This is a genomic window from Serratia entomophila, assembly GCF_021462285.1.
In the GTDB taxonomy this organism is placed as follows: Bacteria; Pseudomonadota; Gammaproteobacteria; order Enterobacterales; family Enterobacteriaceae; genus Serratia; species Serratia entomophila.
Map to the genome: position 1 here is coordinate 1,135,292 of NZ_CP082787.1, position 54,841 is coordinate 1,190,132.

Annotated in this window: 53 protein-coding genes, 1 tRNA gene, 1 pseudogene and 1 other annotated feature (1 of these 56 only partly in view); of the genes and pseudogenes, 25 read left to right on the forward strand and 30 right to left on the reverse strand. The window is 60.3% G+C overall.

Features of this window, described 5'->3' with window-relative positions; genetic code table 11:
- The 4 genes from ykgO to sdeX form a co-directional block, all read right to left on the reverse strand.
- Positions 1-66, reverse strand: the beginning of a protein-coding gene (gene ykgO / locus KHA73_RS05470; RefSeq protein WP_012005563.1) for a type B 50S ribosomal protein L36. Its footprint begins 75 nt before the window's first position; only the first 66 of its 141 coding nucleotides appear in the window; it begins with the start codon at positions 64-66; the stop codon falls past the left edge of the window.
- A gap of 12 nt (positions 67-78) precedes the next feature.
- The gene (locus tag KHA73_RS05475) at positions 79-333 is read right to left on the reverse strand and encodes a type B 50S ribosomal protein L31 (RefSeq protein WP_234589610.1); all 255 of its coding nucleotides are present in this window, start codon (positions 331-333) and stop codon (positions 79-81) included.
- Between the two features lie 144 nt (positions 334-477).
- Positions 478-3,624 carry a multidrug efflux RND transporter permease subunit SdeY gene (gene sdeY, locus KHA73_RS05480; RefSeq protein ID WP_234589612.1) on the reverse strand — a complete coding sequence of 1,049 codons (3,147 nt, stop codon included), beginning with the start codon at positions 3,622-3,624 and terminating at the stop codon, positions 478-480.
- A gap of 17 nt (positions 3,625-3,641) precedes the next feature.
- Entirely contained in the window at positions 3,642-4,829 is a 1,188-nt protein-coding gene (gene sdeX / locus KHA73_RS05485; RefSeq protein ID WP_234589613.1) for a multidrug efflux RND transporter periplasmic adaptor subunit SdeX, read from the reverse strand.
- A 142-nt stretch (positions 4,830-4,971) separates the two neighbouring features.
- Here sdeX and acrR point away from each other — a divergent pair, with 142 nt between their 5' ends.
- The 3 genes from acrR to mscK all read left to right on the forward strand — a co-directional run bounded on the left by acrR (position 4,972) and on the right by mscK (position 9,510).
- Positions 4,972-5,655 carry a multidrug efflux transporter transcriptional repressor AcrR gene (gene acrR, locus KHA73_RS05490; RefSeq protein ID WP_234589615.1) on the forward strand — a complete coding sequence of 228 codons (684 nt, stop codon included), beginning with the start codon at positions 4,972-4,974 and terminating at the stop codon, positions 5,653-5,655.
- Between the two features lie 11 nt (positions 5,656-5,666).
- Positions 5,667-6,020, forward strand: a complete 354-nt coding sequence (locus KHA73_RS05495; RefSeq protein WP_234589617.1) for a DsrE/DsrF/TusD sulfur relay family protein — start codon at positions 5,667-5,669, stop codon at positions 6,018-6,020.
- Between the two features lie 100 nt (positions 6,021-6,120).
- Positions 6,121-9,510: a mechanosensitive channel MscK gene (mscK, locus tag KHA73_RS05500; protein ID WP_234589619.1), complete on the forward strand. Its 3,390-nt coding sequence runs from the start codon at positions 6,121-6,123 to the stop codon at positions 9,508-9,510.
- 37 nt (positions 9,511-9,547) lie between these two features.
- Here the strand turns inward: mscK and rsmS are convergent, their stop codons facing one another.
- The gene (gene rsmS / locus KHA73_RS05505) at positions 9,548-9,727 is read right to left on the reverse strand and encodes a pleiotropic regulatory protein RsmS (protein ID WP_234589621.1); all 180 of its coding nucleotides are present in this window, start codon (positions 9,725-9,727) and stop codon (positions 9,548-9,550) included.
- A gap of 106 nt (positions 9,728-9,833) precedes the next feature.
- Positions 9,834-10,370, reverse strand: coding sequence for a primosomal replication protein PriC (gene priC / locus KHA73_RS05510; RefSeq protein WP_234589623.1), 537 nt, complete (start codon positions 10,368-10,370; stop codon positions 9,834-9,836).
- Positions 10,371-10,521: 151 nt separating this feature from the next.
- Between priC and KHA73_RS05515 the strand changes: the two genes are divergently transcribed.
- From KHA73_RS05515 to KHA73_RS05570, 12 genes are all read left to right on the forward strand, one after another.
- Positions 10,522-10,902: a DUF454 family protein gene (locus KHA73_RS05515; RefSeq protein WP_234589624.1), complete on the forward strand. Its 381-nt coding sequence runs from the start codon at positions 10,522-10,524 to the stop codon at positions 10,900-10,902.
- A gap of 258 nt (positions 10,903-11,160) precedes the next feature.
- Entirely contained in the window at positions 11,161-11,712 is a 552-nt protein-coding gene (gene apt, locus KHA73_RS05520) for an adenine phosphoribosyltransferase (protein WP_234589625.1), read from the forward strand.
- Positions 11,713-11,804: 92 nt separating this feature from the next.
- The gene (dnaX, locus tag KHA73_RS05525) at positions 11,805-13,745 is read left to right on the forward strand and encodes a DNA polymerase III subunit gamma/tau (RefSeq protein ID WP_234589626.1); all 1,941 of its coding nucleotides are present in this window, start codon (positions 11,805-11,807) and stop codon (positions 13,743-13,745) included.
- Positions 13,078-13,142: a sequence feature (DnaX frameshifting element), on the forward strand. Its footprint overlaps the gene before it by 65 nt.
- Positions 13,746-13,786: 41 nt before the next feature.
- Positions 13,787-14,116: a YbaB/EbfC family nucleoid-associated protein gene (locus tag KHA73_RS05530; protein ID WP_234589627.1), complete on the forward strand. Its 330-nt coding sequence runs from the start codon at positions 13,787-13,789 to the stop codon at positions 14,114-14,116.
- Positions 14,116-14,721: a recombination mediator RecR gene (gene recR / locus KHA73_RS05535; RefSeq protein WP_234589628.1), complete on the forward strand. Its 606-nt coding sequence runs from the start codon at positions 14,116-14,118 to the stop codon at positions 14,719-14,721. The genes KHA73_RS05530 and recR overlap by 1 nt, the downstream gene beginning before the upstream one ends.
- Before the next feature lie 145 nt (positions 14,722-14,866).
- The gene (gene htpG / locus KHA73_RS05540; RefSeq protein ID WP_234589629.1) at positions 14,867-16,732 is read left to right on the forward strand and encodes a molecular chaperone HtpG; all 1,866 of its coding nucleotides are present in this window, start codon (positions 14,867-14,869) and stop codon (positions 16,730-16,732) included.
- Between the two features lie 202 nt (positions 16,733-16,934).
- Positions 16,935-17,579: an adenylate kinase gene (gene adk, locus KHA73_RS05545; protein WP_234589630.1), complete on the forward strand. Its 645-nt coding sequence runs from the start codon at positions 16,935-16,937 to the stop codon at positions 17,577-17,579.
- Between the two features lie 167 nt (positions 17,580-17,746).
- On the forward strand, positions 17,747-18,880 hold the full coding sequence (locus KHA73_RS05550; protein ID WP_234589631.1) for a sugar diacid recognition domain-containing protein: 1,134 nt from the start codon (positions 17,747-17,749) through the stop codon (positions 18,878-18,880).
- Positions 18,881-18,998: 118 nt separating this feature from the next.
- Entirely contained in the window at positions 18,999-20,264 is a 1,266-nt protein-coding gene (locus tag KHA73_RS05555; RefSeq protein ID WP_234589632.1) for a GntP family permease, read from the forward strand.
- A 9-nt stretch (positions 20,265-20,273) separates the two neighbouring features.
- Positions 20,274-21,422 (forward strand): glycerate kinase, encoded by a 1,149-nt coding sequence (locus KHA73_RS05560; RefSeq protein WP_234589633.1) that lies wholly within the window; start codon positions 20,274-20,276, stop codon positions 21,420-21,422.
- A gap of 146 nt (positions 21,423-21,568) precedes the next feature.
- The gene (gene hemH, locus KHA73_RS05565; protein WP_234589634.1) at positions 21,569-22,531 is read left to right on the forward strand and encodes a ferrochelatase; all 963 of its coding nucleotides are present in this window, start codon (positions 21,569-21,571) and stop codon (positions 22,529-22,531) included.
- A 90-nt stretch (positions 22,532-22,621) separates the two neighbouring features.
- Positions 22,622-23,926, forward strand: coding sequence for an inosine/guanosine kinase (locus KHA73_RS05570; protein ID WP_234589636.1), 1,305 nt, complete (start codon positions 22,622-22,624; stop codon positions 23,924-23,926).
- A 48-nt stretch (positions 23,927-23,974) separates the two neighbouring features.
- Here the strand turns inward: KHA73_RS05570 and ybaL are convergent, their stop codons facing one another.
- Positions 23,975-25,666, reverse strand: a complete 1,692-nt coding sequence (gene ybaL / locus KHA73_RS05575) for a YbaL family putative K(+) efflux transporter (protein ID WP_234589637.1) — start codon at positions 25,664-25,666, stop codon at positions 23,975-23,977.
- Between the two features lie 245 nt (positions 25,667-25,911).
- Positions 25,912-27,132, reverse strand: a complete 1,221-nt coding sequence (locus KHA73_RS05580) for an MFS transporter (protein ID WP_234589638.1) — start codon at positions 27,130-27,132, stop codon at positions 25,912-25,914.
- 179 nt (positions 27,133-27,311) lie between these two features.
- Between KHA73_RS05580 and ushA the strand changes: the two genes are divergently transcribed.
- A complete protein-coding gene (gene ushA / locus KHA73_RS05585; protein WP_234589639.1) occupies positions 27,312-28,964 on the forward strand; it encodes a bifunctional UDP-sugar hydrolase/5'-nucleotidase UshA in 1,653 nt (550 codons plus the stop codon).
- A 159-nt stretch (positions 28,965-29,123) separates the two neighbouring features.
- On the forward strand, positions 29,124-30,596 hold the full coding sequence (gene dacB / locus KHA73_RS05590) for a D-alanyl-D-alanine carboxypeptidase/D-alanyl-D-alanine endopeptidase (RefSeq protein WP_234589640.1): 1,473 nt from the start codon (positions 29,124-29,126) through the stop codon (positions 30,594-30,596).
- 19 nt (positions 30,597-30,615) lie between these two features.
- Here dacB and ybaK read toward each other — a convergent pair whose 3' ends face one another.
- The 3 genes from ybaK to copA form a co-directional block, all read right to left on the reverse strand.
- On the reverse strand, positions 30,616-31,095 hold the full coding sequence (gene ybaK, locus KHA73_RS05595; RefSeq protein WP_234589641.1) for a Cys-tRNA(Pro)/Cys-tRNA(Cys) deacylase YbaK: 480 nt from the start codon (positions 31,093-31,095) through the stop codon (positions 30,616-30,618).
- A gap of 229 nt (positions 31,096-31,324) precedes the next feature.
- Positions 31,325-32,131, reverse strand: coding sequence for a TraB/GumN family protein (locus KHA73_RS05600; protein ID WP_234589642.1), 807 nt, complete (start codon positions 32,129-32,131; stop codon positions 31,325-31,327).
- Between the two features lie 158 nt (positions 32,132-32,289).
- Complete coding sequence (copA, locus tag KHA73_RS05605) at positions 32,290-35,001, reverse strand: copper-exporting P-type ATPase CopA (protein WP_234589643.1); 2,712 nt, start codon at positions 34,999-35,001, stop codon at positions 32,290-32,292.
- A gap of 107 nt (positions 35,002-35,108) precedes the next feature.
- Here copA and cueR point away from each other — a divergent pair, with 107 nt between their 5' ends.
- Complete coding sequence (gene cueR, locus KHA73_RS05610; RefSeq protein WP_234589644.1) at positions 35,109-35,510, forward strand: Cu(I)-responsive transcriptional regulator; 402 nt, start codon at positions 35,109-35,111, stop codon at positions 35,508-35,510.
- On the opposite strand, the gene KHA73_RS05615 is transcribed toward cueR, so the two are convergent.
- Both KHA73_RS05615 and KHA73_RS05620 read right to left on the reverse strand, forming a co-directional pair.
- A complete protein-coding gene (locus KHA73_RS05615; protein WP_234589645.1) occupies positions 35,507-35,968 on the reverse strand; it encodes an NfeD family protein in 462 nt (153 codons plus the stop codon). The genes cueR and KHA73_RS05615 overlap by 4 nt on opposite strands.
- A 2-nt stretch (positions 35,969-35,970) precedes the next feature.
- A complete protein-coding gene (locus KHA73_RS05620; protein ID WP_234589646.1) occupies positions 35,971-36,876 on the reverse strand; it encodes an SPFH domain-containing protein in 906 nt (301 codons plus the stop codon).
- Positions 36,877-37,116: 240 nt separating this feature from the next.
- On the opposite strand from KHA73_RS05620, the gene cfa reads away from it, so the two are divergent.
- Positions 37,117-38,268: a cyclopropane fatty acyl phospholipid synthase gene (gene cfa / locus KHA73_RS05625; RefSeq protein ID WP_234589648.1), complete on the forward strand. Its 1,152-nt coding sequence runs from the start codon at positions 37,117-37,119 to the stop codon at positions 38,266-38,268.
- 131 nt (positions 38,269-38,399) lie between these two features.
- Here cfa and KHA73_RS05630 read toward each other — a convergent pair whose 3' ends face one another.
- From KHA73_RS05630 to tesA, 3 genes are all read right to left on the reverse strand, one after another.
- Positions 38,400-39,254, reverse strand: coding sequence for a co-chaperone YbbN (locus KHA73_RS05630; RefSeq protein ID WP_234589650.1), 855 nt, complete (start codon positions 39,252-39,254; stop codon positions 38,400-38,402).
- Between the two features lie 78 nt (positions 39,255-39,332).
- Positions 39,333-40,109 carry an SDR family oxidoreductase gene (locus KHA73_RS05635; RefSeq protein WP_234589651.1) on the reverse strand — a complete coding sequence of 259 codons (777 nt, stop codon included), beginning with the start codon at positions 40,107-40,109 and terminating at the stop codon, positions 39,333-39,335.
- 25 nt (positions 40,110-40,134) lie between these two features.
- Positions 40,135-40,773, reverse strand: coding sequence for a multifunctional acyl-CoA thioesterase I/protease I/lysophospholipase L1 (gene tesA / locus KHA73_RS05640; RefSeq protein ID WP_234591192.1), 639 nt, complete (start codon positions 40,771-40,773; stop codon positions 40,135-40,137).
- Here tesA and ybbA point away from each other — a divergent pair.
- From ybbA to KHA73_RS05655, 3 genes are all read left to right on the forward strand, one after another.
- Positions 40,744-41,430: a putative ABC transporter ATP-binding protein YbbA gene (gene ybbA, locus KHA73_RS05645; protein ID WP_234589653.1), complete on the forward strand. Its 687-nt coding sequence runs from the start codon at positions 40,744-40,746 to the stop codon at positions 41,428-41,430. The two genes, tesA and ybbA, sit on opposite strands and share 30 nt — an antisense overlap.
- Positions 41,427-43,859: a putative ABC transporter permease subunit YbbP gene (gene ybbP / locus KHA73_RS05650; protein ID WP_234589655.1), complete on the forward strand. Its 2,433-nt coding sequence runs from the start codon at positions 41,427-41,429 to the stop codon at positions 43,857-43,859. The genes ybbA and ybbP overlap by 4 nt, the downstream gene beginning before the upstream one ends.
- 394 nt (positions 43,860-44,253) lie before the next feature.
- Positions 44,254-45,660, forward strand: coding sequence for a sugar porter family MFS transporter (locus KHA73_RS05655; RefSeq protein ID WP_261082639.1), 1,407 nt, complete (start codon positions 44,254-44,256; stop codon positions 45,658-45,660).
- Positions 45,661-45,730: 70 nt separating this feature from the next.
- On the opposite strand, the gene purK is transcribed toward KHA73_RS05655, so the two are convergent.
- The 4 genes from purK to ppiB all read right to left on the reverse strand — a co-directional run bounded on the left by purK (position 45,731) and on the right by ppiB (position 48,688).
- On the reverse strand, positions 45,731-46,798 hold the full coding sequence (purK, locus tag KHA73_RS05660; protein ID WP_234589657.1) for a 5-(carboxyamino)imidazole ribonucleotide synthase: 1,068 nt from the start codon (positions 46,796-46,798) through the stop codon (positions 45,731-45,733).
- Positions 46,795-47,319: a 5-(carboxyamino)imidazole ribonucleotide mutase gene (gene purE, locus KHA73_RS05665; RefSeq protein ID WP_234589659.1), complete on the reverse strand. Its 525-nt coding sequence runs from the start codon at positions 47,317-47,319 to the stop codon at positions 46,795-46,797. The genes purK and purE overlap by 4 nt, the downstream gene beginning before the upstream one ends.
- A gap of 141 nt (positions 47,320-47,460) precedes the next feature.
- A complete protein-coding gene (gene lpxH / locus KHA73_RS05670; RefSeq protein WP_234589660.1) occupies positions 47,461-48,183 on the reverse strand; it encodes a UDP-2,3-diacylglucosamine diphosphatase in 723 nt (240 codons plus the stop codon).
- 10 nt (positions 48,184-48,193) lie between these two features.
- Positions 48,194-48,688, reverse strand: a complete 495-nt coding sequence (ppiB, locus tag KHA73_RS05675; RefSeq protein WP_025301816.1) for a peptidylprolyl isomerase B — start codon at positions 48,686-48,688, stop codon at positions 48,194-48,196.
- A 299-nt stretch (positions 48,689-48,987) separates the two neighbouring features.
- On the opposite strand from ppiB, the gene cysS reads away from it, so the two are divergent.
- Positions 48,988-50,373 carry a cysteine--tRNA ligase gene (cysS, locus tag KHA73_RS05680; RefSeq protein WP_234589662.1) on the forward strand — a complete coding sequence of 462 codons (1,386 nt, stop codon included), beginning with the start codon at positions 48,988-48,990 and terminating at the stop codon, positions 50,371-50,373.
- Positions 50,374-50,432: 59 nt separating this feature from the next.
- Here the strand turns inward: cysS and ybcJ are convergent, their stop codons facing one another.
- Both ybcJ and folD read right to left on the reverse strand, forming a co-directional pair.
- The gene (gene ybcJ / locus KHA73_RS05685; RefSeq protein ID WP_234589664.1) at positions 50,433-50,645 is read right to left on the reverse strand and encodes a ribosome-associated protein YbcJ; all 213 of its coding nucleotides are present in this window, start codon (positions 50,643-50,645) and stop codon (positions 50,433-50,435) included.
- Between the two features lie 10 nt (positions 50,646-50,655).
- Positions 50,656-51,522 carry a bifunctional methylenetetrahydrofolate dehydrogenase/methenyltetrahydrofolate cyclohydrolase FolD gene (folD, locus tag KHA73_RS05690; RefSeq protein WP_234589665.1) on the reverse strand — a complete coding sequence of 289 codons (867 nt, stop codon included), beginning with the start codon at positions 51,520-51,522 and terminating at the stop codon, positions 50,656-50,658.
- Between the two features lie 210 nt (positions 51,523-51,732).
- On the opposite strand from folD, the gene KHA73_RS05695 reads away from it, so the two are divergent.
- A complete protein-coding gene (locus KHA73_RS05695; RefSeq protein WP_234589667.1) occupies positions 51,733-51,960 on the forward strand; it encodes a hypothetical protein in 228 nt (75 codons plus the stop codon).
- A 96-nt stretch (positions 51,961-52,056) separates the two neighbouring features.
- A tRNA-Arg gene (locus KHA73_RS05700) sits at positions 52,057-52,133 on the forward strand.
- 15 nt (positions 52,134-52,148) lie between these two features.
- Here the strand turns inward: KHA73_RS05700 and KHA73_RS05705 are convergent.
- From KHA73_RS05705 to KHA73_RS05740, 8 genes and pseudogenes are all read right to left on the reverse strand, one after another.
- Positions 52,149-53,279 carry an integrase gene (locus KHA73_RS05705; RefSeq protein ID WP_234589668.1) on the reverse strand — a complete coding sequence of 377 codons (1,131 nt, stop codon included), beginning with the start codon at positions 53,277-53,279 and terminating at the stop codon, positions 52,149-52,151.
- Between the two features lie 92 nt (positions 53,280-53,371).
- Positions 53,372-53,506 (reverse strand): annotated as a pseudogene (locus KHA73_RS05710) (helix-turn-helix domain-containing protein); the annotation flags it as partial.
- 6 nt (positions 53,507-53,512) lie between these two features.
- Complete coding sequence (locus tag KHA73_RS05715) at positions 53,513-53,704, reverse strand: hypothetical protein (protein ID WP_234589669.1); 192 nt, start codon at positions 53,702-53,704, stop codon at positions 53,513-53,515.
- The gene (locus KHA73_RS05720; protein ID WP_234589670.1) at positions 53,701-53,910 is read right to left on the reverse strand and encodes a TraR/DksA C4-type zinc finger protein; all 210 of its coding nucleotides are present in this window, start codon (positions 53,908-53,910) and stop codon (positions 53,701-53,703) included. The genes KHA73_RS05715 and KHA73_RS05720 overlap by 4 nt, the downstream gene beginning before the upstream one ends.
- Positions 53,903-54,079: a hypothetical protein gene (locus tag KHA73_RS05725; protein WP_234589671.1), complete on the reverse strand. Its 177-nt coding sequence runs from the start codon at positions 54,077-54,079 to the stop codon at positions 53,903-53,905. Before KHA73_RS05725 ends, KHA73_RS05720 begins: the two co-directional genes overlap by 8 nt.
- Before the next feature lie 62 nt (positions 54,080-54,141).
- A complete protein-coding gene (locus tag KHA73_RS05730; RefSeq protein WP_234589672.1) occupies positions 54,142-54,396 on the reverse strand; it encodes a DNA polymerase III subunit theta in 255 nt (84 codons plus the stop codon).
- 80 nt (positions 54,397-54,476) lie between these two features.
- Complete coding sequence (locus KHA73_RS05735) at positions 54,477-54,650, reverse strand: hypothetical protein (RefSeq protein ID WP_234589456.1); 174 nt, start codon at positions 54,648-54,650, stop codon at positions 54,477-54,479.
- Positions 54,647-54,838: a hypothetical protein gene (locus KHA73_RS05740; protein ID WP_234589457.1), complete on the reverse strand. Its 192-nt coding sequence runs from the start codon at positions 54,836-54,838 to the stop codon at positions 54,647-54,649. The genes KHA73_RS05735 and KHA73_RS05740 overlap by 4 nt, the downstream gene beginning before the upstream one ends.
- Positions 54,839-54,841 lie beyond the last annotated feature (3 nt).

Here is a 54,841-nt window from a genome sequence, read left to right on the forward strand (position 1 = left end):
ACGGCGCACGACTTTGCAATCCGGATGGCGATTTTTCGCCGAACGCAATGAACTCAAAACCTGCATGCTGATCCCTCGTTACTTCTTGCCGATAAAGCGGCCAAAACGCTGCTGGAAGCGCGCAGTGCTGCCTTCTTTAGAAAACTCTTTCTGCTTGCCGGTGTAATACGGATGCGAAGCGGAAGAGACGTCGATGGTGACATACGGCCAGCTTGCGCCATCCAGTTCAATGGTGCGATCGGTCTTGATGGTTGATCCCACTTTGAAATAGGCGTCGGCGCTCAGGTCGTGGAACACCACGGTACGGTAGTCAGGATGGATGCCTGCTTTCATGATGCACTCCAATGTAATGTTATACTATAACAAATATTATGCGCCGCCTGAGCCAGAGGATCAAGAATAAAATGCATGGGCGAGGGAAAAAGAAAAAGGCCGCATAAGCGGCCTTTTTGTTAGCGGGTGAGATCCATCGAACTATCAGTGATGGTCAACCGGATGGCTGTGTTCCAGATCTTCAGACTTCTTGCTGAAGCGGCGACGAACCACCACAAAGAACACCGGCACGAAGAAGATAGCCAGCACGGTGGCGGTAATCATCCCGCCCATAACGCCGGTACCTACCGCGTTCTGCGCACCGGAGCCGGCGCCGCTGCTGATAACCAGCGGCAGTACCCCGAGGATGAACGCCAGAGAGGTCATCAGGATCGGACGCAGACGCATACGCACCGCTTCCAGCGTCGCCTCGATGAGCCCTTTGCCCTCTTTCTCCATCAGATCCTTGGCGAATTCCACGATCAGGATGGCGTTCTTCGCCGACAGGCCGATGGTGGTCAACAGGCCCACCTGGAAGTAAACGTCGTTGTTCATGCCGCGCATGGTGGCCGCCAGCAACGCGCCGATAACCCCCAGAGGCAGCACCAGCATGACCGAGAACGGAATCGACCAGCTTTCATACAGCGCCGCCAGACACAAGAACACCACCAGAATCGAGATGGCATACAGGGCAGGGGCCTGGTTGCCGGACAGACGTTCCTGGTAAGACATGCCGGTCCAGTCGTAGCCGATGCCGCTTGGCAGTTTGGACGACAGCTCTTCCATCAGGCTCATCGCTTCACCGGTACTCTTGCCCGGTGCCGCCTGGCCCAGGATTTCCATCGAAGGCAGACCGTTGTAACGTTCCAGACGCGGCGAGCCGTATTCCCACTTCGCCGACGAGAAGGCGGAGAATGGAACCATCTGGCCGCTGGTGCCGCGGACAAACCACTTGTTGATGTCTTCCGGCAACATGCGGAACGGTGCTTCAGCCTGTACGTATACCTTCTTCACGCGGCCGCGGTCGATGAAGTCGTTGACGTACGAGCCCCCGAGCGCGGTGGTCAGCGTGCTGTTGATGGTGGTGATGCTCACGCCCAACGCCTTGGCTTTTTCCTGATCGATGATCAGTTTGAACTGCGGCGTATCTTCCAGGCCGTTAGGACGCATGCCCACCAGCACGTCCGGATGTTGAGCCGCCATGCCCAACAGCTGGTTACGCGCCTCGGTCAGTTTCTCGTGCCCCAGGCCGCCCTGGTCGATCAGCTGGAAGTCGAAACCGGTCGCGGTGCCGAGCTCGATAATCGCCGGCAGGTTGAACGGGAACACCAGGCCGTCTTTGATCTGCGAGAAGGCGCCCATCGCACGTCCGGCAATCGCCGGCACTTTATTTTGTTCACCGCTGCGTTCAGACCAGTCTTTCAGGCTGACAAACGACAGGCCGTTGTTCTGGCCGTTACCGTTGAAGCCGAAGCCCGCGACGGTGAACACCGACACCACGTTGTCCTTTTCCTTGGTCAGGAAGTAGTCGGTGACTTCTTCCAGCACCTTGGAGGTGCGCGCCTCGGTGGCGCCGGCAGGCAGCTGCACCATGGTCAGCAGGATGCCCTGGTCTTCGTCCGGCAGGAACGAGGAAGGCAGGCGCAGGAACAGCAGGCCCATGCCAACCACGATCAGCAGGTAGATCACCAGATAACGGCCGGTGCTGCGCAGAATGCTGCCTACGCTGTCGGTGTAGTGATGGGTACTCTTTTCGAACATGCGGTTGAACCAGCCGAAGAAGCCGGTTTTAACCCCGTGGTCGCCTTTCGGGATAGGTTTCAGCATGGTGGCGCACAGCGCCGGCGTCAGGATCATCGCCACCAGCACCGACAGCGCCATCGCGGAAACGATGGTGATCGAGAACTGGCGGTAGATGGCGCCGGTGGAGCCGCCGAAGAACGCCATAGGCACGAACACCGCCGACAGCACCATGGCGATACCCACCAGAGCGCCCTGGATCTGGCCCATCGATTTGCGGGTGGCTTCTTTCGGCGGCAGTCCCTCTTCGGACATCACGCGCTCGACGTTTTCCACCACCACGATGGCGTCATCCACCAGCAGGCCTATCGCCAGCACCATGCCGAACATCGTCAGGGTGTTTATCGAGAAGCCGAACGCCGCCAGGATCGCAAAGGTCCCCAGCAGCACCACCGGCACCGCGATAGTCGGGATCAGCGTGGCGCGGAAGTTTTGCAGGAACAAATACATCACCAGGAAGACCAGGATGATGGCTTCGATCAGCGTTTTCACCACTTCGTTGATGGAGATTTTAACGAACGGCGTAGTGTCGTACGGATAAACCACTTTCATCCCCTGCGGGAAGAAAGGTTGCATCTTGGTCAGCGCGTCCTTTACGCCTTTGGCGGTGTTCAGGGCGTTGGCGCCGGTGGCCAGTTTGATACCCAGGCCGGCCGCCGGTTTACCGTTGTAGCGTGCGGTCACGGCGTAGCTTTCGCCGCCGCGCTCGATGCGCGCCACGTCACGCAGGCGAACCTGCGAACCGTCGGCGTTAACCTTCAGCAGGATCTTGCCGAACTCTTCCGGCGAGGTCAGACGGGTCTGCGCGATGATCGAGGCGTTAAGCTGTTGCCCCGGCACCGGCGGCATGCCGCCCAGCTGCCCTGCGGCGATCTGGTTGTTCTGCTCGGTGATGGCCGAAGTCACGTCAGTGGTGGTCAGCTGGAAGTTATTCAGTTTGTTCGGATCGAGCCAGATACGCATCGCGTACTGCGCGCCGAACAGCTGCACTTCGCCCACACCGGATGAACGGCTGATAGGATCCTTGATATTGGAAGCTACGTAGTCCGCAATGTCATCCTGCGTCATCTTCGGATCGTCAGAAACGAAGCCGGCGACCATCAGGAAGCTGCTGCTGGATTTTTCTACTTTCAAACCCTGTTGCTGCACTTCCTGCGGCAACAGCGGGGTGGCCAACGACAGTTTGTTCTGGACCTGAACCTGCGCGATGTCAGGATCGGTGCCGGAATCAAACGTCAGGGTAATGGTGACGCTACCAGAGGAATCACTGGTGGAGGACATGTACATCAGATTATCGATACCGTTCATGTTCTGTTCGATAATCTGCGTCACGGTGTCCTGCACCGTCGTGGCATCTGCGCCCGGGTAGTTGGCGGAAATACTCACCGCCGGTGGTGCAATAGTGGGATACTGCGCTATTGGCAGTTTCATTATTGCAAGCACCCCCGCCAACATGACGATGATGGCGATTACCCAGGCGAAAATCGGGCGATCTATAAAGAACTTAGCCATGTCTTACCGGCTCCTTTTTATGACTTCTGCGCTTCAGACTGCGGCTGTTTTTGCGCCTGAGTGTCAACTTCCTGCACTTTTACCTGCGCGCCCGGGCGGACTTTCATCAGGCCGGTCACAATCACGCGATCGCCGGCTTTCAGGCCGTCGGTAACCAGCCATTTATCGCCAATCGCCTGATCCGCTTTCAGCGTGCGCAGCTCAACTTTGTCGTCTGTACCGACAACCATCGCCGTCGCTTCGCCACGCGGATTGCGCGTTACGCCCTGCTGCGGCACCAGCAGCGCCTCGCTGCGCACGCCTTCGTCCAGACGAGCGCGCACGAACATGCCCGGCAGCAGCGTATCGTTCGGGTTAGGGAACAAGGCGCGGATAGTGATGGAGCCGGTGGTTTCATCAACGGTCACGTCGGAGAATTCCAGCGTGCCTTCCTGAGCGTACTCAGCGCCGTTTTCCAGCAGCAGCTTGACCTTGGCCTTGCCGTTTTCCTGCTTCAGCGCACCGCTGGCCAGCTCCTGTTTCAGACGCAGGAAGTCGTTGCTCGATTGAGTCACGTCAACATACATCGGATCCAGCTGCTGTACGGTGGACAGCGCGGTGGCCTGGCCGTTGCTGACCAGTGCCCCTTCGGTCACGGCGGATTTGCCGATGCGGCCGGAGATTGGCGAAGTCACCTTGGTGTAGGCCAGGTTGATGCGTGCGGTTTCCACAGTGGCTTTGGCGGCGACAACGGCGGCATCGGCCTGCTGCAGGTTGGAAACGGCGGTGTCGTAATCTTGTTTGCTGATGTAGCTGGTACCCAGCAATGGCTTGTAGCGGTTCACCGTCGTGCGCGCGATGGAAGCGCTGGCCTGCGCCTTGGCCAGATCGCCCTTGGCGCTGTCGTAGGTAGCCTGATAGGTGGCGGGATCGATTTGATACAGGGAAGTCCCGGCTTTGATATCGCTGCCTTCAACGAAGTTGCGCTTCAGGATGATGCCGCTAACCTGAGGGCGAACTTCGGCGATACGATACGCAGCGGTGCGGCCAGGAAGATCGGTAGTGATATTGAGAGGTTCGGCCTTCAATGTCACCACGCCCACTTCAGGAGCCGGCTGTTGGGCGCCTTGCTGTTGGGTTTCTTTATCGTTACATCCTGTTAGCACTAAGCTGCCTGAAAGCATCAGAACGGCCGCCAGAGGCGTTAACCCTCTGTTTTTGTTCATAGAAAAACCTCAAGTGTCCGATTTCAAAATGATCAATGGATCACAAGCTTTAAAACCCATTGCTGCGTTAATTATATGTGCGTGCTATGGTACATACATTCGCGAATGTATGTAAATCACACTCCCCCTAAATAACAACGTCATGGCACGAAAAACCAAACAGCAGGCGCAAGAAACCCGACAGCATATTCTTGACGCTGCGGTGAGAGAATTCTCTGAACGTGGCGTTTCTGCAACGTCACTAACAGATATTGCCACCGCTGCCGGGGTTACGCGTGGAGCAATTTACTGGCACTTCAAGAATAAGGTAGACCTGTTTAATGAAGTTTGGGAATCTACAGAGCCTAAAATAGACGATCTCGAGACCGAGTATCAGGCAAAGTATCCGGATAATCCACTGCGGGTTATCAGAGAAATTTTGATTTACGTTTTGACGTCTACGGTAGAAGACTGCCGCCGCAGAGCATTGATGGAGATTATATTCCACAAATGTGAATTTGTCGGTGAAATGATTCCACTGCTGGATTCACGCAAGGTGCTCTACCTTGCCGGCTATGAACGCATCGAAGCGGTGCTGTATAACTGCATGCATCATGGCCAACTGCCTCCCGATCTGCACACGCGCCGCGCGGCGATCATTCTGCGGGCCTACATCAGCGGCCTGATGGAAAACTGGCTGTTTATGCCGGAAAGCTTCGATCTGCGGGCAGAAGCCAGCGCGCTGGTGGACGCCTTCCTCGAGATGCTCCAGTTTTGTCCCACCCTGCGGCTCACGCCGGAACAGCTGGCGGCCCAGTCTTCCAGCAGCCAGCGCCGGCCTTTATAAGGAGAACCCTCATGTCATCAGTGGTCATGATCGCCAACGGCGCTGCCTACGGCCAGGAATCGTTATTCAATGCCCTGCGCCTGGCTATTGCGCTGAAAGAGCAGCAGGCCGGCCTCGATCTGCGGCTGTTTTTGATGTCCGACGCGGTGGTCGCCGGCATCGCCGGGCAGCAGCCGCACGAAGGCTATCATCTGCAGCAGATGCTGGAGATCCTCACGGCACAGCAGGTGCCGGTCAAACTGTGTAAAACCTGTGCCGACGCGCGCGGCGTCAGCCGGCTGCCGCTGGCGGACGGGGTGGCTATCGGTACGCTGGTGGAGTTGGCGCAGTGGACGCTGGCGGCGGAAAAAGTGCTGACGTTCTGATTTCGCTACAACTGTACATTATCGGCAACGCTTTTGTTGTTCGTTGCCCGCCGGCGCTCGTGATAATCTGCAGGCTTCTTAATCAAACCGAAGTTAAATCATGCAGCGCTGGTTAATCACCGCTCCTTCTCTGGCTTTATCCCTGTTTTCCGGTGCGCGCATCCGGCGCGCCTGCGCTCAGCTGTTGCTGACGCTGGCCTGCGTTTTATGTCTGCCTGCCGCCCACGCGGCATTGAACGGCGATCTGCCCGCGCGCAGCGACATACAGAACCAACTTGAAGCCTTGAATAAGCAAAAGGCGCTGACGCCGGTCGATAAACTTTCCCAGCAGGATTTAACCCGCACGCTCGAGCTGCTCGACGCCATCGAGCGTAACAAACAGGACGCCGCGCAGCTCAAGCAGCAGCTGCAGCAGGCGCCGGCCAAATTAAATCAGGTCACCGCCGAACTGGATGCGCTGAAACAGCCGCCGAACAGCGCGGCGGCGCGCGCTGAACTGATGCCGCTCTCGTTACGCCAGCTGGAATCCCGGCTGTACCAAACGCTCGACGAGCTGCAAAACGCGCAGGAAAGCCTGTCGACCTACAACAGCCAGCTGGTGTCGCTGCAGACGCAGCCGGAGCGGGTACAAAGCACCATGTACACCGCCTCGCAGCGCCTGCAGGAGATCCGTAACCAAATCAACGGCCAGACGCCGGGGCAGGATTCGCTGCGCAATACGCAGCAGGTGATGCTGGCCACCGAACAGGCGCTGCTCAATGCGCAGATCGATCTGCAGCGCAGAAGCCTGGAAGCCAACACCACCCTGCAGGATCTGCTGCAGAAGCAGCGCGATTACACCACCGCGCACATTGATGCGCTGGACCATTCGGTGCAGTTGCTGCAGGAGGTGGTCAACAGCAAACGCCTGACGCTGTCGGAGAAAACCGCCAAAGAGGCGCAGAACCCGGAAGACGCCACGGACATTCAGCACGATCGCTTGGTCAGCAAAGAGCTGGACGTTAACCGCCAGCTCAGCCAGCGGCTGATCGCCGCTACGGAAGAGAGCAACATCCTGTTCCAGCAGAATATTCGGGTAAAAAACTGGCTCGACCGCGGCCTGCAGTCCGAGCGCAATCTGAAAGAACAGATCCAGGTGCTGAAGGGCAGCCTGGTGCTGTCGCGCATCCTGTATCAGCAGCAGCAAACGCTGCCGCAGGGCACGCTGTTGGCCGACATGAGCACCCGCATCGCCGATCTGCGGCTGGAACAGTTTGAGATCAACCAGCAGCGCGATGACTTGTTCAAGGGCGAGGAATACATCGACAAGCTGGTGGCCGACAGCAAAGAGAAGGCCAGCCCGGACGTGCTCGACGCGCTGAGCGAGATAGTCGACATGCGGCGCGAGCTGCTGGATCAGCTCAACAAGCAGCTCAGCAACCAATTGGCGCAGTCGATCAGCCTGCAGATCAACCAGCAGCAGCTGACCGGCGTTTACGGCTCGCTGCAGGATACCCTGACCCAGCAGATTTTCTGGGTCAACAGCAACAAACCTATCGATCTGGCGTGGCTGAAGGCCCTGCCGGAAGCGGTGCGCGATCAGCTGGCCGGGATGGATTTCAAATTCGACGCCGGCAAAATGCTGCAGGGCGGGCTGAACGCGCTGGTGTTTCTGATCCCGCTGCTTATCCTGGTCGGGCTGCTGCGTTGGCGTTACCGGCTGATCGACAGCCGCCTGCAGAAGCTGGCGAATGACGTCGGCCAGCTAAAACGCGACAGCCAGATGCACACCCCGCAGGCCATTATGCTGACCCTGCTGAAGGTGCTGCCCGGTTCGTTGCTGCTGCTCGGCGCCGGTTTTTGGTGTTATCGCGCGGATGTCGGCATCAGTGATTTCCTTTGGGCGCTGTCGCAGCAGCTGTCGCTTTCGTGGCTGGTGTTTGGCTTCACCTACCGCATGCTGGCGCCGGGCGGCATCGCCGAACGGCACTTCAATTTTGCCACCAATTTGTGCGCACACTACCGCCGCCAGACGGTGCGGCTGGGGCTGGCGCTGCAGCCGCTGATCTTCTGGTCGGTGCTGGGCGAGAAAGCGCCGCTGCGGCTGGTGGAGGATGTGATAGGCCAGGTGGTGGTCATATTGACGCTGGCGCTGTTGGCGGTGCTGGTGTTCCCGATATGCCGCGACAGCTGGCGCGAGAAAGGATCGCACGCGGTGCGGCTGGTGATCGTCACCGCCATCGCCGCCACGCCGCTGATACTGCTGGGGCTGATGTTCGCCGGTTACTTTTACACCACGCTGCGGCTGGCCAGCCGTTGGATCGACAGCCTGTACCTGTTCTTCCTGTGGAATATCGTCTATCTGGCCGCCATTCGCGGCCTGAGCGTCGCGGCGCGGCGTCTGGCCTACCGGCGGGCGCTGGCGCGCCGCCAAAGCCTGGCGAAGGAAGGGGCCGAGGGCGGTGAGCCGGTGGTGGAAGAGCCGCCGCTGGCGCTCGATCAGATCAACGAGCAGTCGCTGCGTTTGACCACCATGGTGCTGTTCGCGATCTTCGCCAGCGCCTTCTACGCCATTTGGTCGGATCTGGTGACGGTCATCTCCTATCTGGACAGCGTCACGCTGTGGCATTACACCTCCACTGTCGCCGGCAGCAGCGTGCCGCAGGCGGTCACGCTGGGCAATATGATGGTGGCGTTCGTCGCGGTGATCGTCGCCTATGTGCTGACCCGCAACCTGCCGGGCCTGCTGGAGGTGGTGGTGCTGTCGCGGCTGCAGCTGCGGCAGGGGGCGTCTTACGCCATCACCACCATTCTGACCTATCTGATCACCGCGGTGGGCGCGGTGACCGCGCTCGGATCGCTCGGCGTCTCCTGGGACAAGCTGCAGTGGCTGGCGGCCGGCCTGACCGTCGGGCTGGGCTTTGGCCTGCAGGAAATCTTCGCCAACTTCGTCTCCGGCCTGATCATCCTGTTCGAACGGCCGATCCGCATCGGCGACACCATCACCATCGGCACGTTCTCAGGTTCGGTCAGTAAAATCCGCATCCGCGCCACCACCATTACCGATTTCGATCGCAAGGAAGTGATTATTCCGAACAAGGCGTTTGTCACCGAGCGGCTGATTAACTGGTCGCTGTCCGACACCATTACCCGGGTGCTGATCAAGGTGGGGGTGGCCTACGGTTCCGATCTCGACAAGGTGAAGGCGGTGCTGCTGCAGGCGGCGCGCGACAACCCGCGGGTGATGACCGATCCGGAACCGCAGGTGTTTTTCCTCAACTTTGGCGCCAGCACCCTGGACCATGAATTGCGGCTCTACGTGCGTGAACTGCGCGATCGCAGCTATACCGTAGACGAGCTGAACCGCGCGATCGATCGCCTGTGCCGGGAAAATGACATCGACATCGCCTTTAACCAACTGGAAGTGTACTTGCATAACCAGCAGGGCAACGAGGTGCAGGAAGTGAAGAGAACGCTGTCGCCGGACGAAGGCGGCCAGCCGGCAGGGTAGAAGGCGGGATTAAGGGTTCAGCGGCGCTGAACCCGGTTTACTGGCCGGTCGGCAGGTAAGGGGAGGTGACGCCGTTGCGCTGCAGCTTTTCCTGGTAATCCCGTTTGACAATATCCAGCGCCGCCAGCGCGGTGGCCGGATCGATCTCGTTGCATTCCAGCAGATAAATCAAATCTACCGCCAGCTGTAATTCCGGTGAGGCGTTTTCCAGAGACATAAAACCTGCGATTAGTGATTAGGTGAATGAATAAAACGTTGCACCGCTGAGTATAGTGAACAAGGGGTTGGCCGGGGGATATTCATTAAAATAATGTGATAAATCTTCAAAAACCGTTTTCTTTACGCTCTATGCTGCGTTCGATGCGCGCCAGCGCCTGGCGGCAACGCATCAGCCGCCCTTCCAACGCCGCCAGCTCATGCTGCAGCTTCTGCTGTGCCGCGAGCGTGGTTTGGCGCCCCAGCAGGCTTTCCCGGTCCTGAATCATGGAGATTAGCCGGCGTTCATAATCTTGATGCTCGGCCAGTTTATGGTAGAGATCGACCGCCGCCACCTCTTTCGGCTGATTCTTGCGGCGCAGCGCCTGAGTTGCCAGCTCGCGCTGCAGCGCGGCGATCTGGGCCACCAGCTTCTCCGCCAGAAAGGCCACCTGGCTGGTGCGGCTGCCGTTGGCGGCGGTTTGCAGCTGGGCGAAGTTTTTCTGCACTTCCGCCAGATAATCGCGCAGCCGGGTGCCGCGGTTGGCGAACAGCGCGGCGTCGAAACGCGCCTGGGGGATCGGGGCGTCGCCGCGCGGCGTCACCTCGTCGGCCAGGGCGGCGATCTGTTGTGCCAACGCTTGTAATAGACGCTGAGTGCTCACATAGGCTCCATCATGGTTTTCGCTGGCCTAAGCTTGCCCGCGATCCCGCTGCGAAACAAGCGCCGCGCGCATATTCCGCCGCCGCGGCTGGCGAGGTGCCGGATGCCGGTGGTAAAGTGGGCGGCAACGGGGTGAGGGATGAAGGTTTGGCATGGCGCGTTGGTTATTGATTATCCTGGGATGGTTGGCGGTGGTGCTGGCAACGCTGGGCGTGGTGCTGCCGCTGTTGCCGACTACGCCGTTTTTGCTGCTGGCCGCCTGGTGTTTCGCCCGTTCTTCGCCGCGTTTTCACCACTGGCTGCTGTACCGCTCCTGGTTCGGCGCTTACCTGCGCCACTGGCAACGGCATCGCGCGCTGCCGCCGGGGGCGAAGTGGAAGGCGGTGCTGGTGATTGTCCTGACCTTCGCGGTCTCGCTGTGGCTGGTGAAAATTTGGTGGGTGCGCGGCGCGCTGTTGCTGATGTTGGCCATTTTGCTGACTTTCATGCTGCGTTTGCCGGTTATTGACCTGCCGCAACAAAAACGGCGCTGATCGTACCTTAAACTCCCCGATGGCTTTCAAGCCGCAGCCAGGCGACAAACGCGGGCATCCCCGGGAGCTTGCTTAGGTCAGTGACCGGGGTGAAAGATGCAGGGGAGAGTTGCATTCTTGAGCCAGTTTGCATAGATTTGGGCGTTTTCGTGCGCGGGTTGCCTCCCTTTTCCCCGGTGATCGACTTCACCTGCGGGTGATGCGGGATTTCGGGCGGCCTGTGCGCCAGTTTTCAGGCAGTTTTATCAGGCAACAATTATGACCGCTACTGCGCAGCAGCTTCAGTTTATTAAAGACAGTATCAAAACCATCCCGGATTACCCAAAGCCGGGCATCCTGTTCCGTGACGTCACCAGCCTGTTGGAAAATCCGCTGGCTTACGCCGCCAGCATCGAGCTGCTGGTCGAGCGCTATCGCGAAGCGGGCGTGACCAAAGTGGTGGGTACCGAAGCGCGTGGTTTCCTGTTTGGTGCCCCCGTGGCGCTGGCGCTGGGCGTCGGTTTTGTACCGGTGCGCAAACCGGGCAAGCTGCCGCGCGCCACCCTCAGCGAAAGCTATGAGCTGGAATACGGCACCGACCGGCTGGAAATCCACACCGACGCCATCTCCGCCGGCGATAAAGTGCTGGTGGTGGACGATCTGCTGGCGACCGGCGGCACCATCGAAGCCACCACCAAGCTGATCCGCCGCCTGGGTGGGGAAGTACAAGACGCCGCGTTCATCATCAACCTGCCGGATCTGGGCGGGGAAGCGCGTCTGAACAAGCTGGGCATTGAATGCTATTGCCTGGTGGACTTCGCCGGCCATTGATGCGGCATTGCCCCTTGGGCACAACGGCCTCGCGGATCGCCGCGGGGCTGTGTTAGCATGACCCTCCAGATTCCTCGACTTCTCCGGTATTAATGAGCTATCAGGTTCTTGCCCGTAAGTGGCGCCCTCAAACGTTTGCAGATGTTGTCGGACAAGAACATGTCCTGACCGCACTGGCTAACGGCCTCTCGCTGGGGCGGATTCATCACGCCTATCTGTTCTCGGGCACGCGCGGCGTGGGTAAAACCACCATTGCGCGCCTGTTGGCCAAAGGCCTGAACTGTGAAACCGGCATCACCGCCACGCCGTGCGGCCAATGCGACAACTGCCGCGAGATTGAGCAGGGGCGCTTTGTCGATCTGATCGAGATCGACGCCGCGTCCAGAACCAAGGTGGAAGACACCCGCGATCTGCTGGACAACGTCCAGTACGCGCCGGCCCGCGGCCGCTTCAAGGTTTACCTGATTGACGAAGTGCACATGCTTTCGCGCCACAGCTTCAACGCGCTGTTGAAAACGCTGGAAGAGCCGCCTGCACACGTCAAGTTCCTGCTGGCCACCACCGATCCGCAGAAATTACCGGTCACCATTTTGTCCCGCTGCCTGCAGTTCCATCTCAAGGCGCTGGATGTCGATCAGATCCGCAACCAGCTGGAAACGGTGTTGCAGGCGGAGCAGATAACCAGCGACGCCCGCGCGCTGCAGCTGCTGGCGCGCGCCGCCGACGGCAGCATGCGCGACGCGCTGAGCCTGACCGACCAGGCGATCGCCATGGGGCAGGGGCAGGTTACCACCGCCACCGTCAGCCAGATGCTCGGCACGCTCGACGACGAGCAGCCGCTGGCGATCCTCGAAGCGCTGGTCAGCGCCGACGGCGAGAAGCTGATGGCGCAGGTGGCGCAGGCCGCTTCGCGCGGGGTGGACTGGGAAAACCTGCTGGTGGAGACGCTGGCGCTGCTGCACCGCATTGCGATGGTGCAACTGCTGCCTTCGATGCTCGATAATCACTACGCCGCCGTCGAACAGCGGCTGCGTGAGCTGGCGCGCACCCTGCCGCCGGCGGACGTACAGCTTTACTATCAGACGCTGCTGGTCGGGCGCAAAGAGCTGGCCTATGCGCCGGATCGCCGCATGGGGGTTGAAATGACCCTGCTGCGGGCGCTGGCGTTTCACCCGAAGGCGGTGATCCCGGAGCCGGTGGCGCTGGTGCAGACCGCGCCGGCGCAGATGGCGCAGCCGGCGCAACAGCCGCAGTTTCAGGATGCGCCGCCGCCGTTAGGCCAGGCCGCCGCGCCGCAGCATAATCAACAGACCCACTTGCCGGATGCCACCGCGCAGCTGTTAAAAGCACGAACCCAGCTGCTGCGGCAGGGAGCATCCACACCAAAAAAGAGTGAGCCGGCGGCGCCAGGAAGAGCGCGGCCGGCAAACTCAGCGCTGGAGCGATTAGCTTCCGTGACTGAGCGCAGCCAGCGGCGCCAGGCGGAAAAAGTCGTGCCGGAAAAACCGGTCAAGCCGGAGGCCTACCGCTGGCGCGCCCTGAGCGAGCCGGAGGCGGCGCCGGAGCCGTTGGCGACGCCGAAGGCGCTGCGCACCGCGCTGGAGCACGAGAAAACCCCGGAACTGTCGGCCAAGCTGGTGGTAGAGTCGCTGGAGCGCGACGCCTGGGCGGCGGAAATCGATAAGCTGAAGATCCCCAAACTGGTGCAGCAGCTGGCGTTGAACGCCTTCAGGCAGCAGCCGGAGCCGGGCAAGATTTGTCTCCACCTGCGGCCTTCGCAGCGTCACCTGAATTCGCCTTCGGCGCAGAAGACGTTGGCCGATGCGCTCAGCGAGCTGCACGGCGGCCCGGTCGAACTGACCGTGGTGGAAGACGATAATCCGGCGGAGCGCACCCCGCTGGAGTGGCGGCAAGCCATTTATGAAGAAAAGCTGGCGCAGGCGCGCCAGTCCATCGTTGCGGATACCAACATCCAGACGCTGCGCCGTTTCTTTGACGCGGATCTGGATGAAGAGAGTATTCGCCCCCTTTAAACGCTGCGCAAAGTGCGCGGCCCTAGCGACGAGAGACGACTATGTTTGGTAAAGGCGGTCTGGGTAACCTGATGAAGCAAGCCCAGCAAATGCAGGAAAAAATGCAGCAGATGCAGGAAGAAGTCGCCAAATTGGAAGTGACTGGCGAATCTGGCGCGGGCCTGGTGAAAGTGACCATCAACGGCGCGCACAACTGCCGCCGCGTGGAGATCGATCCAAGCCTGATGGAAGACGACAAGGATATGCTGGAAGACCTGATCGCCGCCGCGTTTAACGACGCCGCGCGCCGCATCGACGAAACCCAGAAAGAGAAGATGGCGTCCGTGTCCAACGGCATGCAGTTGCCGCCTGGCTTCAAGATGCCGTTCTGATGCAAACCAGCCCGCTCCTTGAGTCATTGATGGAGGCGCTGCGCTGCCTGCCGGGCGTTGGCCCGAAGTCGGCGCAGCGCATGGCGTTCCAACTGCTGCAGCGCGATCGCAGCGGCGGCATGCGCCTGGCGCAGGCGCTGACGCGCGCCATGTCGGAAATCGGCCACTGCGCCGACTGCCGCACCTTTACCGAGCAGGACATCTGCACCATTTGCGCCAATCCGCGCCGTCAGCAAAACGGCCAGATCTGCGTGGTGGAGACCCCGGCCGATATTCACGCCATCGAGCAGACCGGCCAGTTCGCCGGGCGCTACTTTGTGCTGATGGGTCACCTGTCGCCGCTGGACGGCATCGGGCCAGGCGATATCGGCCTGGATCGGCTGGAGCAACGGCTGGAAAAGGAAAGCATTAGCGAAGTGATCCTCGCCACCAACCCGACGGTGGAAGGGGATGCAACGGCCAACTATATCGCCGAGATGTGCGGCCAGTATGGCGTGCTCGCCAGCCGCATCGCCCACGGCGTGCCGGTGGGCGGCGAACTGGAGATGGTCGACGGCACCACGCTGTCGCACTCTCTGGCCGGCCGTCACGCCATCAAGTTCTGATGTTTTCCCCTGGCGGGGCCGTTCGGCCCCGTTAGTTATTCCGCAAAAATTTCCCCTCCAGCCGCTTGAAAAACAATGCCCTGACCCCCACCTGATCCTCATTGTCCGCTTTTGGTAGCAATTGTCTTTGAGGTAATCAATGAGTATGAAAGGTCAAGAAACCCGCGGGTTCCAGTCTGAAGTAAAACAACTGCTTCATTTGATGATTCATTCGCTGTACTCCAACAAAGAAATTTTCCTGCGCGAGCTGATCTCCAACGCCTCGGACGCCGCCGACAAGCTGCGCTTCCGCGCGCTGTCCGCGCCAGAGCTGTATGAGGGCGACGGCGAGCTGCGCGTGCGCCTGTCCTTCGATAAAGAGCAACGCACCCTGACCATTGCCGATAACGGCATCGGCATGCGCCGAGACGAAGTGATCGAGAACCTCGGCACCATCGCCAAATCAGGCACCAAAGCCTTCCTGGAGTCGATCGGCTCCGATCAGGCCAAGGACAGCCAGCTTATCGGCCAGTTCGGCGTCGGCTTCTACTCGGCATTCATCGTGGCGGATAAAGTCACGGTGCGCACGCGTGCAGCGGGCGCCGCCGCCGATGAAGGCGTATTCTGGGAGTCCGCCGGCGAAGGCGATTACACCATCGCCGACATCACCAAAGAAACCCGCGGTACCGAAATCACCCTGCACCTGCGCGAAGGGGAAGATGAATACCTCGACGCCTGGCGCCTGCGCTCGGTGATTGGCAAATACTCCGATCACATCGCGCTGCCGGTGGAAATCGAGAGCAAAAACGAAGAAGACGACACCGTCACCTGGGAAAAAATCAACAAGGCTCAGGCCCTGTGGACCCGCAGCAAGGCTGACGTGACCGACGAAGAATATAAAGAGTTCTATAAGCACATCGCCCACGACTTCACCGACCCATTGAGCTGGAGCCACAACCGGGTGGAAGGCAAGCAGGAGTACACCAGCCTGCTGTATATCCCGGCCCAGGCGCCATGGGATATGTGGAACCGCGATCACAAGCACGGCCTGAAGCTGTACGTACAGCGGGTGTTCATTATGGACGACGCCGAACAGTTCATGCCGAACTACCTGCGCTTCGTGCGCGGCCTGATAGATTCCAACGATCTGCCGCTGAACGTCTCGCGTGAAATCCTGCAGGACAGCCGCGTGACCCAAAACCTGCGCGGCGCGCTGACCAAGCGCGTGCTGCAGATGCTCGACAAGCTGGCGAAAGACGACGCCGAAAGCTATCAGAAATTCTGGCAGCAGTTCGGCCTGGTGCTGAAAGAGGGGCCGGCGGAAGACAACGGCAACCAGGAAGCGATTGCCAAGCTGTTGCGTTTCGCCTCCACCCGTGGCGACAGCGCGGCGCAAACCCTGTCGCTGGAAGAGTACGTGGGCCGCATGGCGGAAGGGCAGGAGAAGATTTACTACATCACCGCCGACAGCTACGCCGCCGCCAAGAGCAGCCCGCACCTGGAGCTGTTCCGCAAGAAAGGCATCGAAGTGTTGCTGTTGTCTGACCGCATCGACGAATGGATGATGAGCTACCTGACCGAGTTCGACGGCAAGCCGTTCCAATCGGTGAGCAAGGCGGATGAGGCGCTGGACAAGCTGGCGGACGAAACCGAAGAGCAGAAGGCCGCAGAGAAGCAGCTGGAGCCGTTTATCGACCGCGTGAAGACGCTGCTGGGCGAGCGGGTGAAGGACGTGCGCCTGACGCACCGCCTGACCGACACGCCGGCGATCGTCACCACCGACGCCGACGAAATGAGCACCCAGATGGCGAAGCTGTTCGCCGCTGCGGGCCAGCAGGCGCCGGAGGTGAAATACATTTTCGAGCTGAATCCGGAGCATGCGTTGGTCAAACGCGCATCCGACGTGGGCGATAACGAACAATTCGCCGAATGGATCGACCTGTTATTGGATCAGGCGCTGTTGGCTGAACGCGGCACGCTGGAGGATCCGAACCTGTTCATCCGTCGCATGAACAAGTTGCTGTCTGCCTGAAATTGAACGTATGCGCCCTTAACGGCACCGTTAGGGGCGCATTTCCGGTTTTTTCCCGCATTTTCCCGTGTTTTGTTCGCTTGATTTTTTGCACATTCCGCAATCGATTTCCTTCGCGCGCCTTGAGACTGCCCCCCCTGAAATGGTATCGTTGAGCGTTTTCGCAATTTTATAAAAACTACATAGCAAGGGGATTTACGCAATGCGTATCATTCTGCTGGGCGCTCCGGGCGCTGGTAAAGGTACTCAGGCTCAATTCATCATGGAGAAATACGGCATTCCGCAAATCTCCACCGGTGATATGTTGCGCGCAGCCGTGAAGGCCGGCAGTGAACTGGGCAAGCAGGCGAAAGAAATCATGGACGCCGGCAAACTGGTGACAGATGAGCTGGTGATTGCTCTGGTTAAAGAGCGTATCACTCAGGAAGATTGCCGCAACGGCTTCCTGCTGGACGGTTTCCCACGCACCATTCCACAGGCCGACGCGATGAAAGAAGCCGGCATCAACGTGGACTACGTGCTGGAATTCGCCGTGCCGGACGAACTGATCGTCGATCGCATCGTTGGCCGCCGCGTGCATGCGCCGTCTGGCCGCGTGTATCACGTTAAATTCAACCCGCCGCAGGTGGAAGGCAAAGACGACGTGACCGGCGAAGAGCTGACCACCCGTAAGGACGATCAGGAAGAAACCGTGCGTAAACGCCTGGTGGAATACCATCAGATGACGGCGCCGCTGATTTCCTACTACAGCAAAGAAGCTGAAGCGGGCAACACCCAATACCGTAAAATCGACGGCACCCGCAAGGTGAGCGAAGTGAGCGCCGAGCTGGCGAGCATTCTCGGCTGATCGATTTTTATCGCCGCACGTAACGCCAGGCTTTGAGCCTGGCGTTTTTTTTTGCCTTTTTGCCGCCGAACTGTGATCGCCCCAGCTTGTCGCCGCGCCGGTCTTTAATAATCCGCGGAAAATGGCGTATAACTGCCCGTATTTCCATCATCAGCAGAGAGCCGGGCATGCTCAGACAGACCAATTTTCTGGCCGAGGCCACCGCGCGCCAAATCGTCCAACGGGCGATGGGCATCATCAGCCACTCCGTCAACGTGATGGACAGCAACGGCGTGATTATCGCCTCCGGCGATCCGCAGCGCCTGTTTCAACGCCACGAGGGCGCGGTGCTGGCGCTGGCCGAGAACCGGGTGGTGGAAATCGACAGCGTCACCGCCGAGCACCTGAAAGGCGTGCGGCCGGGCATCAACCTGCCGTTCAGCTTTCGCAACCAGCGGGTCGGGGTGATAGGCATTTCCGGTGAGCCGGTCGAGGTGCGCGCCTACGCCGAACTGGTGAAAATGGCGGCGGAGCTGATGGTGGAACAGGCGGCGTTGCTGGAAAAGCATCAGTGGGAAAAACGCTACCGCGAAGAATTGGCGAACCAGTTGCTGCAGCCGCGGCCGGAATTGGCCTCTTTGGAGGCGATGGCGGCCTACCTGGGGTTGGATCTGCAGCAGCCGCGCATCGTCTGGATTGTCGAACTGCATGAGCCGCAGCCGCAGCTGTTGCGCGAGCTGCTGGCCGAGCTGGAGAGCGCCCAGCGCGAGGCGCTGATCGCCATCACCGGATTCAACGAAATGATCCTGCTGCGCCCGGCCTGCCTGGCGCAGGGAGAGTGGAACCTGCAGCAGGAGCGCCTGCAGGCGCAGCGGCTGCAAAGCCAGCTTAAACAGCGTTTTCGGGTACGCCTGATCGTCGGCGGTTTTTTTGCCGGCGAGCAGGGGGCTTATCGTTCCAGCCTGACGGCGCGCGCCACCCAGGCGATGGCGCGCCGCCTGAAGCTGCGCCACGCCACGTTGTTCTACCATGATTACCCACTGCCGTCGTTGCTGTGCGATCTGGGGGATGACTGGCGCGCGCAGGAGCTGGGGCATCCCTGGCGGATATTGGCCGCGCAGGACGATAAAGGGGTATTGCGCGCTACCCTGCGGCATTATTTTTCGCAGAATTGTGATCAGACGCAGACCGCCGCGCAGCTGCACATTCACGTCAATACCCTGCGTTATCGCCTGCAGCGTATCGAGGCGATTACCGGGCTTAAAATCAATCAGTTAACCGATGCCCTGCGGTTATATATCGGCATGCTGATGCACGTCTGAGTTGTGCCATCCCACAATTTTAACGCCCTTTTCACGCAGCGTTTTTGTTGCTTTCTCTCAGGTTAATGGCCGGCGGCCGGGATATGTTGCCAACACCACAACCACGGGGAAAACAACAATGACAACCGTATCCACTCTGGGGGCGCTGGTGGCGTTAATCGTCGCCATTGTCCTGATTTTACGCAAGGTTCCACCGGCCTACGGCATGATTGCCGGCGCACTGGCCGGCGGATTGTGCGGCGGCGCCGATCTGGTGCAGACCGTCACCTTGATGATCGGCGGCGCGCAGGGCATTACCAACGCCGTGATGCGCATTCTGGCGGCCGGGGTGCTGGCCGGGGTGCTGATCGAATCCGGCGCGGCGCATACCATCGCTGAAACTATCGTGCGCAAGGTTGGGGAAACCCGCGCGCTGCTGGCGCTGGCGGTGGCTACACTGATCCTGACGGCGGTGGGCGTGTTTATCGACGTGGCGGTGATCACCGTGGCGCCGATCGCATTGTCCATCGCGCAAAAGGCCGGCATCTCGCGGGCGGCTATCCTGCTGGCGATGATCGGCGGCGGTAAAGCGGGCAACGTGATGTCGCCCAACCCGAATACCATCGCCGCCGCCGATAATTTTCACGTGCCGCTGACCTCGGTGATGTTGGCCGGCATCATACCCGGCCTGTTCGGTCTGGCAGTGGCCTACCTGCTGGCCCGGCGTTTGAGCGGCAAGGGCGGCAAGGTGATGGCGGAAGAGCTGACTCAGCATGCCGAAGGCAGCCGCCCCGGTTTTGCTGCGGCGATCAGCGCGCCGCTGGTGGCGATCCTGCTGCTGTCGTTGCGGCCGATCGCCGGCATTGCTATCGATCCGTTGATCGCACTGCCGGCCGGCGGCCTGGCGGGGGCGTTGCTGATGGGGCGCATTCGCCAGTGCAATCAGTTTATGGTGTCCGGCCTCAGCCGCATGGCGCCGGTCGCCATCATGCTGCTCGGCACCGGCACGCTGGCGGGCATCATCGCCAACTCGGCGCTGAAGGACGTGCTTATCGCCGGCCTGACGCACACCGGCCTGCCGGCCTGGCTGCTGGCGCCGTTGTCCGGCGCACTGATGTCGATGGCTACCGCCTCCACCACCGCCGGCACCGCGGTCGCCTCCGGCGTATTCAGCAGCACCTTGCTGGAGCTGGGCGTCAGCGGGCTGGCCGGCGCGGCGATGATCCATGCCGGGGCGACCGTGCTGGATCACCTGCCGCACGGCAGTTTTTTCCATGCGACCGGCGGCAGCGTCAATATGGCGGTGCACCAACGTCTGAAACTGTTGCCGTATGAAACGCTGGTGGGCTTCAGCATTGCGGCGGTCTCGGCGCTGATGTTTGGCGTATTTAACCTGGCAGGATAAGGAATAGTGATGAAAACGCTGAAGAAAGTGGTCATAGCCCCGGATTCCTTCAAGGAAAGCCTGAGTGCGCTGGCGGTGGCCGATGCGATCGAGCGGGGCTTCAGCCAGATATTTCCGCAGGTACAGTATGTAAAGCTGCCGATGGCGGATGGCGGCGAGGGCACGGTGGATTCAATGGTAGCGGCCACCCGGGGTGAGATCGTTCACGTTGAGGTTACCGGGCCGTTGGGCAAACCGGTGCAGGCGTTTTATGGCCTGCTGGGCGATGGGGTAACTGCGGTGATTGAAATGGCCGCCGCTTCCGGCCTGCATTTGGCGCCGCACGGCCGGCGTGACCCGCGCATCACCACCAGCTACGGCACCGGCGAGCTGATGCTGGCGGCGCTGGATCGCGGCGTGAAGGCCATCATTCTCGGCATCGGCGGCAGCGCCACCAACGACGGCGGCGCCGGCATGATGCAGGCGCTGGGGGCGGGGCTGCTGGATGAGCGCGGCCAGCCACTGCCGCCGGGGGGCGCCGCGCTGGCACGGCTGGCGCAGATCGATCTTTCCGGTTTGGATCCGCGCCTGCGGCGGCTGAGCATCACCGCCGCCTGCGATGTCGATAACCCGCTGTGCGGTGACAGGGGCGCATCGGCGGTGTTTGGCCCGCAGAAAGGCGCCACGCCGCAGATGGTGGCGCAGCTTGATGCGGCGCTGCAACATTACGGTGCCTTGCTGGAAGGCATTACCGGCCGCGAGATCGTTAACCAGCCGGGGGCCGGCGCGGCCGGCGGGATGGGGGCCGCGCTGCTCGGCATGCTCGATGCCCGGCTGCGGCCGGGGATCGAAATCGTGATTGAAACCCTGCGGCTGGAAGAGGCGGTGCGCGACGCCGATCTGGTGATCACCGGCGAGGGGCGGCTGGACAGCCAGTCGATCCACGGCAAGACGCCGATCGGCGTGGCGCGGGTGGCCAAACGCTATGGTTTGCCGGTGGTCGCTATCGCCGGCAGCCTGGCGCCGGACTATCAGGTGGTGCACCAACACGGCATCGACGCCGCATTTTCCGTGCTGGACCGCATCGTCACGCTGGACGAAGCGCTGATGGAGGCGGCGCACAATCTGGAGGTGACGGCGCGTAACCTGGCGGCGGTGTGGCGACTGGCGCAAAGCTGAGGAAAAATGGCGCCCTCATGGGCGACGCCTGTTGCTGTTATCGGTTCCGGCCAAGGACTTTTCCGTTACAATAGCCCGCATTAATGGCTGCTGACACCCCGACCCAGAACGGGGTGCCGGCCGGAAAGGAAACGAGGGGGACTGAGATGAAGCAAGAGAAACACGGAGTATTGCTGGTGAACCTGGGCACGCCAGACGCTCCGACCTCATCGGCGGTAAAACGCTATCTGAAAGAATTCCTCAGTGACGAACGCGTGGTCGATACCTCACCGCTGCTGTGGTGGCCGATTCTCAACGGCGCTATCTTGCCGATCCGTTCGCCGCGCGTCGCCAAGCTGTACCAGTCGGTGTGGATGGAGGAAGGCTCGCCGCTGCTGGTTTATAGCCGGCGCCAACAGCGTGCGCTGGCCGCGCGCATGCCGAACACCCCGGTAGAGCTGGGCATGAGCTACGGTTCGCCGAGCCTGGCGGAAGCCATCGACAAGCTGCTGGCGCAGGGCGTGACCAACCTGGTGGTGCTGCCGCTGTATCCGCAATACTCCTGTTCGACCAGCGCGGCGGTATGGGACGGGGTGGCGCGCGTGCTCAAGGGCTACCGCCGTTTGCCGTCGATCGGGTTTATCCGCGATTACGCCGAACACCCGGCCTACATCGCCGCGCTGCAGCAAAGCGTCGAGCGGTCGTTCGCCGAGCATGGTCAGCCGGATAGGCTGGTGCTGTCATTCCACGGTATTCCCAAGCGTTATGCGCGGCTGGGGGACGATTACCCGCAGCGCTGCGAAGATACGCTGCGTGCGTTGACCGCCACGCTGCCGCTGTCGCCGGATCGGGTGATGATGACCTATCAGTCGCGCTTCGGCCGCGAACCCTGGCTGACCCCTTACACCGACGAAACCTTGAAGGGCCTGCCGGCGCAAGGGATTAAGCATATCCAGCTGATTTGCCCCGGCTTCTCGGCGGACTGCCTGGAGACGCTGGAGGAGATCAAAGAGCAGAACCGCGAGATCTTCCTCGAGGCGGGCGGCGAGAAGTTTGAGTATATTTCTGCGTTGAACGACGAGCCTGCGCACATCGATATGATGCAGCAGTTGGTGGCGCAGCGTTTCTAATCATCAACAATCTGTATAATTGCATTAATCATCATCAGGCAGGAATGTGTTAACATTCTCTGCCTGTTAACTGCCACAACCGCCAATCACATGAAATTTCCTGGTAAACGCAAGTCCAAGCACTATTTTCCGGTGAACGCCCGCGATCCGCTCCTGCAGCAGACGCAGCCTGAAAATGAGGCCAGCACCTCTTATATCGTCGGTATCGACCAGACGCTGGTGGATATTGAAGCCAAAGTGGACGATGCCTTTGTCGAACGCTACGGCCTGAGCCTTGGGCATTCGCTGGTGATTGAAGACGACGTCGCCGAGGCGCTGTATCAGGAACTGACTGAAAACAATCTGATCGCCCATCAGTTTGCCGGCGGCACCATCGGCAATACCCTGCACAACTATTCGGTGCTGGCGGATGACCGTTCGATCCTGCTTGGCGTGATGTGCAGCAATGTCAAAATCGGCAGCTACGCCTACCGCTACCTGTGCAATACCTCCAGCCGCACCGATCTCAACTACCTGCAGGCGGTGGACGGGGCGATAGGCCGCTGCTTCACGCTGATTAGCGAAAGCGGCGAACGCACCTTCGCCATCAGCCCGGGGCAGATGAACCAGCTGCGGCCGGAAAGCGTGCCGGAAGAGGTGATTGCCGGCGCCTCGGCGCTGGTGTTGACCTCCTATCTGGTGCGCTGCAAGGAAGGGGAGCCGATGCGGGAAGCCACCATGCAGGCGATAGCCTACGCCAAAAAGCACGACGTGCCGGTGGTGTTGACGCTGGGCACCAAATACGTGATCGCCGACAACCCGCAGTGGTGGCGCGACTTTCTGCAGCAGCACGTGTCGATTCTGGCGATGAACGAAGACGAAGCGCTGGAGCTGACCGGGCTGAGCGATCCGCTGACCGCCTCGGATATGGCGCTGGACTGGGTGGATCTGGTGCTGTGCACCGCCGGGCCGAGCGGCCTGTACATGGCGGGCTACACCGAAGAGGCCAACAGGCGTGAAACCCAGCACCCGTTGCTGCCGGGGCATATCGCCGAATTCAACCGCTACGAGTTCAGCCGCGCGATGCGCCGCGAAAGCTGCGAAAATCCGTTCCGCGTTTATTCGCATATTGCCCCTTACATGGGCGGCCCGGAAAAGATCATGAATACCAACGGCGCCGGTGACGGCGCGCTGTCGGCGCTGCTGCACGATATCGCCGCCAACGGCTTCCACCGTAACAACGTGCCGAACTCCAGCAAGCACGTGCGCAGCTATCTGACCTATTCTTCACTGGCGCAGGTGTGCAAATACGCCAACCGCGTCAGCTACCAGGTGCTGAACCAGCATTCGCCGCGCCTGACGCGCGGGCTGCCGGAACGGGAAGACAGCCTGGAAGAGTCTTACTGGGAACGATAAAAGCAAAAGGTCCGGCAAGCCGGACCTTTTTTACTATTGATTGCCGCTTCAGATCGGGCAGCCGCCCAGCTTCTCTTCTTCGCTCAGCGTATCCAGCTTAAGGATGTTCAGCATGCTGTTGGCGATCTCCCGTTCGCCCATCACCACCTGATCGGCGCCGCGATCGGAAATGTAAGACACTTCGTCATCGTAGTGCGCACGGGCGATAATCTCGATGTTCGGCCGTTTGCTGCGCGCCGAGGCGACGATCTCACCGGCCTCATAGCCGTTCGGGATGGTGAGCAGCAGCCAGCGCGCGCAGTCGAGCCGCGCCAGATCCATCACTTCCGGATTGGCGGCGTTGCCGTATACCGCCTTGATGCCCTGTTCGCGCAGCGCCTCAACGCGCGGGCGGGAGTTTTCAATCACCACCAGCGGAATGCCGGCCTCGGCCAGCTTGCCGCCCAGCAGGCTGCCGACGCGGCCATAGCCGACCACCAGCGCATGGTTGCACATGTCGACCGGAATCTGCTTCTCTTCCTCCACCGCTTCTTCGAGGATCTGATCCTCCATGGTTTCGGTCTTGGCCAGATAGCGTTCCAGCAGGGTGAACAGCAGCGGGTTGAGCATAATCGACAAAATGGCGCCGGCCAGCACCAGATTGCGGCCGTGTTCCGACATCATGCCCAGCGAAATGCCCAATCCGGCCAGAATAAAGGCGAACTCGCCGATTTGCGCCAGGCTGGCGGAGATGGTCAGCGCGGTGCGTTTGGAGTGGCCGAACATCTTCACCAGCAAGAAGGCGGCGGCGGACTTGCCGAACACGATGATCGCCAGCGTCGCCAGCACCGCCAGCGGTTCGTTGATCAGGATCAGCGGATCAAACAGCATGCCGACCGAGACGAAGAACAGCACCGCGAAGGCGTCGCGCAGCGGCAGCGTATCGTGGGCCGCGCGGTGGCTCAGTTCGGATTCATTCAGCACCATGCCGGCGAAGAACGCGCCCAGGGCGAAGGAGACGTCGAACAGCTTCACCGCGCCGTAGGCGATGCCGAGCGCCAGCGCCAGCACCGCCAGGGTGAACAGCTCGCGCGAACCGGTACTGGCGGTTTTCGACAGGATCCAGGGCACCAGGCGGCGGCCGACCACGATCATCAACGCGATGAAGGCGATGACCTTGCCAATGGTGAGCGCCAGCTCCATCAACAGCTGGCCGCTGCTGGCGTTGTCGTTGCCCAGCATGTTGCCGAAGGCCGGCAGCAGCACCAGCGTCAGCACCATCGCCAAATCTTCGACTATCAGCCAGCCGATGGCGATTTGCCCGCGCTGGCTGTCTATCAGCTGCCGTTCCTCCAGTGCGCGCAGCAGCACTACGGTGCTGGCGGTGGACAGGCAGAGGCCGAACACCAGGCCGGAGATCAGATCCCATCCGAGCAGCTTCGACAGCCCCATGCCGAGCAGGGTGGCGACGGCAATCTGCGCCACGGCGCCGGGAATGGCGATGGATTTTACCGCGAGGAGGTCTTTAAGAGAGAAATGCAGGCCAACACCGAACATCAACAGGATCACACCGATTTCCGCCAGTTCCGGCGCCAGTGAGGTGTCGGCGACAAAACCGGGGGTAAACGGGCCGGCGAGCACGCCTGCGGCCAGATACCCCACCAGTGGGGAGATGCGCAGGCGATTCGCCAGCATACCGAGGAGGAAGGCGAGTACTAACCCTCCGACAATGGTGGTGATCAGCGGTGTTGAATTATGCATCCAGACTCCTTCTAGCTATGCATCGCGGCAGGGAGAAAACGCAACCAAGTTACGAAAAGATACATTTAGTTTATTGCATTTGTTCGCGCCTTGCTTGGCTAAATTGGCCTTTTTTGCGAAAAAGCAGAGGATTTCACTTTGATGGGGTCAATAAGGAGATTTACCACCAGATAACGCAAATAACATTGATTTATCTGGTAGATAACCCGGGTGAATAATGAATTTCACCCGGGCAAGCGGCAGGGTTATTGCGCTTTATGATCCATATTAGGCAGTAACGCGGTGATAATGCCGATTAACGGCAGGAAAGCACAGATTTGGTAGACCAGTTCGATACTGGTTAAATCTGCGACATAACCAAGAACCGCCGCACCTAACCCGCCCATACCGAAAGCAAAACCGAAGAATAAACCGGAAACCATGCCGACTTTTCCCGGGATCAGCTCCTGTGCATAGACCAGGATCGCCGAGAACGCTGAGGCAAGGATAACCCCAATGATCACCGTCAGAATGCCGGTCCAATAGAGCGATGCGTAGGGTAAAACAAGCGTAAAGGGTGCCGCACCGAGAATTGAACCCCAAATAACATATTTACGCCCAATCTTGTCGCCGATAGGCCCGCCAATAATGGTGCCGGCCGCAACGGCGAACAGGAAGGCGAACAAATGCAGTTGGGCATTCTGCACCGAAACGCCGAACTTATGCATCAGATAAAAGGTGTAATAGCTGCTGATGCTGGCCAAGTAGAAGTATTTGGAGAAAATCAGCACCAGCAGAATGCCCAGCGAGTAGGCGATCGTGCGTTTTGGCAGCGTTTTCAAGGCGGAAGCGCTTTTAGGCTGGCTTTTCGCCGCCCGGTGCTGTTGCTGATACCACTTACTGACCTGCAGCAGCACGACTATCGCCAGCAGCGCCGCCAGCGAGAACCAGGCGACGTTGCCCTTGCCGTAGGGGGCGATGATCAGCGCCGCCAGCAACGGCCCGAGCGAGCTGCCGAAGTTGCCGCCGACCTGGAACAGCGACTGCGCCAGGCCGTGCCGCCCGCCGGAGGCCATGCGCGCCACGCGGGAAGATTCCGGGTGGAACACCGAAGAGCCGGTGCCGACCAGCGCCGCGGCCAGCAGTACCAGCGGGAAGGTGTTGGCGACCGACAGCAACAGCAGGCCGGACAGGGTAAAGCCCATGCCGATCGGCAATGAATAGGGCTGCGGATGTTTATCCGTGTAATAGCCGATCAGCGGCTGCAATAAGGATGCGGTCAGCTGATAGGTGAGGGTAATCATGCCGATCTGCACAAAGCTGAGGTGGAAATCGGCGCGCAGGATCGGGTAAATCGCCAGGATCAGCGACTGAATCATATCGTTAAGCAGGTGAGATACGCTGATGGCGCCAAGGATGGAGAAAGCGGTGCCTTTCACCGCGCTGCCCTTGGCCGGCGGCACGGCGCTTTGGCTACTGTCGGTCATATTATTATTAGCCTGATAAGTTGTTGAGTACAGAGTTGATATCTTAGGCAGCTTGCTCAATTTTTACCATATCTGAAATAATCTGACTCACATCGCAAAAATTTGAAATCAGATGTCATTGATTCGCGCTACAATTTCGGCCACATCAAAAAAGTCACTTAATTACATGGAGATCCGCCATGCGTTTTGCATTGAAGACCACCGCATGCGCGTTGGCCGTTTCCCTGACTTTCCTGTCGGGAACCGCCAGCGGCTGGGAAAAGGATAAAACCTACGACATCACCATCCTGCACACCAATGACCACCACGGCCATTTCTGGCAGAACGACCACGGTGAATACGGCCTGGGCGCGCAGAAAACGCTGGTCGACGGCATACGCCAGGAAGTGGCGGCCAAAGGCGGCAGCCTGTTGCTGCTCTCCGGCGGCGACATCAATACCGGCGTGCCGGAGTCCGATCTGCAGGACGCCGAGCCGGACTTCCGCGGCATGAATCTGGTGGGCTACGATGCGATGGCGATCGGCAACCACGAATTCGACAACCCGCTGAGCGTGCTGCGCCAGCAGGAGAAATGGGCGACCTTCCCGCTGCTGTCGGCCAATATTTACCGGAAGAGCACCGGGCAGCGGCTGTTCAAGCCTTATGCGCTGTTCAACAAGCAGGGCATCAAGATTGCGGTGATCGGTTTAACCACCGACGACACCGCCAAGATAGGCAACCCGGAGTTCTTTACCGATATCGAGTTCCACGCGCCGGCGCAGGAAGCGAAGCAGGTGGTGGAACAGCTGCGGCAGAATGAAAAGCCGGACGTGATCGTCGCCGCCACCCATATGGGGCATTACGATGACGGCAACCACGGCTCCAACGCGCCGGGCGACGTTGAGATGGCGCGCAGCCTGCCTGCCGGCTATCTGGATATGATTGTCGGTGGCCACTCGCAGGATCCGGTCTGCATGGCCAGCGAGAACCACAAGCAGGTGGATTACGTGCCGGGCACCCCGTGCTCGCCGGATCGCCAGAACGGCACCTGGATCGTGCAGGCGCATGAGTGGGGCAAATACGTCGGCCGCGCCGACTTCCAGTTCCGCAACGGCGAACTGAAGCTGGTGCATTATCAGCTGATCCCGGTAAACCTGAAGAAGAAGGTCGAGAAGGCCGACGGCACCAGCGAGCGAGTGTATTACACCCGGCAGATCGCGGAAGATCCGACCATGATGAAGCTGCTGACGCCGTTCCAGGAGAAGGGCAAGGCGCAGCTGGACGTCAAAATCGGCAGCGTTAACGGCAAGCTGGAAGGGGATCGCAGCAAGGTGCGCTTCGTGCAAACCAATCTGGCGCGGGTGATGCTGGCGGCGCAGATGGAACGCGCCGACGCCGATTTCGCGGTGATGAGCGGCGGTGGGGTGCGCGATTCGATCGAAAGCGGCGACATTACCTACAAGAACGTGCTCAAGGTGCAGCCGTTCGGCAACACCCTGGTGCATGTCGACATGAAAGGCAGCGAGGTCGAACAGTACCTGGCGGTGGTGGCCAATATGAAGGTGGATTCCGGTGCCTACGCCCAGTTCGCCAACGTTAGCTTGGTGGCGGACGGCAAGGGCGTCAGCAACGTGAAGATCAACGGCCGGCCGCTGCAGGCGGACAAAACCTACCGCATGGCGACGCTGAACTTCAACGCGCTGGGCGGCGACGGCTATCCGAAGCTGGATGGCTCGCCGAGCTACGTCAATACCGGCTTTATCGATGCCGAAGTGCTGAAGCAGTATATTGAGAAACACTCACCGCTGGACGCGGCGGCCTATGAGCCGAAGGGCGAGATCGTTTATCGGTAACGCCATACCCGGCGGTTTATCTTGCGCCGATGCGCGATAAACCGCCGGCCTCCCCGGCAAAAAATTTCCCCGCCGGGCGGAACGAAAAGCCGCCGTCATCGTTTTCCTGTGATAGCCTGATAAATAGCGATATTTTGATAAAGGTCACGAGGAAATAACATGTTGAAAACCGCAGGATGGCTGTTGCCTGCCGTCATGGCGCTGGCGGGGTGTTCCACATCCGGAGTCGGGGGGCACCACGGCCAAAGCCTGAATGATGCGCTGGCGGCCATCGGCCAGAATAAGGCGCTGGCGGGGGCTTCAAGCGGCATGATGGTGCGCGATGCCGCCAGCGGCAGCGTGCTGTATCAGGCCGATGCCGATCGGCGTCTGGTGCCGGCCTCCAACATGAAACTGTTCACTTCCCTGGCGGCCTTTGGCATTTTGGGCGCGGACTACCGATTTGAAACCCGGCTGTTAACGGCGGGCAAACAGCATGGCGAGCGGCTGAGGGGCGATATCTACCTGCAGGGCAGCGGCGATCCCACCCTGCATCCGGACGATCTTGAGGCCTTTGCCGCCGCGCTGGCGCAGCGCGGCATCAGGCAGATTGACGGGCGGTTGATACTGGACGGCGGCGCGTTCGATAACACGCCCTTTGGCGCCGGCTGGAGCTGGGACGATGAAACCTTTGCCTTCGCCGCGCCCATTTCTGCGCTGAACTATTCCTTTACCCCCGGCGGCGATATCAACGTGGTGCGCGTTGACGTGCAGCCGGGCAGCCGCCAGGGCGCGCCGGGCAAGGTGACGTTTTACCCCGCCGCCAGCCAGGTGGAAATCGTCAATGACACCGCCACCGGGGAGACGACCGCGCTGGCGTTCGAGCGGCGGCCGGGCGGCAACCGGATTGTGGTCAGCGGTACCATTGGCGCGCAGGCCGCAACGGATTCGAAACTTGTCACCATTGACGCGCCGGCCAAGGCGGTTGGCGCGCTGTTGCAGGCGGCGTTGCGCAGCCACGGCATCAGGCTGCGCGATGGCGTGGCCGAGGGCGCAACCCCAGCGGGCGCCACCGAGCTGGCCGGAAAAGTCTCCGAGCCGCTTTCACGCCTGGCGGTCACCTTCCTGAAAGTGTCGAACAACGGTTATGGCGAGATCCTCACCAAAACCATGGGGCGCAAAACCCTGGGCAAGGGCGATTGGCCCAGCGGGCTGCAGGCGATCGGCCAGTTTGTGCATAGCCAGGGCGTCAACCCGGCGGAGTTTCGCCAGGTGGACGGTTCCGGGCTGTCGCGGATGAACCAGGTAACGCCGCACCAGTTGACGACGCTGCTGCTGGCCGCCAGAAAACAGCCCTGGTTTGCGGCCTGGCGCAACGCCTTGCCCGTGGCGGGGGAGCCGGGCCTGCTGGTGGGCGGCACGCTGCGCAACCGCATGGTGAATACTCCGGCCACCGGCCGCGCTTATGCCAAGAGCGGTTCGCTGACCGGCGTTTCATCGCTCAGCGGCTATGTCGATTCGGCGACCGGGCGGCCGCTGGTCTTTTCGATCATCAATAACAACTACCTGACTTCCGGCGCGGAAATCAAAGCGCTGGAAGACCGCATGGTGGAGACGCTGGCGGCCTGTGACGCCACGGTGGTGTGCCGCTAGGCGCAGGGACTGGGCGTTGTCAGTCGCGTTTGGCGATATCGGCGAAGCTGCCGGACAGCAGCCGGCGCAGATCCTCGGCCGCCAGTTCGATGTCCAGCCCGCGTTTGCCGCCGGAGACGTAAATGGTGGCGAATTCCCGCGCCGGGCCGTCGATCACCGTCGGCAGGCGTTTCTTCTGCCCCAGCGGGCTGATGCCGCCCACCAGATAACCGGTGACGCGCTGCGCCAGCTGCGGATCGGCCATTTCGGCCTTTTTGGCGCCGAGGGCGCGGGCGACCTTTTTCAGATCCAGCTGCGTGGCGACCGGCGTGACCGCCACCGCCAACCGTTTGGCGTCGCCGTTCAGCGCCACCAGCAAGGTTTTGTAGACCCGATCGGCATCCAGCCCCAGCTTGCGCACCGCCTCGTCGCCGAAGTGGGTTTCGTCGCTGTCATGCTGGTAGGGGTGAAGAGTGAATGCGACCTTTTGTTTTTCAAGCAGAACCACTGCGGGCGTCATGATGTTTTTTCCAAAATGTCCCCGGCGGGGAGGTTATGGCGGCAAAGGGTAAAAATACAAAAATATAACCCTGCCAGCAACCTGAGAGGCTGTTACATAAAGCGAGTTGCCAAGGTGTTCACCGGGTTGCTACCCTGTCTATTGTAACCGTTAACACGGTTGCTATGCGTATAACTAAAATACAAGAAATTCCTCTTTGACTGGCCAATAGCGATATTGGCCACTTTTTTTAGCGCGGCGTCTGCAGCATCGCCGGCAAATTGTCCTCGCCGTACAGGTGCAACGCGCCTACCGCCACCACATAGTTGCCGGCCGGCAGCGCTTCCAGCTTTTGCCGCCAGTCGCGGTTGCGTTGGTGCATCAGCACGTCGTACAGCCCGGCGCTGAAGGTGGCGGGCAGCGTTTCCAGCGTGCCGCTGGGCTTGGCGTCCAACCACCAACTGACCATGGTCTGCAGCAGGCGCGCGTTGGTGTGCCAATGCTCCAGCGTGTCGCGCAGCAGCGCAATACCGCCTTCCGGCAGCTGTTCCAGCATTGCCAGCTGTTGTTGCGCGCCTTCCAGCTCGATCACCTTTTTATCCTGCGCCCTGGCCGCCTGCAGCAGCTGGTAATCCACGCCGTACTCGGCGCGCAGCCCCAAGCGCTGAGCCTGGCGCGCCTGCATCATCAGCGCCACCTGCCAACCCGGCAGGGTCGAAAAGGACCCGGCGTCGGCGCCCAGCTCTTGGCACAGCGCCAGCAACTGATGGAACTCGTCGGCGGAAAGGCGCTGTTCAAGCTCAGGGTGCAGTTGCACATGGTCAAACGGCGAAGCGGAACCGGTGATGTCGGCTTCGACAATCAGCGCATCGGCCTGCTTCAGGCGCGCGGCCAGCCTGGCCGGCAGCGGCGCCATATCCACGGTGCCCATATGAATGCTGCCTACCAGATGCAGTTGGCGATCGCCGGGGAGGCTGACGTCCAGCGCCGGATAGGCGTAAGCCATAGGCGAGATCAGGCCGAGAAAGGCGGCGATGCGGCGTAACAGTTGACCCATACAGCGTGACTCCTGAATAACGTGTTCGCCTTTCAGCGTGAAAGGCGAGGGCATGACGCTTGCCCCATGCTAAACGCTATCCGTCGGACAAGAAAGCCTGAAGAGTGAAGGAATTATGTCAAAAAGAACGGGGCGCCGTATCGACGCCCCGCAAAGGATTAGCCTTTGGGCTTAAAGCGCAGCAGCCGGTTGGCGTTGCTGACCACGGTAATCGACGACAGCGCCATCGCCGCGCCGGCCACTACCGGGCTGAGCAGCGTGCCGGTCAGCGGGTAGAGTATGCCGGCGGCGATGGGGATGCCCAGCGTGTTGTAAATAAACGCTCCGAACAGGTTTTGCTTCATATTGCGCAGCGTCGCTTTCGCCAGCTCCACCGCGTCGGCCACGCCGTGCAGGCTGTGACGCATCAGGGTGATCGCGGCGGTCTCTATGGCGACGTCGCTGCCGCCGCCCATCGCGATGCCTACGTCGGCCTGCGCCAGCGCCGGCGCATCGTTGATGCCGTCGCCGATCATCGCCACACGCCGCCCCTGCGCCTGCAGCCGTTTGATCGCTTCCGCCTTGCCGTCCGGCAGCACCCCGGCAATCACCCGGTCGATGCCGGCCTCTTTGGCGATGGCGTTGGCGGTCACCGGGTTGTCGCCGGTCAGCATCACTAACTGATAGCCCTGGCGGTGCAGGCGCTGCAGCGCCTCAACGCTGTCGCTGCGCAGCGGATCGCGGATGGCGAACAGGGCGGCCGGTTGACCGTCGGCGGCCAGCAGCACCGGCGTTACGCCGCGCTCGGCCTGGCTTTGCATCTGCGCTTCCAGCTCGCCGATCGCCACCTGGTGCTGTTGCAGCAGCGCGGCGTTGCCCAGCAGCAGCCTTACGCCATTCACTTCACCGCTGATGCCGGCGCCGCGCAGGGTGCGGAATTGTTCCACCTGCGGCGGCGTTTGCCCGGCGGCGCGCTCGAGAATGGCGCGTGCCAGCGGGTGGTTGGAGCCTTGCTCCAGCGCGGCGGCCCAATCGAGCGCCTGCTGCTCGCCGACCTGATTAAAAGTCAGGATTTCCACCACCTGCGGGCGCCCTTCGGTCAGGGTGCCGGTTTTATCGAACACCAGGGTGTCGAGCCGGCTGGCCTGCTGCAGCGCATCGGCATCGCGCACCAGCACGCCGAATTCGGCCGCCCGGCCGACGCCGGAGATGATCGACATCGGCGTGGCCAACCCCAGCGCGCAAGGGCAGGCGATGATCAACACGGTGGTGGCGATCACCAGCGTATAAACCAGCTGCGGCTGTGGGCCGAAGAAGTACCAGATGGCGCCGCTGAACAGTGCGATCGCCACCACCACCGGCACGAACACCGCCGAGATGCGGTCCGCCAGCTGGCCGATTTCCGGCTTGCTGCTTTGCGCCTGCCGCACCAGCTTGATGATGCGCGCCAGCGTGGTTTTACTGCCGATGGCGCCGGCGCGGAACAGCACGCTGCCGTCGTCCACCACCGTACCGGCATGCACGCTGTCACCCGCGCTTTTCTGCTGCGGCACTGCTTCGCCGGTCAGCATTGCCTCATCGATCCACACCTCGCCCTGCACGATTTCGCCGTCGACCGGCACGCGATCGCCGGTGGTCAGGCGCAGCGTCATGCCGAGCTGCACCTCCGCCAACGGGATAGTGCGCTCGCCGTCGTCGGTCACCAGCCGTGCGGTGGGCGGCGTCAGATCCAGCAGCCGCTCCAGCGCCTGCGAAGAGCGCTGGCGCGCCCGCTGTTCCAGCGCGTGGCCGAGGTTAATCAGGCCGATGATCATCGCGCTGGCCTCGTAGTACAGGTGGCGGGCCTCCATCGGGAAGGCGTCTGGCCAGATATTGACGCCGATCGAATAAAGCCAGGCGGCGCCGGTGCCCAGCGCCACCAGGGTGTCCATTGTGGCGCTGCCGTTCATCAATGCGCGCCAGGCATTGCGGTAAAAATGCCCGCCGGCGAACACCATTACCGCCAGCGTGATCATGCCGACCGCCAGCCACGGGCGCTGGGTTTCCGGCGTCAGCGACATGCTGCCGCCGAACAGGCCCCAGGCCATCAGCGGAATGCCCAGCGCCAGGCCCAGCGCCGCCTGCCAGCTAAAACGCTTCATGTTGGCGCGTGCAGTTTGCTGCTGGCGTTCGCGGCGTTCGGTTTCGTCCTGGATCATCTCAGCGCCGTAACCGGCTTTTTCCACCGCCGCCACCAGCGCCTGCGGATCGGCGCCGCCGGTCACCAGCGCGCTGCGCTCCGCCAGATTGACCCGCGCCTGTGCTACGCCGGGCACGCCCTGCAGCGCGTGCTGCACCTTGCTGACGCAGCTGGCGCAGGTCATGCCGCTGAGCAGCAGCTGCACGCTGTCGTCATCGTTGTCGATTGCCGGAAGGGTAGGTTGCGCCGCTGGCTGAACGTCCGGCAACGCTGGGGTTGCATCAGCCAACGGCTCAGTTTTTGGGGCGATGGCGCCCGCCAGGCTGGCGTGATAGCCGGCATGTTCCACCGCGGCGATCAGCGCCCGAGGATCGGCTGCGCCGTAGACTTTGGCGGCGTCGAGGCTGACGTCGGCGGCGATCACGCCCGGCACCGCCTCCAGCGCCTTGCGGGTGCTGCCGACGCAGTGCATGCAGCTCAGGCCGCTCAGCTGAAGTTCGCTATCGGCCCGTTGGGCGATTTCGGCCTGATAGCCGGCGGCGGCCACGCTGTCGATCAGCGCGCTGCTCGGCGCATCGCCGGTCACCTTGGCATAGTGCACGTTAACCTCGGCCTGTTCGACATCGCTGCGGCTTTCCAGGGCTTGTTTCACCCGTTGCGCGCAGTTCATGCAGGACAGCCCCTGCAATGCCAGCACGGTAGTTTGTGACATGATTCGATTCCTCGCTCAAGGGCGGTGTTTAAAGGTTGACCGCTTGACCCGTTTTCACTAAGAATGAAGCTTAAACCTTCCAGCAAGGGGAAGGTCAAGGAGTGAAAATGAATATCAGCGACGTGGCGAAAAAAACCGGTTTAACCAGCAAAGCGATCCGTTTTTATGAGGAGAAAGGGTTGGTGACCGCGCCTATCCGCACCGACAACGGCTATCGCAGTTATTCCGCCAAGCATATCGATGAACTGACGTTGCTGCGCCAGGCGCGGCAGGTGGGCTTTAATCTGGACGAATGCCGCGAACTGGTGGCGCTGTTCAACGATCCGGCCCGCCACAGCGCCGACGTGAAGGCCCGCACCCTGCAGAAGGTGGCGGAAATTGAAAAGCACATCGGCGAGCTGGGCGAAATGCGCCAACGCCTGCTGGCGCTGGCGGAACAGTGCCCGGGCGACGAAGGGGCCGATTGCCCGATCATCAATAACCTGGCGGGGTGCTGCCGGCACAATTAGCGGCCGACGGCGCGGATCACCAGGGTGACGCCTTCTACCGCAATCACTTCCACCTCGGTGCCGACCGGCAGATCTTCAGCGGCCTGCGCGCGCCAGCTGCTGTCGCCGATGTTGATGCGGCCCATGCCGTTATGCATCGCTTCGGTCAGGGTGGCGCGGGTGCCGATCAGCTGGCGGTTGCGCTGGTTGAGCACCTGAGCGCCGCTGGCGGCGGCGGCCGGGCGCTGACGCAGCCAGTACCACCACAGATAGGCGACGATCACGGTCAGCGCGGCGAAGATGGTTCCCTGCCATTCCCACGGCAGCTGCGGCAGCAGCCAGACCAGCGCGCCGACGATCAGCGCCGCCACGCCGCTCCACAACAGATAACCGCTGGCGCCGAGCATTTCCGCCGCCAGCAGCACCCCGCCGAGGGAAAGCCAAAACCAGTGCGGGTTTGCTGCAATGAGCTCGACCATGGTTACTTGCCTTTATTTTCTTTCAGCAGTTCGGCGATACCGCCGATAGAGCCCAGCAGGCTGCTGGCGTCCAGCGGCATCATCACCACTTTACTGTTGTTGGATGAACCTATCTTCTGCAGCGCATCGGTGTATTTCTGCGCCACGAAGTAGTTCACCGCCTGAATGTTGCCACTGGCGATAGCGTCGGAAACCAGCTGGGTAGCGCGCGCTTCGGCTTCGGCGGCGCGTTCGCGCGCTTCCGCCTGCAGGAACGCCGACTGACGTTCGCCTTCGGCCTTCAGGATCTGCGATTGTTTGTCGCCTTCGGCGCGCAGGATCGCCGCCTGGCGCACCCCTTCGGCCTCAAGGATGTCGGCGCGTTTGGTCCGTTCGGCCTTCATCTGGGCGTTCATCGACGCGATCAGTTCGGCCGGCGGGCGCACGTCGCGGATCTCGATACGGGTGATCTTGACGCCCCAGGGGTTGGTGGCCTCGTCGACGATGTGCAGCAGACGGCTGTTGATGCTGTCACGCTGCGACAGCATTTCGTCCAGCTCCATCGAGCCGAGCACGGTACGGAAGTTGGTCATGGTCAGGTTGACGATCGCCTGCTCCAGGTTGCTGACCTCATAGGCGGCACGCGCCGGATCAACCACCTGAATGAAACACACCGCGTCGATGGCGACGTTGGCGTTGTCGCGCGAGATGATTTCCTGCGAAGGAATATCCAGCACTTGTTCCATCATATTGATTTTTCGGCCGATGCGGTCCATAAACGGCACCACCAGGTTGAGGCCGGGCATCAGCGTTTTGGTGTAGCGGCCGAAGCGTTCTACCGTCCATTGGAAACCCTGCGGCACAATTTTGACGCCGGCGAACACCACAATCAGCGCGACGACAATCACGATAGGAATAAAAGTAAACATGCAAACCTCCTGTCAGACATATGTAAACAGATATTACGCCAGCGGTCAGGTAAAGACTAATCATTCAGGGATCGATGACGAAGATTATGCCTAATTGGCATGTTCCCAATAATTTTAATTCATTTCATGACGTTGTCCGCATTGGCTAGAGTAAATGTCTCGCCGCTTTTAACTTCAAATATTTGTCATTTTTATTTGCGACTATGCTTTTTGAAATGACATCTCGCGCCAAGGATTGTTATGGATTCGATCAGTGTTGACGAACTCGCCTCAAAAAAAGATCGCTGGTATCGCATTGTGGAGGAAATGCTGGCGCAAGCCGGCATCGCCATCAATGGCAATCGCCCCTGCGATATCAAAGTGCATAACCCGGCGTTGTTCAAACGCATCCTGCAGGAAGGCTCGCTCGGCTTCGGTGAAAGCTATATGGACGGCTGGTGGGACTGCGATCGGCTGGATGGGTTATTTGCGCGCATATTGCAGGCCGGCGTCGATGAGCGGCTGCCGAAAAGCCTGAGCGACATTGCGCGCATCGCCTATGCCCGGCTGTTTAACCGCCAATCGCGCAAACGCGCCTGGCTGGTGGGCAAAGAGCATTACGACATCGGCAACGACCTGTTTCGGGCGATGCTCGATCCTTACATGCAATACTCCTGCGGCTACTGGAAACAGGCCGAGACGCTGGAGCAGGCGCAACAAGACAAATTGAAAATGATCTTCGAGAAGCTGCAGCTCAAGCCGGGCATGTCGCTGCTGGACATCGGCTGCGGCTGGGGCGGGCTGGCGCAGTACGCGGCGGAAAACTACGGCGTCTCGGTGCACGGCGTGACCATTTCGGCCGAACAGCAAAAGCTGGCGCAGGAGCGCTGCCGTGGGCTGGACGTCGAGATCCTGCTGCAGGATTATCGCGATCTGAACCGCCAGTTTGACCGCATCGTCTCGGTCGGCATGTTCGAGCACGTCGGGCCGAAAAACTACGACACCTACTTCAGCGTGGCGGCGCGCAACCTGAAGCCCGACGGCCTGTTCCTGCTGCACACCATCGGTTCGAATCAGACCGACCTCAACGTTGACGCCTGGATCGACAAATACATCTTTCCCAACGGCTGTCTGCCGTCGGTGCGGCACATTGCCGAAGCCAGCGAAGGGCGTTTCGTGATGGAGGACTGGCACAATTTCGGCGCGGATTACGACCGCACCCTGATGGCCTGGTTCGACAACTTCAAACGGGCGTGGCCGGCATTGTCCGGGCACTATTCCGAACGCTTCGAACGGATGTTCACTTACTATCTGAATGCCTGCGCCGGCGCGTTTCGCTCGCGCAATATTCAGCTGTGGCAGGTGGTGTTCAGCCCGACGGGCGTGGAGGGCGGGGTGCGGGTTTACCGCTAATCCCCCTCGTCTTTCCCGCCGCATCGTTGTTGGCTGCACGTTCGAACCCTGGTCACTTAGTTATCTAAGCTCCCAGGGCTTCTCACGTTTGCCGCCTGGATGCGACGAAAAATCCATTGGGGATGGCGGGATTAATATAATAAAGAATACAGCTGACGCCGATATTTGGCCGCCAGCGCGTCGCCGGTACCCAGCGCGGCCAGAATATCCATCAGCGTCTTGCGCGCATTGCCGTTGGCGGCGGCCAGATCTTTCTTCAGATGGCCCATCAGCAGCTCCAGCGCCTCTTCGTTGCGCCCGACCTGATGCAGCTGCAGCGCCAGCTGCACCGCCAGATCCACGTTGTCCGGCTGCTGCTGAACCTGTTGTTGCAGCTGCTGGATTTCCGGGGTGTCGGCCGCCTGCTTCAGCAGCTCAATTTGCGCCACCAGGCCCTGATAACGGGTGTCGCGGTCCTGCAATGGGATGGTCGCCAGCACCGCTTCGGCGTCTTCGCTGCGGTTTAGCGCGATTTGGGTCTCCGCCAACGTCAGGCCGATGTCGCTGCGCTGCTGGCTTGACTGCCAGGCGTCCTTCAGCAGCGGCAGCGCCTCGGCGGCCTTGCCTTCCGCCAGCAGTTCCATCGCCTGCGCCAGCTTCAGATCTTCTTCCTTCGGCAGGAAACGCTGCAGGAATTCGCGAATCACCTCTTCCGGCTGCGGGCCCTGGAAACCGTCGACCGGCTGACCGTCTTTAAACAGGTATACCGTCGGGATGGAGCGCAAACCAAACTGAGAGGCGATCATCTGTTCGGCGTCGCAGTCCACCTTGGCCAGTACGAACTGCCCGGCGTATTCCGCCGCCAGCTTGTCCAGCACCGGCGTGAGCTGCAGGCAGTGTTGGCTGCGCTCTGACCAGAAGTAGAACAGCACCGGAATGGACATCGATTGTTCCAGCGTCTGGTGCAGGTTAGTTTCGTTAATATCAACAACAGCTTGAGCTAGCATGTATTTTCTCTCTGATCTTGCGGAGCCATTGAGGTGTAGATGGGGGCGCGCCGCCATTCTTCAACCCCGGCGGCCAAATTAACCGTTGCTGCGCAGCAGCCAGTCCAGGCAGCGGCCCGGCAGGATACGGCGCAGCACGCTCAGCGCATGCGCCAGTAGGGTAACCGGGTAGCGCAGTTTGGCCCTTGGGCTTTCCAGCGCGTGGCGCAGCTTGGGCAGAATGGCCTCCGGCGGCAGCGTCAGGCGCCTGGCGATGCCGGGGTTATGCACCGGTTTGTCGCTCTGCGTTTGGTTGACGTTCTGGGTAAAGTGAGTGGCGATCGGCCCCGGTTCAATCAGGCTTACCTGAATGCCGCTGCCGTGCAGCTCCATGCGCAACGCATCGGACCAGGCTTCCAGCGCAAACTTGCTGGCGGCGTAGGCACCGCGACCGGCGCTGGACACCAGCCCCATCACCGAACTGGTTTGGATAATGCGCCCTTCGCCGTGCGGCAGCATCGCCGGCAGCAGCAGCTGGGTGAGCTGATGGGTGCCGAACAGGTTGGTGGCGAACTGCCGCTCCAGCTGGCTGCGCGAAATACTGCTCAGCGGGCCGTAAACCCCGAAGCCGCCGTTGTTGAACAGGCCATACAGGCGGCCCCCGGTCAGCGCAATCACCTGCGCCGCCGCGTTTTCGACGCTGGCGCTGTCGTCCAGATCCAGCTCGATGCCTTCCAGCCCAAGCTGACGCATGTTTTCCACGTCCTGCGGTTTGCGGCAGGCCGCCAACACCCGGTAGCCGCGGTTGCGCAGATCCTGCGCCGCAATCAGGCCAATTCCGCTGGAACAGCCGGTTATCAATACCGCTTTTTGCATAACTTTACCTAGAGTACGGCCCTATTTAATTAGACTCATGTTTTACTAGAGGTTCCAGACGTTCCGCCATCCAGGTGGCGATAAACGGCTGGGCGTCCCGATTGGGGTGCAATCCGTCGTCCTGCATCCATTCCGCTTTCACCACCACCTGTTCCATATAGAACGGCAGCAGCGGGATATTGAACTGCTTGGCCAGCGCCGGGTAAATTGCGCTGAACGCCTCAGTATAGCGGCGGCCGTAGTTCGGCGGAATGCGGATCTGCATCAGCAACGGCTGGGCGCCGGCCTGTTGCACCAGGGTGATGATTTGGCCGAGATCGCGCTGCAGGTCCTGCGCCGGGAAACCGCGCAGACCATCGTTGGCCCCCAGTTCGATCAGCACCCAGCGCGGTTGGTGTTGTTTCAACAGCGCCGGCAGGCGCGCCAGGCCCTGCGCCGCGGTATCGCCGCTGATGCTGGCGTTGACCAGCTGCGGTTCGCCCGGTTTTTTCTGCCATTGCCCGGCCAACAGCGTCGGCCAGGCTTGCGCTACCGGCAGGCGGTAGCCGGCGCTTAAACTGTCGCCCAAAATCAATAAGGTATCGGCGGCGACAGCGCGTAAACTGAATAATCCCAACAGCAAAAGGAAGGGAAGATGCCAGCGGAAAACGTTCTTGAAGTTCATCATCTTAGTAAACACGTTGGTCAGGGTGAGCATCAGCTCACCATCCTTACCGGAGTCGAGCTGGTTGTCAAACCCGCGCAGACAATTGCCCTGATCGGCGAATCCGGATCGGGCAAATCGACGCTGCTGGGCATCCTCGCCGGGCTGGACGACGGCAGCGAGGGGGCGGTGCATTTGCTGGGCGAGTCGCTGACCGCCTTGGATGAAGAGGGGCGCGCCGCGCTGCGCGCCAAAAACGTCGGCTTCGTATTCCAGTCGTTCATGCTGGTGCCGACGCTGAACGCGCTGGAAAACGTGCAGCTGCCGGCCCTGCTGCGCGGCGAGAGCGATCGCCAAAGCCGTGAGCAGGCGGTGCAGTTGCTGGAACAGCTGGGGCTGGGCAAGCGGCTCGATCACCTGCCGGCGCAGCTGTCCGGCGGCGAGCAGCAGCGGGTGGCGCTGGCGCGCGCCTTCAGCGGTCGGCCGCGGGTGCTGTTCGCCGACGAACCGACCGGCAACCTGGATCGCCAAACCGGCGAACGCATCGCCGACCTGCTGTTTTCCCTCAACCGGGATTTCGCCACCACCCTGATTCTGGTCACCCATGACGAAACCCTGGCGGCGCGCTGCCAGCGGCGGCTGCGGCTGCGTGAAGGCAAGCTGTGGGAGGAAGCATGATCTGGCGCTGGTTCTGGCGGGAATGGCGCTCCCCGTCATTACTGATCGTCTGGCTGGCGCTGACGCTGTCGGTGGCCTGCGTGCTGGCGCTGGGCAGCATCAGCGACCGCATGGACAAAGGGCTGAGCCAGCAGAGCCGCGACTTTATCGCCGGCGATCGGGTATTGCGCAGCGCGCATCCTGTGCCGGAAGGCTGGCTGCTGGATGCGCAGCAGCAGCGGCTGAAGGTGAGCCGCCAGCTGTCGTTCACCACCATGACCTACGCCGGTGACCGGCCGCAACTGGCGGACGTCAAGGCCACCGACCTGGCCTACCCGCTGTACGGCAAGCTGGAAACGCGCCCGGCCAACGCCAAACCTGAGCCGGGATCCGTGCTGGTGGCGCCGCGTCTGCTGGCGCTGCTCAACGTCAAGATCGGGGATATGCTTGAGGTCGGCGACACCCGCCTGCGCATCGCCGGGGAGATCGTTCAGGAGCCGGATTCCGGCTTCAACCCGTTCCAGACCGCGCCGCGCATCATGATCAACCTGGCGGACGTCGATAAAACCGGCGCGGTGCAGCCGGGCAGCCATTTGACCTATCGCTACATGTTCGCCGGTGCGCCGCAGGATATCGAACGCTACGAAGAGCGCCTGACGCCGCAGCTGACGCCGGATCAGCGCTGGTTTGGTCTGCAAGAGTCCGGCAGCGCGCTGGGCAAATCGCTGCAGCGTTCCCAGCAGTTCTTGCTGTTGTCGGCATTATTGACGTTGCTGCTGTCGATCGCCGCCGTGGCGGTGGCGATGAGCCACTACTGCCGCAGCCGCTATGATCTGATCGCGGTGCTGAAAACGCTGGGGGCAGGGCGCGGGGCGCTACGCAGGCTGATCGTCGGCCAGTGGCTGGCGGTGATGCTGTTGGCGGCGGTGTGCGGCGGGGCGATCGGGCTGGCGTTCGAGGCGCTGCTGATCCGCCTGCTGGCGCCGGTGCTGCCGGCGGCGCTGCCTGCGGCCGGCGCCTGGCCATGGCTGTGGGCGCTGGGCGCGCTGGTGATGATTTCGCTGCTGGTCGGTCTGCGGCCGTATCGGCAACTGCTGGCTACTCAGCCGCTGCGGGTATTGCGCCGCGACGTGGTGGCCAACGTCTGGCCGCTGCGTTATTTCCTGCCGGCGACGGCGGTGATTGTGGTGGCGCTGCTGACCGCGCTGATGGGGGCCAGTACGCTACTGTGGGCCATTCTGGCCGGCATCCTGGTGCTGGCGCTGCTGCTGGGCGGCATTGGCTGGGGCAGCCTGCTGCTGCTGCGCCGCATCAGGCTGAAGAGCCTGGCACTGCGGCTGGCGGTCAACCGCCTGCTGCACCAGCCGTGGGTCACCGTCAGCCAGCTGGCGGCGTTCTCTCTGTCGTTCATGCTGCTGGCGCTGTTGCTGGTGCTGCGCGGTGACCTGCTGGAGCGCTGGCAACAGCAGCTGCCGCCGGACAGCCCGAACTATTTCCTGCTGAATATGACCGAGGCCCAGGTGCCGCAGGTGCAGAGCTTCCTGCAGCAGCATCGAATCAAGCCGGAGACCTATTACCCGATCGTGCGGGTGCGCCTGACCGAGATCAACCAGCAGGTGGCCACCGAGCGGGTGCATGAGGACGATCCGGGCGGCGAGGCGGTCAACCGCGAGCTGAACCTGACCTGGCTGGCGCAGCTGCCGGATCATAACCCGCTGGTGGCGGGCAGTTGGCCGCCGAAGGCCGGCGAGGTGTCGATGGACCAAGGCATCGCCGGGCGCCTGAAGATCTCGCTGGGCGACACCCTGACCTTCAGCGGCGATACCCAATCCTTCAGCGCTAAAGTCACCAGCCTGAGGCAGGTGGACTGGGAAAGCCTGAAGCCGAACTTCTACTTTATCTTCCCGCCGGGCGCGCTGGACGGCCAGCCGCAAACCTGGCTGACCAGCTTCCGTTACGACGGCGACGGCCAGATGCTGACCCAGCTGAATCGCCAGTTCCCGACGCTCAGCCTGCTGGATATCGGCTCGATCCTGAAACAGGTCGGCGGCGTGCTGCAGCAGGTCAGCCGCGCGCTGGAGGTGATGGTGGTGCTGGTGGTGCTGTGCGGCGGTCTGTTGCTGATGGCGCAGGTGCAGGTCGGCATGCGGCAGCGGCGGCAGGAGCTGGTGGTGTACCGCACGTTGGGCGCCGGCAAGCGGCTGCTGCGCAGCACGCTGTGGTGCGAGTTCGCTTTGCTGGGGCTGGTGGCGGGCGTTGCGGCGGCGGTCGGCGCGGAAGCGGCGCTGTGGCTGCTGCAAAGCCGGGTGTTCGACTTCCCCTGGGCGCCGACGCCGGTGCTGTGGTGGGCGTTGCCGCTGTTCAGCGCGCTGTTGCTGTCGCTGTGCGGCGGCTGGCTCGGCGTGCGCCTGCTGCGTGGGCAAGCGTTGTTCCGCAGCTACGACGGGTAATTCGCCGCCAGCGGTGATCCGGCCCGTCACCGGGGCCGGATCCGCTTCCGATCTTCTTTCCGCTTTACCGTCGCGAGGCACCCCTGATTAACGCTCTCCCTGTCGCTGCTTTTGATTGCCAGTGAAATCGCTTACAAATTTTATGATGATCAGCTGAGGGAACGTTTAATTGCACGGCGTTAATGTTCTGCGTGTTTTATTTTTAAAGTGACGACAATAGAATAAGCGACATTTTATTAGCGGGTTACGAATTTTTTTAGCCGGTGCGGCGTTTTTCTTGCAATACAAAAATAATGTAACCGTTTCCACTAATGTGATCGCACTCACTTACCGTCAACGGATTGCCTCCTATCATGGCGCTAACTGATGAACGTTACCTATTATTGGAGGCTGTATGAGTGCTACCGCCAAAGCGGCGCCGGCTGCAAAAAGCCAGGATAATGCCGGTATGACTTTTTTCGTCTGTTTTCTGGCTGCGTTAGCCGGGTTGCTGTTTGGCCTGGATATCGGCGTGATTGCGGGCGCTCTGCCGTTTATTACCGAGTCGTTTAATATCACCAGTTCCCAGCAGGAGTGGGTGGTCAGTTCAATGATGTTTGGGGCGGCGGTCGGCGCGGTCGGCAGTGGCTGGATGAACTTCCGCCTGGGGCGCAAATACAGCCTGATGATCGGCGCGATCCTGTTTGTGGCGGGGTCGCTGTGTTCGGCGTTCGCGCCCGACGTGGAAATACTGATCGTTTCCCGCGTGTTGCTGGGGTTGGCGGTGGGCATTGCTTCTTATACGGCGCCGATTTATCTGTCTGAAATTGCGCCGGAGAAAATTCGCGGCAGCATGATTTCCATGTATCAACTGATGATCACCATCGGCATTTTGGCGGCTTATTTGTCAGACACCGCCTTCAGCTACACCGGCGCCTGGCGCTGGATGCTGGGGGTCATCACCATTCCCGCCGGGCTGCTGTTGGTCGGCGTGTTTTTCCTGCCGGACAGCCCGCGCTGGCTGGCCTCGCGCAACCGCCATGAACAGGCGCGGCAGGTGCTGGAAAAGCTGCGCGACAGCAGTGCGCAGGCGCAGCATGAACTGAACGAAATTCGCGAAAGCCTCAAGCTGAAGCAGAGCGGCTGGGCGCTGTTCAAAGACAATAAAAACTTTCGCCGCGCGGTGTTCCTTGGCGTTCTGTTGCAGGTGATGCAGCAGTTCACCGGCATGAACGTCACCATGTATTACGCGCCGAAAATATTCGGTCTGGCGGGTTTTGCCAGCACCGAGCAGCAGATGTGGGGGACGGTGATTGTCGGGTTGGTCAACGTGCTGGCCACCTTTATCGCGATTGGTCTGGTTGACCGCTGGGGCCGTAAGCCGACGCTGATCCTCGGTTTTATCGTGATGGCGGTCGGTATGGGCGCGCTGGGGAGCATGATGAGCCTCGGCATGAGTACGCCGGCGATGCAATACTTCGCTGTCATTATGCTGCTGATGTTTATCGTGGGTTTCGCCATGAGCGCCGGCCCGCTGATCTGGGTGCTGTGCTCGGAGATCCAGCCGCTGAAAGGCCGCGATTTCGGCATTACCTGTTCTACCGCCACCAACTGGATCGCCAACATGATCGTCGGGGCGACCTTCCTGACCATGCTGAATTCGTTGGGCAGCGCCTACACCTTCTGGGTTTACGCGGCGCTCAACGTGCTGTTTATCTTCATCACGCTGGCGCTGATCCCGGAAACCAAAAATATCTCGCTGGAACATATCGAACGCAACCTGATGGCCGGCAAACCGCTGCGTAAAATCGGCTCGCGTTAATCTCTGCGGCAACAAAAAAGGGTGCAGTTCAAAAGTGAACTGCACCCTTTTTGTGTTATCGGCGGTAGGCTTAAACCAGCTTCTGCTGCGCCCAGGCCAGGCCGCTTTGGTATTCACCCGGCAGCAGCGGCGCCAGTTCCCGCAGCGCCTGTTGCAGGGCGGCCGCGCTCGGATCGTTGAGGTTCAGGTGGCCAACCTTGCGGCCCGCACGCACCTCTTTCTCGTACCAGTGCAGGTGCACCAGCGGCAGCGCCAGCCACTGCTGATTCACCGCCGTGCCGATCAGGTTAACCATCACCGACGGGGTGCTCACCACCGGCTTCGGCAGCGGCAGCGCGAGAATGGCGCGCAGATGCAGCTCAAACTGGCTGATGGAGGCGCCATTTTGCGTCCAGTGGCCGCTGTTGTGCACCCGTGGGGCCAGCTCGTTAATCAGCAGACGATCGCCGACAATAAAGCACTCCATCGCCATCACGCCGACGTAGTTCAGCTCGTTCAGGATCGCCGCCAACATCTGTTCGGCCTGCTGCTGCAGCGCCGCATTGGGCTGCGGCAACGCCACACTGGCGCGCAGGATGCCGTCTTCATGCAGGTTGTGGGTCAGCGGATAAAACACCGAGTGGCCGTCATGCCCGCGCGCGCCAACCAGCGACACTTCACCGGAGAAGTTGATGCCCTGCTCGACGATGCACTCACCGTAGGCGTCGGCCGGCAGCTCGGCTTCCTGGCCCGGGCGCAGGCGCCATTGGCCGCGGCCGTCGTAACCGCCGACGCGGCGTTTGACGATCGCCAGTTCGCCGAGGGTGGCGAACACCTGCGGCCATTCGGCGGCGCCGGCCAGCAGCTGCCAGGGGGCGGTAGCCAGGCCGAGCTGATCGAGCAACTGTTTTTGCGTCAGGCGATCGGCCAGGCGCGGGAAGATGTCGCGGTTAACGAAGCTGCTGTGGATCGCCAGTTCGCGGGTTAGCGCGGTTTCTGGCCAGCGTTCGATTTCGGCGGTGATAACGCTGTTTTGGTAGGGCACGGCTTCCGGCTCGGCGTCGAGGCCGACCGGATAGACGGCGATGCCCAATGGTTCGCCGGCCTGGCGCAGCATGCGCCCCAGCTGGCCGTTACCCAGTACGCAAACCGGCTTCATGCTTCCTCCCGCGGATCCGGGTTATTCAGCACTTCTTCGGTCTGCGCGCGGCGCCAGTCCGCCAGCCGCTGCGCCAGCGCGGCGTCGTGCAACGCCAGGATCTGCGCCGCCAGCAGGCCGGCGTTGGCCGCGCCGGCTTTGCCGATCGCCAGGGTGCCGACCGGGATGCCGCGCGGCATCTGCACGATGGAATACAGGCTGTCGACGCCGCTCAACGCGGCGCTTTGCACCGGCACACCCAGCACCGGAACCAGGGTTTTCGCCGCCAGCATGCCCGGCAGGTGCGCAGCGCCGCCCGCACCGGCGATGATCACGTCAAAACCGTTGGCGCCGGCCTGTTCGGCGAAGCTGAACAGCTTGTCTGGCGTGCGATGAGCGGAAACGACTTCGACATGAAACGGGACATCGAGCATGGTCAGGACTTCGGCCGCGAACGCCATGGTGGCCCAGTCACTTTTCGATCCCATTACAATTGCGATTTTAACCTCAGCGTGGGTGGCTGAAGCGGCGTTGGCTCCCATGGGTGTAAGGCTCCTGTGATTATGCAAGCGTCGGCCGCAGGGGCCGAATGAGGGCGTAGAGCATACCATGAGCGCGCGGCGAGGAAAACGGTTGCGTCGCCGGTTTTCGCCGTCGAAATCGCGAATTTTTTACGTGGCGGGTCAGAACGGGAACTGGATCAGCTCGACGGCGTCTGCGCTGACTTTGATCATCGAACCTTCAACGTGCCAGGCGCCCAACACCGCGCGCTGGGCCTCGCCGTCGTTGAGGCTCAGCCGGTGCACCGCCGGGCGATGGGTGTGGCCGTGGATCATCCAGTGCACGCCGTGGCGCTGCATCGCGCGCTCAACCGCCTGCGGGTTGACGTCCATGATGGCTTGCGGCTTGTACTGGTTGGTTTGCTGGCTGCGGGCGCGCATTTTGGCGGCGATCTTCAGCCGCCAGCGCAGCGGTAGGGCCAGAAACAGCTTTTGGATCAGCGGATTGTGCACCTTGCGACGGAACTTCTGATAAGCCTGATCGTCGGTGCAGAGGGTATCGCCGTGCAGGATCAGCACCCGGCGGCCGTACAGCTCAAGCACTTTTTCTTCCGGCAGCAGCTGCATGCCGCTGGCGCGGGCGAAGCGCTTGCCTAACAAAAAATCGCGGTTGCCGTGAATGAAGTAGCAGGGTACGCCTGCCTGTTGCAGCGCCTTCAGCGCCGCGGCGACTTCAGCGTGCAGCGGCTCGGGATCGTCATCGCCGATCCAGGCTTCAAACAGATCGCCGAGAATGTACAGCGCATCGGCGTGGACCGCTTCGCGCCGTAAAAAACGCAGAAAACCGGCAGTGATTGCCGGTTCCTGTGCGCACAAGTGCAAGTCTGCGATGAACAGCGTACTCATGCAGCCGCGATTACTCGCTGACGGTAACGCTGTTGATCACAACGTCTTCTACCGGAACGTCCTGGTGCATGCCGCTGCGGCCAGTTTTCACGCCTTTGATCTTGTTGACTACGTCCATGCCTTCAACCACTTCGGCAAATACGCAGTAGCCCCAACCCTGCGCGTTTTCGCCGCGGAAGTTCAGGAAGTCGTTGTCTGCCACGTTGATGAAGAACTGTGCGGTCGCGGAGTGCGGATCGTTGGTGCGCGCCATTGCCAGGGTGCCGATGGTGTTTTTCAGGCCGTTGTTGGCTTCGTTTTTGATGGTCGCGTTGGTGGCTTTCTGATTCATGCCAGGCTCAAAACCGCCGCCCTGGATCATGAAGCCATTGATAACACGGTGGAAGATGGTGTTGTCGTAGAAGCCTGCGCGGCAGTAGTTCAGGAAGTTTTCAACGGTAACCGGCGCTTTGTCAGCAAAAGTTTTGATAACGATGTCGCCGTGATTAGTGTGGAAAGTAACCATAGTTTTAGTCCTAACAAGATAAAGTGAGACGTCACGTAGAGCGGGTGAACATTCAGACCGACCTTATAACATATCTCCCAGACTGAGTCAGCAGGGGCTAAACCTGGCGCTGTGTGCGGCAAATTTTTTTGTTATAATATAACAGATTCACCGATCGCGAATTTTTCACCGTTTTCAATGGCCCAGCCCGGCAAAGCATGGCCTTAACCTTGCATTAGATCGGCCTTCGGGTTTCAATACGCTACTGGGTGAACAGCCTAATTACATTTTTGTTATCACGCACACCACGGAATGTCCCGATGCTAAAGATTTTTAATACCCTGAGTCGTCAAAAAGAGGAATTCAAACCCATTCATGCCGGTAAAGTTGGCATGTACGTGTGCGGGGTAACCATCTATGACCTGTGTCATATCGGCCACGGGCGTACCTTTGTCGCTTTCGACGTGGTGGCGCGCTACCTGCGCTATCTCGGCTATTCGCTGGACTATGTGCGCAACGTGACCGACGTGGACGACAAAATCATTCGCCGCGCGGCGGAAAACGGCGAAACCTGCGATCAACTGACCGAGCGCATGCTGGCGGAAATGCACGCCGACTTCGATTCGCTGCTGATTGAGCGCCCGGACCAAGAGCCGCGCGCCACCCAGCATATCGCCGAGATCATCGAGATCACCCAGCGCCTGATCGATCGCGATCACGCCTACGTGGCCAGCAACGGCGACGTGATGTTCTCGATCGACAGCGACCCGCAGTACGGCCTGCTGTCGCGCCAGGATCTGGACCAGCTGCAGGCCGGCGCGCGCGTTGAAATCGACGACGTGAAGCGCAACCCGATGGACTTCGTGCTATGGAAGATGTCCAAGCCGGGCGAACCGAGCTGGCAGTCGCCGTGGGGCGCAGGCCGCCCGGGCTGGCATATCGAGTGTTCCGCCATGAACTGCAAGCAGCTTGGCACCCATTTTGACATCCACGGCGGCGGTTCCGATCTGATGTTCCCGCACCACGAGAACGAGATAGCCCAGTCCAGCTGCGCGCACGACGGCCCGTACGTCAACTACTGGATGCACTCCGGCATGGTGATGATCGACAAAGAGAAGATGTCCAAATCGCTGGATAACTTCTTCACCATCCGCGACGTACTCAGCCATTACGACGCCGAGACGGTGCGTTACTTCCTGATGTCCGGCCACTATCGCAGCCAGCTGAACTACAGCGAAGAGAACCTGAAGCAGGCGCGCACCGCGCTGGAGCGTTTGTACACCGCGCTGCGCGGCACCGACGCCAGCGCCCGGCCGGCCGGCGGCGAAGCCTTCGAAGCCCGTTTCCGCGAGGCGATGGACGACGACTTCAACACCCCTGAAGCCTATTCGGCGCTGTTCGATCTGGCGCGCGAAGTCAACCGCCTGAAGGGTGAAGACATGGCGGCGGCCAACGGCATGGCGGCGCAACTGCGCAAGCTGGCGAAGGTGCTCGGCCTGTTGCAGCAGGAGCCTGAACAGTTCCTGCAGAGCGGCGCCAAGGCTGACGACGGCGAAGTGGCGGAAATTGAAGCGCTGATCAAGCAGCGCAACGATGCGCGCAAAGCCAAGGACTGGGCGCTGGCGGATGCCGCGCGCGATCGCCTGAATGAGATGAACATCGTGCTGGAAGATGGCCCGCAGGGCACCACCTGGCGCCGTAAGTAAGGCGGCGGGAAGCAAACAAAAAAGGCGCTGAACTCAGCGCCTTTTTCTATGGGACGGGGTTAGGGTTTGACCGTCACTTTTCCGCCGTTAAACGCCACCACCTGATCGGCGACGATTTTGCAGCGCTTGCGGGTTTCGACTTTGCCGTCCACCAAGACCCGCCCTTCGGCGATCGCTTCTTTCGCGGCGCCGCCGCTTTCACACCAGCCCTGGAACTTCAGCAGATCGCAGAGTTCGACATGGGGGTGATTATCCAGATTGAAAATTTCCATACTGCCTTACTTATTTAGGTTGAACGTCGTGATATTCCTCGCAGGCCTGCAAGGTATTTTGGATCAGTGTAGCAACGGTCATCGGGCCAACGCCACCCGGCACCGGGGTAATGTAGGCGGCGCGTTGGCTGGCGGCGTCGAAATCCACGTCGCCGACCACTTTGCCGCTTTCCAGCCGGTTGATGCCGACGTCCACCACGATGGCGCCCGGTTTGATCCAGTCGCCCGGAATAAAGCCCGGCTTACCGACCGCCACTACCAGCAGATCGGCGTTTTCAACGTGATGACGCAGGTTCTTGGTAAAGCGGTGGGTGACGGTGGTGGTGCAGCCGGCCAGCAGCAGCTCCATGCTCATCGGCCGGCCGACGATGTTGGACGCGCCGACCACTACGGCGTTCAGGCCGTAGGTATCGATGTTATAGCGCTCCAGCAGGGTGACGATGCCGCGCGGGGTGCACGGGCGCAGCTTGGGCGCGCGCTGGCACAGGCGGCCGACGTTGTACGGGTGGAAACCGTCGACGTCTTTGTCGGGATGAATGCGTTCCAGCACCTTGACGTTATCGATGCCGGCCGGCAGCGGCAGCTGCACCAGAATGCCGTCGATTTCCGCGTCGGCGTTCAGCTGGTCGATCAGCGCCAGCAGTTCAGCTTCACTGGTGGTGACGGGCAGATCGTAGGAGCGGGAGAGAAAACCCACTTCATCGCAGGCGCGGCGTTTACTGGCGACATAAATCTGCGAGGCCGGGTTTTCACCGACCAGCACCACCGCCAGGCCCGGGGCGCGTTTACCTGCCGCCAGACGTTGTTTAACTTGCTCAGCCACTTCGTTTCTAACCTGCTGCGCAATCGTTTTACCATCAATAATCTTTGCTGCCATCGGTGAGGAAATCCATCAATTAAGAAAAGCGGGGATGGCGCTATTTTGTCAGAAGCTGAGCGCGCTGTCAGGCGCAGAATCACCCGGTTGCCGTTTGCCCCTGCCGATTTACGCTTTTTTTATACCAACAGAATGATCCTCTACGCCTTTTTTATCTGCGCCTGGGTAAGCTGAGATCATGAACGTCAGGGGAGTGGGGGAGGACAAATCATGATGGCCATCATCCGGCTTTACCCTTTGCATCACCAGGCGAACAGCCTGCCGGAACCGCCGAAGCACGTGGGGGAAACGGTATTCGACTCTTCGCTGCATCCGGCGGAGATGGCGCAGCTGATTGCGCTGCACCAGCTCGGCAGGCGTGAAGCCCGGCCTTCGTGGCGGCTGCGCCTGAGCGCGTGGTACCGGAGGCTGCAGGCAATGGCTGAAAAAACGCCATAAAGCGCGGCTACCGCCGTAACGTCATGAAAAGGCATTGACTCAATGATCTCTGACCGTATAATCCCAACCCGCAACCACAGGTTGCCGCATCCCCATGCGCCCTTAGCTCAGTTGGATAGAGCAACGGCCTTCTAAGCCGTAGGTCACAGGTTCGAGCCCTGTAGGGCGTACCATTAAGTATCAATGAGTTACGCCTTTCGTCCCGTCTTATCAATTTCATCATGGGACAGATTTGGGACTAAACCTCCGAAAATCGCATCAATTTGCCTCGCATGCTCAGTTAGATGGTTAGGTGCAAGGTGAGCATATCTCTGGACCATTTCTATGCTCTCCCAGCCGCCCATTTCCTGAAGCGCAGAAAGCGGAACCCCGGATTGGATCAGCCAGCTAGCCCATGTGTGTCGAAGATCATGGAAACGGAAATCATCAATGCCAGCGCGCCTTAACGCCGCACGCCACGCAGTGTTAGAATCTACTCGCATTTTCCTCACTGGGTCTTTGTGAACGAACACCCAGCGATGATGATTTCCTATTTGTCTCCGCAGAACGGCGCAAGCGGTGTCGTTGAGGGCGACGCCAATTGCCCGTCCTGATTTGCTATCCTCTGGATAAATCCAAGCCACCTTCCTTTGCATGTCGATCTGCGACCATGCAAGCTCGATGATGTTAGACCGTCGAAGGCCAGTAGTAAGAGCGAACTCCACGGTGGATTTAAGTGGCTCAGGACACTCATCAATAAGCCTTTGCGCCTGAGCTGGCTCAAGCCACCTGACACGCTTATTCCTTTCCTGTGGCACCTTGATAACAGGTGACTTCTCTATCCACTTCCAATCTCGCTCTGCAGCACGCATTAATGCCTTCATGAGTGCCAGATGTTTGGCCTTGGTTGAGGTAGATACAGCCTCAGCCTTCCGTGGCTCAATCTCAATTCCCTTCTTGGCAAGAGCTTCAGTTCTTAGCGCCCACCTTTCTTCTGCCTTCCTATTCGTCATCCTGCTAACTGCTGTGTAAATCTTTGCCTCAGTTATGTCCTTCAGCAAAATCCCTTCAAAATGAATGAGCCAGAATCCGATCCGGCCCTTGTCTGCATCGAGTGATTTCTTGTGCGCCTTTTCTTCCAGCCAGCGCAAGCACGCCTCTTCAAATGTGACTTCAGGGAAATCTCCAAGTCGGTCTATTCTCCAAAGTTCAGCTTTTCTGCGGTCGTGCAACTCCTGCGCTTGGCGTCTGTCCTTAGTCCCAAGCGACTCCTTAATTCTTTTGCCGCTTGGCGACGTGTAACTCCCGTACCAGGTTTCCCCTCGGCGGAATAATGACATGCTGCTTTCTCCTCATGTGCATCATCCGCGCTCACCGGCACAGTGTGGATCGGATTGTTAAGCGCGGCAATACAGGCTTGGCGAGTGATTAGGTAGGGGGATTTGTTTTTTGATGGGTCTTTTCTTGTTGCCTGCAATCTTCCAGAACGTATCCAGCTAGTCAGTGTAGGTGCTGAGATGCCAAGGAAGTTACAGGCCTCACTGCGTGAAAGGCTGTATTTGTCCATTGGCACCTACTGCATTGTGATGTTTGCCGGATTGTGTGAGACGAGGGTTGATTGCTCGGCGACGAGCTTTACACCAGGCTTGACTATCTGCTCGAGAATCGCCATCTTTCCCGCGTACTCTTCATCGTCAGCCGCACCGAGATAAATGGTAATTATGCGACCGTCATAGACGAGCAGGGCGCTTTGTTTTGTTCTCATGCAACACCTCGCTGACTGTCTGCTTTTATTCTGCGTTCGTAGTCTTCTGCGCAACTATCTCCGAGACAGAAATTACCTTTGCTGATGGTCTCTCCGCACCAATAACAGCGGCCAGTAAACACCATTGACGGCTTAGATCTGTTAGATAATGCGGCAGTGATGATCAACTGCTCCTGCTCTTGTGCGTTGTCGATGATGTCAGCCATGGTTAATCTCCTGTCCATTAATTAACTCGATTTTCACTAACTCCAACACGCCTAGAGCCTCGGCCAGGCCTATCTCCCCGTTGTACTCGATAATCATCTCTCTAATACGGCTAGCCAGCTCACCAGCCTTTGGGAAGCGTTTTTCTGTTGGCATATGAAGAACTGTCATTGGTTTTCTCCAGGCAATAAAAAACCCCGCAGATGCGAGGTTTGTAGTGGGTAGATTGATCGTTACTTCTTGCCGTTGGTCTCGGCCATTTGCTGATACACCGGCGCGGATCCGGTAGGTAGCCTTTTGCTCACCTCTCTGTAGTGAGCCACGCGCTCGCGGAAATACTCCCGCAGATGCTCAGGCTGCTCTCGCGCCACTTGGTCGGCGATACCCGGCTGGTTCATGCGCTCTTTGTAAGCAACGCCTGACGCAGCAAGGTCAACGTTCACTTTATCCATTTCTTCTTTTGGCAGATTGCCGAGATTGTATGACATGGGATCCTCCTATTGGGGAGGATTATACATCATCACGCAGCAGGCTTGCTCAGTTCGCTCAGCTTTTTGTCCATGTGAAATTACCCCTTTTGAACGCATGCAGTTTTGAAGTAATATTTGACGTCAGCAAGTCGTCCGACTTCATTGGCAGCCATGACGCATGCCCCTTGAGAGTTAAATTCTTGAAATCCAACCGCAGGCGACGTTCCGTTATATCCACCCATCGCCACGACAATCAAAATCCAAGTGCTCATAATGCTTTCTCCTGGGCTTCATTCCATTCAACAAGTCCGACTTCATGGCCGCAGTGGTCGCACTGAAAACCATCACTATTGCCGCTCATGTCTGAATCAGACTCGTGCAGCGTCATTGTTTTGAAGTGACACTTTGGCCAATTCGGATCGATGTGAGGGGATGCTTCGTTGCTCTTGCGCTTAGCCATGCT

Excerpts from the sequence above, each read along its gene's own strand:
- purK (WP_234589657.1), bottom strand. The coding sequence starts at position 46,798 with ATGAAGCCGGTTTGCGTACTGGGTAACGGCCAGCTGGGGCGCATGCTG.
- cfa (WP_234589648.1), top strand. The coding sequence starts at position 37,117 with ATGGATTCGATCAGTGTTGACGAACTCGCCTCAAAAAAAGATCGCTGG.
- cysS (WP_234589662.1), top strand. The coding sequence starts at position 48,988 with ATGCTAAAGATTTTTAATACCCTGAGTCGTCAAAAAGAGGAATTCAAA.
- KHA73_RS05530 (WP_234589627.1), top strand. The coding sequence starts at position 13,787 with ATGTTTGGTAAAGGCGGTCTGGGTAACCTGATGAAGCAAGCCCAGCAA.
- tesA (WP_234591192.1), bottom strand. The coding sequence starts at position 40,773 with ATGAACTTCAAGAACGTTTTCCGCTGGCATCTTCCCTTCCTTTTGCTG.
- KHA73_RS05550 (WP_234589631.1), top strand. The coding sequence starts at position 17,747 with ATGCTCAGACAGACCAATTTTCTGGCCGAGGCCACCGCGCGCCAAATC.
- KHA73_RS05735 (WP_234589456.1), bottom strand. The coding sequence starts at position 54,650 with ATGAGCACTTGGATTTTGATTGTCGTGGCGATGGGTGGATATAACGGA.
- KHA73_RS05600 (WP_234589642.1), bottom strand. The coding sequence starts at position 32,131 with ATGGGTCAACTGTTACGCCGCATCGCCGCCTTTCTCGGCCTGATCTCG.
- mscK (WP_234589619.1), top strand. The coding sequence starts at position 6,121 with ATGCAGCGCTGGTTAATCACCGCTCCTTCTCTGGCTTTATCCCTGTTT.
- dacB (WP_234589640.1), top strand. The coding sequence starts at position 29,124 with ATGTTGAAAACCGCAGGATGGCTGTTGCCTGCCGTCATGGCGCTGGCG.
- apt (WP_234589625.1), top strand. The coding sequence starts at position 11,161 with ATGACCGCTACTGCGCAGCAGCTTCAGTTTATTAAAGACAGTATCAAA.
- cueR (WP_234589644.1), top strand. The coding sequence starts at position 35,109 with ATGAATATCAGCGACGTGGCGAAAAAAACCGGTTTAACCAGCAAAGCG.
- KHA73_RS05570 (WP_234589636.1), top strand. The coding sequence starts at position 22,622 with ATGAAATTTCCTGGTAAACGCAAGTCCAAGCACTATTTTCCGGTGAAC.
- KHA73_RS05705 (WP_234589668.1), bottom strand. The coding sequence starts at position 53,279 with ATGTCATTATTCCGCCGAGGGGAAACCTGGTACGGGAGTTACACGTCG.
- KHA73_RS05720 (WP_234589670.1), bottom strand. The coding sequence starts at position 53,910 with ATGGCTGACATCATCGACAACGCACAAGAGCAGGAGCAGTTGATCATC.
- recR (WP_234589628.1), top strand. The coding sequence starts at position 14,116 with ATGCAAACCAGCCCGCTCCTTGAGTCATTGATGGAGGCGCTGCGCTGC.
- KHA73_RS05620 (WP_234589646.1), bottom strand. The coding sequence starts at position 36,876 with ATGTTTACTTTTATTCCTATCGTGATTGTCGTCGCGCTGATTGTGGTG.
- lpxH (WP_234589660.1), bottom strand. The coding sequence starts at position 48,183 with ATGAGTACGCTGTTCATCGCAGACTTGCACTTGTGCGCACAGGAACCG.
- KHA73_RS05695 (WP_234589667.1), top strand. The coding sequence starts at position 51,733 with ATGATGGCCATCATCCGGCTTTACCCTTTGCATCACCAGGCGAACAGC.
- KHA73_RS05580 (WP_234589638.1), bottom strand. The coding sequence starts at position 27,132 with ATGACCGACAGTAGCCAAAGCGCCGTGCCGCCGGCCAAGGGCAGCGCG.
- ybaL (WP_234589637.1), bottom strand. The coding sequence starts at position 25,666 with ATGCATAATTCAACACCGCTGATCACCACCATTGTCGGAGGGTTAGTA.
- ppiB (WP_025301816.1), bottom strand. The coding sequence starts at position 48,688 with ATGGTTACTTTCCACACTAATCACGGCGACATCGTTATCAAAACTTTT.
- adk (WP_234589630.1), top strand. The coding sequence starts at position 16,935 with ATGCGTATCATTCTGCTGGGCGCTCCGGGCGCTGGTAAAGGTACTCAG.
- KHA73_RS05635 (WP_234589651.1), bottom strand. The coding sequence starts at position 40,109 with ATGCAAAAAGCGGTATTGATAACCGGCTGTTCCAGCGGAATTGGCCTG.
- ybbA (WP_234589653.1), top strand. The coding sequence starts at position 40,744 with ATGCCAGCGGAAAACGTTCTTGAAGTTCATCATCTTAGTAAACACGTT.
- KHA73_RS05495 (WP_234589617.1), top strand. The coding sequence starts at position 5,667 with ATGTCATCAGTGGTCATGATCGCCAACGGCGCTGCCTACGGCCAGGAA.
- KHA73_RS05630 (WP_234589650.1), bottom strand. The coding sequence starts at position 39,254 with ATGCTAGCTCAAGCTGTTGTTGATATTAACGAAACTAACCTGCACCAG.
- copA (WP_234589643.1), bottom strand. The coding sequence starts at position 35,001 with ATGTCACAAACTACCGTGCTGGCATTGCAGGGGCTGTCCTGCATGAAC.
- KHA73_RS05740 (WP_234589457.1), bottom strand. The coding sequence starts at position 54,838 with ATGGCTAAGCGCAAGAGCAACGAAGCATCCCCTCACATCGATCCGAAT.
- KHA73_RS05730 (WP_234589672.1), bottom strand. The coding sequence starts at position 54,396 with ATGTCATACAATCTCGGCAATCTGCCAAAAGAAGAAATGGATAAAGTG.
- KHA73_RS05475 (WP_234589610.1), bottom strand. The coding sequence starts at position 333 with ATGAAAGCAGGCATCCATCCTGACTACCGTACCGTGGTGTTCCACGAC.
- folD (WP_234589665.1), bottom strand. The coding sequence starts at position 51,522 with ATGGCAGCAAAGATTATTGATGGTAAAACGATTGCGCAGCAGGTTAGA.
- sdeX (WP_234589613.1), bottom strand. The coding sequence starts at position 4,829 with ATGAACAAAAACAGAGGGTTAACGCCTCTGGCGGCCGTTCTGATGCTT.
- KHA73_RS05655 (WP_261082639.1), top strand. The coding sequence starts at position 44,254 with ATGAGTGCTACCGCCAAAGCGGCGCCGGCTGCAAAAAGCCAGGATAAT.
- ybbP (WP_234589655.1), top strand. The coding sequence starts at position 41,427 with ATGATCTGGCGCTGGTTCTGGCGGGAATGGCGCTCCCCGTCATTACTG.
- KHA73_RS05515 (WP_234589624.1), top strand. The coding sequence starts at position 10,522 with ATGGCGCGTTGGTTATTGATTATCCTGGGATGGTTGGCGGTGGTGCTG.
- KHA73_RS05615 (WP_234589645.1), bottom strand. The coding sequence starts at position 35,968 with ATGGTCGAGCTCATTGCAGCAAACCCGCACTGGTTTTGGCTTTCCCTC.
- acrR (WP_234589615.1), top strand. The coding sequence starts at position 4,972 with ATGGCACGAAAAACCAAACAGCAGGCGCAAGAAACCCGACAGCATATT.
- ushA (WP_234589639.1), top strand. The coding sequence starts at position 27,312 with ATGCGTTTTGCATTGAAGACCACCGCATGCGCGTTGGCCGTTTCCCTG.
- KHA73_RS05715 (WP_234589669.1), bottom strand. The coding sequence starts at position 53,704 with ATGAGAACAAAACAAAGCGCCCTGCTCGTCTATGACGGTCGCATAATT.
- rsmS (WP_234589621.1), bottom strand. The coding sequence starts at position 9,727 with ATGTCTCTGGAAAACGCCTCACCGGAATTACAGCTGGCGGTAGATTTG.
- KHA73_RS05560 (WP_234589633.1), top strand. The coding sequence starts at position 20,274 with ATGAAAACGCTGAAGAAAGTGGTCATAGCCCCGGATTCCTTCAAGGAA.
- ybcJ (WP_234589664.1), bottom strand. The coding sequence starts at position 50,645 with ATGGAAATTTTCAATCTGGATAATCACCCCCATGTCGAACTCTGCGAT.
- sdeY (WP_234589612.1), bottom strand. The coding sequence starts at position 3,624 with ATGGCTAAGTTCTTTATAGATCGCCCGATTTTCGCCTGGGTAATCGCC.
- purE (WP_234589659.1), bottom strand. The coding sequence starts at position 47,319 with ATGGGAGCCAACGCCGCTTCAGCCACCCACGCTGAGGTTAAAATCGCA.
- ybaK (WP_234589641.1), bottom strand. The coding sequence starts at position 31,095 with ATGACGCCCGCAGTGGTTCTGCTTGAAAAACAAAAGGTCGCATTCACT.
- KHA73_RS05725 (WP_234589671.1), bottom strand. The coding sequence starts at position 54,079 with ATGACAGTTCTTCATATGCCAACAGAAAAACGCTTCCCAAAGGCTGGT.
- KHA73_RS05555 (WP_234589632.1), top strand. The coding sequence starts at position 18,999 with ATGACAACCGTATCCACTCTGGGGGCGCTGGTGGCGTTAATCGTCGCC.
- hemH (WP_234589634.1), top strand. The coding sequence starts at position 21,569 with ATGAAGCAAGAGAAACACGGAGTATTGCTGGTGAACCTGGGCACGCCA.
- htpG (WP_234589629.1), top strand. The coding sequence starts at position 14,867 with ATGAAAGGTCAAGAAACCCGCGGGTTCCAGTCTGAAGTAAAACAACTG.
- dnaX (WP_234589626.1), top strand. The coding sequence starts at position 11,805 with ATGAGCTATCAGGTTCTTGCCCGTAAGTGGCGCCCTCAAACGTTTGCA.